This is a genomic window from Streptomyces goshikiensis, assembly GCF_014650555.1.
In the GTDB taxonomy this organism is placed as follows: domain Bacteria; phylum Actinomycetota; class Actinomycetes; order Streptomycetales; family Streptomycetaceae; genus Streptomyces; species Streptomyces goshikiensis.
Genome location: NZ_BMVE01000010.1, coordinates 57672 through 115342 on the forward strand (window position 1 = coordinate 57672; position 57671 = coordinate 115342).

A 57671-nucleotide genomic window follows, 5' to 3' on the forward strand; every position below is an offset into this window, starting at 1 on the left:
GCAGACCAGCGCCGCCGGCATCCTGTCGCCGACCGGCCGCAGCGCGCCCTTCGACGCCACTGCCGACGGCATCGTGCTCGGCGAGGGCGTCGGCGCCGTGGTGCTCAAGCCCCTGGCCAAGGCACTGGCCGACGGCGACCACGTCCACGGCGTCATCCGGGCCGGCGGAGCCAACGGCGACGGCCGCAGCAACGGCATCGCCGCGCCCAGCGGACGCGCGCAGGCCGACCTGCTCACCCGCGTCTGGCAGCGGGCCGGCGTCACCCCGGACCAGATCGGCCTGATCGAGGCGCACGGCACCGGCACCCCGCTCGGCGACCCGATCGAGGCCAAGGCGCTCGCCGAGGCGTTCACCCGGGCCGGCGCGGCCCCCGAGTCCTGCGTGATCGGCTCCGTCAAGGGCAACATCGGCCACACCACCATGGCGGCGGGCATCGCCAGCCTGCTCAAGGTGCTGCTGGCGCTGCGCCACCGGCAGCTCCCGCCGACGGCCGGGTTCACCTCGCCCAACCCCCGGCTCGACCTCGACACCGGCCCCTTCCACGTGCTGACCGAGCTCCAGGACTGGCCGTCCCGTCCGAGCGGCCGCATCGCCACCGTGAGCAGCTTCGGTGTGAGCGGTACGAACTGCCACCTGGTCGTCTCCGAGGCCCCGCAGCGGCCGCGGCACACCACCTCGCGCGCCTTCGTCGTCCCGGTCTCGGCCCGGACGCCCGGAGAGCTCGGCGCGCAGCTCACCGCCCTCGCCGAGGCCGTGCCGGGCGCGGGTGAACTCGCCGACGTCGCCTACACCCTGAGCGTCGGCCGACGCCACCACCAGGCGCGCGCCGTCTTCCTCGCACGCACCCCGGAGGGTCTCGCCGCAGCCTTGCGGGCCGCGGCTGTGCGGTCGGGGGTTGCGCCCGCCGACCTCGCGGACGCCACCCCCGAGCAGCGACGGCTGGCCGAGGAGTACCTCGCGGGCGGCCGCCCCGACCTCGGCGCGCAGTTCCGGGACGTCGAGGCGCGACGCACCCCGCTGCCGCCTCACCCGCTGCGCGGCACCCGGCACTGGCCCACCCCGGCCACCCCGGCCCCCGAGCCCACCCCGGCCCCTGCGGCCACCCCGGCCCCCGAGCCCGCGGTGGCCCCCGGGCCCACCCCCGCGGCCGGGCCCGCGCTCACCTGGTGGATCGCCCCCGACACCTGGCAGGTCGCCGACCACCGCGTCGGGGACACCCCGGTGCTGCCCGGCACCGGCGCCCTCGCGCTCGCCGCCGCCCTGGCCGGTGACGAAGGGCCGCTGGAGATGACCGGGGTGCGCTGGCTCCGGCCGCTGCGCACCGACACCGCCAAGGAGGTCCTGGTCGAGCGGGACGGCGAGCGCTTCACGCTCCGCTGCGCCGGCGTCGACCACGCCACCGGCACGGTACGGCCCGCCACCGGGCCCGCCGCGCCGCTGCCCGTCGAGGACATCGCCCGGCGATGTACCACCGGGCACCTCTCGGGCGCGGACCTCTACGCCCGGTTCACGGCCTCCGGTCTGCACTACGGCCCGGCCTTCCAGGTCGTCGAAGAGCTGTGGGCGGGCGAGGGCGAGGCGCTCGGCCGTCTGACCGGCTCGCGGCGGCCCGGCTGGAGCGACCTCGTCGACGTGGCCGCACTCGACGGCGCGATCCAGGTCGCCGCCGCCCTGGCCGGCGAGGGGGAGCTGCTGATGCCGTTCGCCGCCGCCCGCGTACTGCTCCGCCCCGCCTCAGGCCCTCCGGCCTGGGCGCACGTCAGCCGCACCCCCGACGGCCTCCTCACCGTCCGCCTCGCCGGGGCGGACGGCCGCGAGCAGGCCCGTATCGAAGGCCTCGCCGCCCGCCCGGCCCGCTCCGAAGGGCCGCCGGCCGAACAGCCGGCCGAAGAGCGGGACGAGCCGGCGGTCTCCGTACTGCTGCCCCGCTGGACACCGGTGGGCGCGGAGGAAGCCCCGCCCGTACGGGGCGGCCGGACCCTGGTGCTCCACACGCAGGACGCCCAGCCGCTGGCCCGCGACCTCGCGGCCCGCCGCGGCGCCGAATGCCTGCCGCTGGCCGCCGGCCCGGAGCGGCTGTCGCGCCCCGACGTGGACGCCGTCTACCTGGTGGCCACGGGCGGTGCGCAGCCGGACACCGCTCCCGGCACCGACCCCGACCCCGACGCCGACCCCACCGTGGCCCAGGTGTTCGAGTGCGTACGGATCCTGGCGCGCGGCCCCGCCGCCGGCCGGGCCCTGCGCCTGACCGCCGTACTCGACGGGGTGCTGCCCGCCGGCGGCAGCCCCGTCACCCGCCCGCTCCGCGCCGGCGTCCTCGGCGTCCTGCGCGCCGCCGGAGCCGAACACCCCCACTGGGAGACCGGCGGCCTCGACCTCGGCGGCGCCGGAGCCGACGCGGTGCTGAGCGCACCGGCCGGCCACCCCGTGCTGGCGCTGCGCGACGGGCGGTGGCTCACCCAGGTCTTCGAACCCGCCGCACCGGACGGCCCCGCCGCTTCCGCCGCCCCCGGCACGCCCTGGCGCACCCGCGGCGTCCACCTGATCGCGGGCGGAGCCGGCGGCATCGGCTTCGAGCTGAGCCTCCACCTGGCCCGCCACACCGCCGCCGACGTGGTGTGGCTGGGCCGCCGCCCCGCCGACGCCGCCATCACCGAACGGCTGGCCGCCGTCGAGGCCGCCGGCGGCCGCGCCCGGTACGTGCGGGGCGACGTCGCCGTCCCCGCCGACGTCAAGGCCGCCCTCGCCGTCGCCCATGCCGAATTCGGCCCGGTGACCTGCGCCGTGCACGCGGCCCTCGAACTGCGCGACCGCACCCTGGCGTTCGCCGGCCCCGACGACCTGCGTGCCGCCCTGCACCCCAAGGTGCGCGGCGTACGCGTGCTGCACGAGGCCCTGCGAGACGAACCCCTCGACCACTTCGTCCTGTTCTCCTCGGCCGCCTCCGCCATCGACTCGCCCGGCCAGGCCGCGTACGCCGCCGCGAGCGCCGCCGAGGACGCCCTCGGCCAGGCGCTGCACACCGCGGGCCCGGTCCCCGTCACCGTCGTCAACTGGGGCTACTGGGGCAGCGTCGGGGTCGTGGCCGACCCGGTGCGCGCCCGCGCCATGGCCGACGCCGGCGTGGGCTCCATCGAGCCCGCCGACGGGTTCGCCGCCCTGCGCGCGATCCTCACCGCCCGCATCCCGCAGGCCCTCGTCGCCCGCGCCACCCCCGAGGCCCTGCGCGGCCTCGGCGTACGGGTGCGGGAGAGCGCCGACAGCACCCTCGAAACGCTGGCCGGCGCCCTCCTCGCCGCCGAACTGACCACCGCCGGCGTGCTCCCCGGAGCCGGCGGGCGCACCACCCTCGCGGCGATGGCCGAGAAGCTCGGCGTGGTCCCCGCCCGGCGGCGGCTCCTCGACGCCCTGCCGGAGATCCTCGAACGCGCCGGCGCGCTGCGCCGCGAGGGCCCGGACCTCATCGGCACCGGGCCGGTCCCGGTGCCGGCCCCGCTCCCCGCGCACTCCGCGACCGGGGCCGAGGAAGAGCTGCTGAGGCGGTGCGTGGCCGCGCTGCCCGACGTACTGGCAGGACGGCGCAACCCGCTCGACGTCCTGTTCCCCGGCGGCTCCACCGCCCTGCTCACCCGGTTCTACGAGGGCGGCGCCGCCGAACGCGCCGCCAACCGCGCCCTCGCCGAGCAGGTGCGCCGCCGGGTCGACGCGCGCGGCCCCGGCGCCCGGGTGCTGGAGATCGGCGCGGGCACCGGCGCCACCACCCGGGTCGTACTCGACGCCCTGGCCGGTGCCGGGCCCGTCGAGTACGTCTTCACGGACCTGTCGCCCACCTTCCTGCGGCAGGGTGAGGAGGCGCTACGGGCACACCTGCCGGCCTCGGTCACCCTGCGCGGCGCCCGCTTCGACGCCGAGAGCGACCCCGCCGCCCAGGGCTTCGGCGCGGACCACGACGTGGTCGTCGCCGCGGGCGTCCTGCACGGCACCTCGGACGTGACCGGGGCGCTGCGCCACGCGGCCGCGCTCCTGCGCCCCGGCGGCCTGCTCCTGGTGCACGAGACCACCGGCCGTTCCGACTACCTGACCCTCACCTTCGGCCTCACCGAAGGCTGGTGGCGCTACCAGGACCCGGACCTGCGGCTGCCGCACTCCCCGTTGCTCGCCCCCGACAGCTGGCGCACGGTCGCCGGGCGCGCCGGGCTCACCGAGGTCGAGGTGCGCGCCGAAGTGGCCCCCGGTACGACGGGCCCCTGCCTGATCACGGCCGGCCGGCCTGCGGCCACCGGGCCCCGGCCGGCCGCCGCCGCGGCCGGCGCCGCCCGCCACTACGTGCGCTCGGTGTTCGCCCAAGTGCTGCGGCACGACCCGGAGAACCTCGGCGACCACGCCCCCTTCGACGAGTTCGGCATCGACTCGCTCGTCAGCCTCTCCCTCGTGTCCCGGTTCGAGACCGATCTCGGTCCGCTGCCCTCCACCCTGCTGTTCGAGCACCTGACCATCGCCGCACTCGCCGACCACCTGCGCGCCGAGCACGGGGAACGGCTGGCGGCGGCCACCGGCGAGGCCGGGGCGGCGACCGAGGCCGCGACCGTCGTACCGGCCGAGGCACACGAGGCACCCGAGGGACCGGCCGTACGCCCCGAGGACATCGCGATCATCGGTGTCAGCGGCCGCTACCCCGGCGCGCCGGACCTGGACGCCTTCTGGCGGCTGCTGTCCTCCGGGGAGCACGCCGTCACCGAGGTCCCGGCCGACCGGTTCGCCTGGCGCGAGCTGTACGACCGCAGGCCGGGCACCCCGAACCGCCTCTACACCGCCAACGGCGGCTTCATCGACGGCGTCGACCGGTTCGACCCCGGCTTCTTCGGCATCCTCGCCCGCGACGCCGTCAAGATCGACCCGCAGGAACGGCTGTTCCTGGAGACCTGCTGGGACCTGCTCGAACAGACCGGCAACCTCGGCGCCCGCGCCACCGGGCGCACCGGAGTCTTCGCCGGCGCCATGTACGGCACGTACGGACAGCTCGGCGCGACCGCGTGGCCGCAGGGCGAACTGACCGGAGCGCACTCCTCGTACTGGTCGATCGCCAACCGGGTGTCCTACCTGCTGGACCTCTCCGGGCCCAGTTACGCGGTGGACTCCGCCTGTTCGTCCTCGCTGACGGCGCTGCACCTGGCCTGCGACAGCCTGCGGCGCGGCGAATGCGACACGGCGATCGCCGGCGGCGTGAACGTGATCATCCACCCGGCGCACTTCGTCTCGCTCTGCTCGCTGACGATGCTCTCGCCGACCGGACAGTGCCGGGTGTTCGACGCCGAGGCCGACGGGTTCGTACCCGGTGAAGGCGCGGGCGCGGTGCTACTGAAGCCGCTGAGCCGCGCGATCGCCGACGGGGACGACATCTGGGCGGTGGTCAAGGGCAGCGCGGTCAACGCCGGGGGCCGCACCTCCGGTTACACGGTGCCGAACCCGAACGCCCAGGCCGCCGTGATCACAAGGGCCCTCGCGCAGGCCGGTGTAGACCCCGCCACCATCGACTACGTCGAGGCGCACGGCACCGGCACGGCGCTGGGCGACCCCATCGAACTGGCCGCGCTGCGCAGGGTGTTCGACAGCCCGGGTGCCGGTGCGGTGGTCACCGGCGGCGCAGAACGCGCCGACGGCGGACGCGCGGTGGCGGTGGGCTCGGTGAAGGCCAACGTCGGGCATCTGGAGGCGGCGGCCGGCATCGCCGGTCTCACCAAGGTCCTCCTGCAGTTCCGCCACGGCGCCCTCGCCCCCTGCGCCAACCTGAACACCGTCAACCCCCGCATCGACCTCGGAGACCGGCTGGAGCTGCCGAGGGAACTGCGCCGCTGGGAGGCGGGGGCGCGGCCGCGCCGGGCCGGCGTGAGCTCGTTCGGCGCCGGTGGCGCCAACGCGCACGTGGTGCTGGAGGAGTACCGGCCCGCCGTGGCGCCGCGCGTCCTGCCGCCGGGCGGCGACCAGCTGTTCACGCTGTCCGCGCGCTCGCCCGAACTGCTCGCCCGGTACGCCGGCGAGGTCGCGGCCGCCCTGACCGCACCGTCGGCCGCGGGCGCCGGGCTGAGCGAACTCGCCTACACCAGCCAGGTCGGACGCCCCGAGTTCCGGTCCCGCGTCGCCGTGCTGTGCGGCAGCGTGCCGGAGCTGGCCGAGCGGCTGACCGCGTTCTCGCGGGGCGAGAGCGCGCCGGGCGTGTGGCAGGGCAACGCGGCCGCGGGCCGCGAGGCGAACGTCGCCGGGCGGGCCGACGGCACGGGCGCTGACCCGGCCGCCGGGAACGGCCCCGGGGCCGCCGCGCCGTGGGCCGGGCCGGCCGCACGCTGGGTCGGGGGCGCGTCCGTCGACTGGGCGGCTTACTGGCCGCAGCCGCCGCGCGTGGCCGCCTTCCCCGGACACCCGCAGCAGCGCCGCCGGATCTGGTGGCAGCCCGCCACGCCCGTGTCCCTCACCACCGTCTCCGCCCCGGTCGCCGCCGTCCCCGCCGCCGTTCCCGAGCCCGTGACGGTGTCCCTGGAGGTCCTCGGCGAGGCGATCCGAGGGCACCACGTCGGAGGCCGGCGGATCCTGCCCGGCGCCGCCGTGCCCGAGCTCGTCCGTACGGCCCTTCCCGGGCTCTGCGGCGCCGCCACCCGGTTCACCGGCCTGACCTGGCACCGTCCGCTGGACCTCGACCGCACGGCCGAGGTACGGATCGTCGCGGGCGACCACCGTCCCGGTGAGCCGGTCCCGTTCACCCTCACCGACCCCGACGGGGTGGTCCACGCGACGGGCACCGCCGAGGCACTGCCCGGCTCCGCGCTCCCGTCCGCCGCCGCGCCCGCCCCCGAGCAGGTCGGCGCGCCCGTGGCGCCCGCCGTGATCTACGCCCGCCTCGGAGCCGGCGGTGTCCGGCACGACAGCGGCCTACAGGTGCTCCAGGCGCTGTGGGCCGGCCCGGGGGAGTGTCTGGCCGACCTGGCCGCACCCCCCGCCGCCCCCGGCGTGCTCCTCGACCCGGTCGTCCTCGACGGCGCCCTCCAGGCGCTCGCGGTCCTCGACGACACCACCGGCTACCTGCCCACCGCCTTCGCCGAACTGACCGCCGGCCCGCCGCTCCCGGCCCGCTGCCGCGTGCACGCCCGCGATGTCACCGCTCCCGGCACCACCGGCTCGCGCACCGTCGACCTGGACGTGTTCGACGGCGCCGAGCACGTCCTCGCCCTGCGCGGGCTGACACTGACCGCCGTCGGCGCGCCCGCGGCGCGACCGGCCGCCGACCGGAAGGAGGAACCGGTGGAGCCGGCCGTGACGATCCGGCACAGGCGGCCGCGCTGGCAGCCCGCCGGACCGCCGGAGCCCGGGCGCCGTCCGGTCCACCGCGTCCTGCTGCACTGCGAGGACCAGGACCTGTGGACCGCCCTGGCCGCCGAACTCGACCGACGCGGCATCGCGAGCGACACCGGCTCCGGGGACGACGGCGCGACCGACGCCGTCCTGCACCTGTGCCCCGCCGCCGAACCCGACCTGGCCGCGCAACTGCACGACGGCTTCGACTCCGTCCTGCGACTGGCGACGCGCCACCTCGGCGAGGGCCGTGACGCGCTGCGGATGCTGGTGGCACACCACAGCGACGCGCTCACCGGGCACGCCCGTCCCGCGTACGCCGCCACCGGCGCGCTGCTGCGCACCCTCGCGCTGGAACACAGCGGCTTCTCCGGGGTGAACGTCCGCGTCGACGGTTCCCCCGCGGGGCTCGCCCGGCTGCTCGTCGACGAACTGCTCGGCGGGGCGGGGGGCGAGGTCCGCCTCACCCCCGAGGGCCGGCAGGTCCGGGCGTACGAGGAGTACGAGCCCGCGCCCGCCGCCGCACCGGCTCCCGCCGGGGGCCCGGCGCGGACCTTCCTGATCACCGGCGGCGCCGGCCGGATCGGCACCACGATCGCCGCCCACCTGGCCGGGCGCGGCCCCGTCAACCTCGTCCTGTGCGGCCGCCGGGCCGCCGACGACACGGTCGAGGAGGCCCTGCGGGAACTCTCCGCGACGGGCGCGCAGGTGACGTACCGGCAGTGCGACGTCAGCGACCGTCGGCAGGTGGACGCGCTCGTCGCGGAGATCGGGGAGCGGTTCGGCGCCCTGCACGGCATCGTGCACGCCGCCGGAGTCACCCGTGACTCCCGCGCGGTGCGCAAGACCCGCCGGGAGATCGACGAGGTCCTCGCCCCGAAGGTGTGGGGCGCGGTCCACCTGGACGCGGCCACCCGGCACGAACCCCTCGAATTCCTGGCCCTGTTCTCCTCTGTGGCCGCCACCACGGGCAACCTGGGCCAGGCCGACTACGCCTTCGCCAACGCCTTCCTCGACGCGTTCGCCGAGGAACGGGCCGCGCTGCACACCGCCGGGCGGCGGCCCGGGCGGACGGTCTCGATCGGCTGGCCGCTCTGGGCGAACGGCGGCATGCCGGTCCACGAGGCCAGCCGCACCCTGATGGCGCAGCACACCGGCATGGTGCCGCTGCCGGACGCGGACGCGGTGCGCGCCTTCGACGCGTTCCTGACCGGCGCGGAGACCTGCCCCGGAGTCGTCGCGTACCAGCCCGGGTTCACGCCGCGCGCGGCCCCTGCGGTGACCGGCGAGGACACCCCGGTCGCCGACCGGATCCGGGCCGTCGAGGGGGACCTGCGCTCCCTCGCCGCCGGGTTCCTGATGGTGTCCGACGAGGACGTGGACACCGCCACCGACCTGATGGAGCTGGGCTTCGACTCGATCTCGCTGACCGAGCTGATCACCCGGATCAACGCCCGCTACGGCCTCGACCTGCTCCCGACGGTGCTGTTCGAGACCCCGACCCTGGAAGCCCTGGCGATCCGCCTCGCGAACGACCACCCCCAAGCCGGCCGCCCCCCGGCCCAAGCGTCCCTGGCTCCGACCTCGGCTCCGACCCCGACCTCGGCTCCGGCCCCGGCTCTGGCTCCGGCCCCGGCTCTGGCTCCGGCCCCGGCTCTGGCTCCGGCCCCGGCTCTGGCTCCGGCCCCGGCTCTGGCCCCGGCACCGGCTCTGGCCCTGGCCCCGGCTCCGGATTCGGATGCGGGCCCGGCTGAGGTCGTGGTTTCCGGGGCCGGGCAGGAGCCGGGCGTCGGTCCGGACGACGGCTCCGTTTCCGCCCGGGAGGGTGGTGTGGCGGCCCTGGCCGGGGCCGCGATGCCCGTCGCCGTCATCGGGATGGCCGGGCGGTTCCCCGGCGCCGATGACCTGGCCGCGCTCTGGCGGGTCGTGTCGGCGGGGGAGGACCGGGTGGGTCCCGTACCCGCCGACCGCGCCGAGCTCCTCGCCGACCCCGGCATGCGCGAGGTCCGCGCCGGATTCCTGGAGCGGGTCGCCGAGTTCGACGCGGCGGCCTTCGGGATCTCCCCCCGCGAGGCCGGTTTCATGGACCCGCAGCAGCGCCAGTTCCTGGAAGTGACCTGGCAGGCCCTGTACGACGCCGGCCGCCGCCCCGGCGAGCTGGCCGGCTCCGCCACCGGGGTGTTCGTCGGTGTGGCCACCGGCGACTACAACGAGCTGATGGCCGCCCACGGCGGCGCCCCCGAGGCGCACATGGCCACCGGCGTCGCGCACGCCGTCCTCGCCAACCGCGTCTCGCACCTCCTCGACCTGCGCGGCCCCAGCGAGGCGATCGACACCGCCTGCTCCAGTTCCCTCGTCGCCGTCCACCACGCGGTCCGCGCGCTCCAGCACGGTGACTGCGAGCTGGCCGTCGCCGGCGGCGTCAACCTCACCCTGAGCCCCGCCCTCTACACCACCTTCGACCGCGCCGGGATGCTCAGCGCCCGCGGCCGCTGCGCCGCCTTCGACGACTCCGCCGACGGCTACGTCCGCGGCGAGGGCGTCGGAGCCGTCGTGCTCAAGCCCCTGGACCGGGCGCTGGCGGACGGCGACCCCGTCCAGGCCGTCATCCTCGGCACCGCGGTCAACCACACCGGGCGGACGCCCTCGCTGACCGCCCCCAACCCCCATTCCCAGGCGGAGGTGATCGTCGAGGCCGTCCGGGCCGCCGGGATCGACCCGCGAACCATCGGCTTCGTCCAGGCCCACGGCACCGGCACCCCGCTCGGCGACCCGGTCGAGATCGAGGGACTCAAGCAGGCCTTCGCCCGGCTGTACGAGGACCACGACCTGCCCGCGCCGGCCGAACCGCACCTCGCCGTCGGCACCGTCAAGGCCAACATCGGGCACCTGGAGGCGGCGGCCGGGATCGCCGGCCTGCTCACCACCGTGCTCGCCATGCGGCACGGCCTGATCCCGCCCCACCCGCACCTGAGCGAGCCCAACCGCTACCTGCGCCTGGACGGCACCCCGCTGACCCTGGCGCACCAGGCCCGCGCCTGGGAGCCGACGGCGGACGAGTCCGGGCGGCCGGTACGGCGTGCCGGAGTCAGCTCGTTCGGCTTCGGCGGGTCCAACGCCCACGTGGTGCTCCAGACCGGGGGAGCGGCCCCGGCCCGGCGGCCCGCCGCGCAGGGGCCCCTCGTGGTGCCGCTGTCGGCCCGCGACGGGGCGGCGCTGGCGGACTACCGCCTCCGGCTCGCCGACGCCCTCGACGCGCTGCCGGACGTCGGCCTCGACCAGGTCGCCTACACCTTGCAGGTCGGCCGGGAGGAACTGCCGCACCGGTTCGCCGTGGTGGCCGCCGACCGGACGCGACTCGTCGCCGCGCTGCGCGGCACGGACCAGGGCGGCGTGCACCTGGGCGACGGGACCGCCCGGCCGGGCGGTGACGCCTCGCCCGTCACTCCGGAGGAACTCGCCGTCGCGTGGTGCGCGGGCCGGTCCGTCGGCTGGGCCGGTCTGTGGTCCGCCGCCCCGGGCCGGATCCCGCTGCCCGGCCCCGGCTTCGCTCGGACCGCGTACTGGTACCCCCGCGCCGCCGCCCCCGCGGTGGTCCGGCCCGCGCCGGCCGGCGCCGAGCGGACGGCGGACGGACGGGTCCGGCTGGCGCCCGTACGCCGGTACGAGCCGGCGCGGCACCCCGCTCCGGCCGCGGCGCCGCAGGCCGCTCCCGCCGCCCCGGCGCGGCCGGCGGCTGCGGTCGCCCCCGCGCCGGGGACCGGCGTGACCCTGGCGGACCTGCGCGAACGGGTCGCCGGGACGCTGGGGCTGCCCGTGGCGGAGATCGGTGAGCAGGACTCGCTGACCGGGCTCGGCCTCGACTCGATCATGCGCGTCGAACTCGTCCGCTGGCTGCACGAGAGCCACGGCGTCACCGTGCCGACCAGCGAGCTCTACGAGCACGACACGCTGGCCGCCCTGGCCCGCCACCTCGAAACGGCCGCGGCCGCCGAACCGGAGACCGCCGCCACACCGGAGACCGCCACCCAACCGGACACCGCCGTCGAACCGGAAGCCTCTGCCCAGGATCCGGCCGCCGTGGTGCGCGGGGCCGTCGAGCGCGCCGTACGCACCGATCTGGGTCCGGACGGCAGGTTCACCGACGGGGCGCTCAGCTCCCTCGACATGGTGCGGGCGGTGCGGGCCCTGGAGACGGTGCTCGGCACCCTGCCCAAGACGCTCCTGTTCGACCAGCCCGACTGCACCGCCCTGGCCGCCCACCTCACCGAGCGCTTCGGCGCCGAGGCCGTGGCCCGGCTCGCCGACGTGACCGAGCCCGCGCCCGCCACCCCGGCGGCCGCCGCGCACGCCGAGCCCGCCGAGCCCACCGCCCCCGGCGGACCCGACGGACCCGGCGCCCTGATCGTGGCGCGCGCCGAACTGGCCGGTCACCCCGGCCTGCTCGACCTGGTCCGGGAGGTAGAGGAGCGCCACGGCATGGAGTCCGGCCTGGCCGGCCTGAGCATCGCGCCCCTGCTCTTCTTCCCGTCGACCCGCGACGCCTACCTGGCGATCGGCCGCACCGGTGACTCGGTGCTGGTGTGGCGCTACACCGGAGCGCCGGAGCGGTTCGCCGACGCGGCCGGCGAACTGCTGTCCCACTGCGCCGGGAACGGGCTCAAGCTCAACCTGCTGTCCACGGAGCCCCTCGCCGAGCTGACCGGCACGCCGATGCTGGCCACCGCGTTCGGTGTCGTGCAACGGCTGGAGGACCTGGCGTCGTTCACCCTCGCCGGCGGCCGCCGGAGCAAACTGCGCTACCTGGTGAAGAAGTTCGGCCGGCACGGCGACAACCGGGTCGAGGAGTACGTCAGCGGCTCGGACCCCGCCACCGACGCGGCGATCGCCGACCTCGTCGACCGCTGGTCGGAGGGCAAGGAGATGGTGAACGCCTACGTCGCCGAGGCCCGCGAACTGATCCGGGAGGGCCGGCTGCCCGACCGCAACCGGATCTTCCTGACCTACCGCGACGGGCGGCTGCTCAGCGCCATCGTGCTGGCCGCGCTGCCCGCCGAGAACGGCTACCTGCTCGACGTGGAGTTCTACCCGGGCGACATGCCGCTCGGCGGGCTGGAGTACGGGCTGGTCGAGATCATCGGACGGCTCGCCGCCGAGGGGGTCGACGTGCTCAGCTTCGGCGGCAGCTTCGGAGTCGAGGTGACCACCACCGCGAACCCGGCGCAGGACGTGCGGCAGGCGCTCGCCGAACTGCGCTCCGTCGGCATCTTCGACGAGGGCAACTACCGGTTCAAGAAGAAGTTCGGGCCCGTCGAGGTGCCGCTGTACCTGTGCCAGCCCGCCGCGGACCGCACCGACGCCCTCGACCTGATCATGATGATCGCCAACGCCCCCGAGTCCGGAGCGGCGGCCGGCACCCCCGCCGCCGCGACCCCGGCGACACCGGCCGCACCGGCCACACCCGCCACGCCGGCCGCGCCCGCGACCGGTCGTGAGGCGGTGCTGCTCCGCGCCGGGCACAACCCGGTGCTGCTCGACCACACGGAGGTGGAGTTCGACCTGCTCACCGACTCGTGGTTCGAGCGCACCGACTCCTTCGTGACCGACCGGATGGCCGCGCTGGCCACCCAGGTCGCGGATCCGGGCGGCGCCCCCGTCGCGCTCCCCGGCTGGCTGCCGCTGCCGCATGCGTCCTGGACCGCCTCCGGCCGCTCCGCCGAGCTGCGGCTGTGCCGGTCGTGGCCCGGCCGCCGGGGCGTGGTCCTGCACAACGACCTCTTCCCGACCTGGCAGTTCGCGCTCGCCGAGGCCGGCCTGCGGGCCGTGCGGATACCCCGCGAGGACGACGCCCCTACGGCCGACGCCCCCGCGACCGGCGACGGACGGCTCGCCGGGCTCGCGGCCCTGCTCGACGAGCACGGCGACGCGGTGTCGTTCGTCTGCCTGGAGCTGAGCACCAACGCCGCCGGCGGTCTCCCGCTGTCCCTCGCGGCGCTCCGCGCCACGGCCCGTACCCTGCGCGAACGCGGTGTGCCGCTGGTGCTCGACGCCACCCGGGTGGTGGACAACGCCCTGGCGGTCGCCGAGGCGCAGGACGCCGACCTGTGGCGGACCGTCCGCGATCTGCTGGACACCGCCGACGCGGTGACGGTGAGCCTGTCGAAGAACTTCGCCGTCGGCATGGGCGGGCTGGTCGCCACCCGCCTGGGCGACCTGGCCGAACGCCTCGCCGAGGACGAGGACGCCTACGGCCGTCAGCTCGGCCGCCAGCAACAGGCCGTCCTCGGCGCCGCGCTGGCGGACACCCCGCTGATCGGCGACCTGGTCCGGCGCCGCGCCGAACAGGTCCGCACCCTGCACCAGCGGCTCGTCAAGGCCGGTGCCCCGGTGTACGGAGGGCCGGGCGCCCACTGCGTCCTGCTCGACCCGCGCCGCGACGAGGCCTTCGCCGGCCTGACGCATCCCGCGCCGGCCCTGCTCGCCTGGCTCTACCGGGAGACCGGGGTGCGCGGCGCCCCGCACGTGGGCGACGACCCGGCGGGCCTGGTCCGCCTCGCGCTGCCGATCGGCCTGTCCGACCCGGACGCCCAGACGCTCGCCGACCGGCTCTGCGACTGCTTCGCCCACCGCACCGGTGTGGTGGACCTGCTGCCGACCGGACCGGCGGCCACGCCGATGGCCCTGGCCCGCGCCCGGTTCGAACCGGTGGAGCGGATCCCCGAGGACGTCCGGGCCGCGCTCGCCGAGGGCTACGAACGGGCCGGGGAGAACATGGCGGTGCTCACCGAGCACGTCCCGGCCGTCCGGCGCCATCTGATCGAGCTGGAGGACGCCACCGTGGAGGCCTTCGTCCACGGCACCGGCCCGACGCTGCTGCTGGCCCACCCGTTCAACATCGGGGCCGGCATGTTCGCCCGCCAGTTCGCCGACCTGGGCACGGACCACCGGCTCGTGGTCCTGCACCACCCCGGGGTGGGGGCCACCCGCACCGGCGGCGCCCTGTCCCTCGACCACATCGTCGACCTGTACACGGCCACCCTGACCCGGCTCGGCATCGACGGACCGGTCCACCTGGTCGGCGCGTCCTGGGGCGCCCTGGTCGCCGAGACCTTCGCCCTGCGCCACCCCGGCCGCAGCGCGTCCCTGACCACAGTCGGCGGCTCGTACCGGTACGCCAACCGGGTCGGCGAGGTGAACCGGCTGGAGGTCATCGTGGCCGAGGACATGGCCGCCGTGGCCGCCGCCACCGGCGACGGCGCGCGACTGCCGGGCCGCGCGGCGCAGCTGCTGCGCTGCGAGAGCATGGACGCCTACGTGGGCCTGTCGTACCTGGACCTGTTCGCCGGCGAACCGGACCTGCTGCGCCGGCTGCCGGAACTGACCGGCATGCCCACCGCGGTGATCCACGGCCGCCTGGACTCCGTGGTGCCCCTGGACACCGCCCACCGCCTGGCCGCCGCCCTGCCCGGCGCCCGGTACGAGGAGCTGGCGGACGCCGGCCACTTCCCCTGCGTGACCCACGCCGACGACGTCAGCCGAGTCCTGCGGGAGGTCGTCGCGGCGGCCACCGCCGACCGGCCCACCGAGGAGACAGCATGAGCAGCGGACCCGTCACGGTGGGCGTCGAGGCGCTCGACGTCTACGGCGGCAGCGCCTGGATCAGCGCCGACGACCTGGCCGAGGGCCGCGGCCTGGACCGGGCCAGGGTCAAGAACCTGATGCTGTCGGGCCGTTCGGTGGCACTGCCCTTCGAGGACCCGGTCACCCACGCGGTGAACGCCGCCAAGGGGCTCCTGGACGACCTGGACCCGGCCGTCCGCGACCGGATCGAGGTCGTGCTGGTGGCGACCGAGTCCGGCGTCGACTACAGCAAGTCGATCGCCTCGTACGTACACCGCCACCTCGAACTTCCCGAGCGGTGCCGGCTGCTGGAGGTCAAACAGGCCTGCTACGCGGCCACGGCGGCCCTGCAACTGGCCGCCGGATACCTCGCCTCCGGGGCCTCCCCGGGCGCCCGCGTCCTGCTGATCGCCACCGACGTGGGGCTCGCCGACGAGCGCGCCGAATACGCCGAACTGGCCACCGGCAGCGGCGCGGTGGCCCTGCTGCTCAGCGAACGGCCCGACGTCCTCGCGCTGGACCTGGGCGCCTTCGGCCTGCACAGCTTCGAGACGATGGACACCGCACGGCCCGGCCCGGACACCGAGTTCGCCGACGCCGACCTCTCGCTCGTGGCCTACCTGGAGTGCACCGTCCGCAGCTTCGCCGACTACTCCCGCCGCGTCGCCGACGTACGCCTCGACGAGACCTTCGACCACCTGGTCTTCCACACCCCGTTCGCCGGCATGGTGCGGGCCGCGCACCGGCGGGCCATGCGCGAGTTCACCGGACTCGACCCGGCCGCCACCGCCGCCGACTTCACCCGCCGGGTGGAACCGGGCCTGCGCTACCCGGCGCAGGTCGGCAACCTCTTCTCCGGCTCCCTCTACCTGGCGCTCGCCGGCCTGGTGGACGAACTGCCCGCCACGGCCCGCGAGTCCAGGGTGGGCCTCTTCTCGTACGGGTCGGGCTGCTCGTCGGAGTTCCTCAGCGGCACCCTGGGCGAAACGGCCCGTGACACCGTGGCCGCCCGGAAGATCGGCCCCCGGCTGGCCGCCCGCCGCCGCCTCGGCTTCGCCGAGTACCGCGAGCTGCTCCCGTACGGCCAGGCCTGCCTGCTGCCCCGCCGCCACCTCACCCTCGACCCGCACCCCGAGTGGCGGCCCGCCGCCGGGGGCCGCGGGCCCCTGCTCGCCCTGCGGGGCATCGACGACTACCACCGACGCTACGACTGGATCTGACCGGAAGGACAAGGGAGACACCATGGACCACACCGACGGGGTCGTGCTCGCCGCCATCCGCGCGCACGCGACCGCGATCCTGCCCGACCTCGCGCCCGCCGACATCGTGCCCGAGCGCACCCTCGCCGAACTCGGCCTCAACAGCGTGGACCGCAGCGAGGTCGTGACCAACGTGATGGACGACCTCGACGTACTCGTCCCGATCACCGAGTTTCGCCAGGCCATGCCGGTCGCCGAGCTGGTCGTCCTGTTCGAACGGTACCGGTGAAGCCGCCCGGCGCCCGGGTCGTGGTCACGGGCCTGGGCGCGCTCTCGCCGCTCGGGCCCGACGTGCCCCGGCTCGCCGACGCCCTGCGCGCGGGCCGCCCGGCCATCGCCGCCACCGGCCCCGGGGAGCCGGTCCCCTACCGGGCGGCCCTCCCGGACGCCGCGGTGGGCGAGGCCCTCACCGCGGCGGCGCTCCCGCCGGCGGCGACCCGCCGCACCTCCCGCCCGGCCCGCGCGGCCCTGGCCGTCGCGGGCCAGGCGTGGCGGGCGGCCGGGCTGCACCTGCGCGCCCCCGACCCGCGGCGGATCGCCGTGGTCGTCGCCGGGAACAACCTCAACGGCGCCCAGAGCGCCGCCGCGGCGGCCCGCCTGGCGAAGGACCCGATGCTGGTACCGCCCCGGCTGGCGCTCCAGTACCAGGACACCGACCAGGTGGCCACGCTCAGCGAGGCGTTCGGGATCCGGGGCGAGGGCCTGACCGTCGGCGGCGCCTCGGCCAGCGGCAACCTCGCCCTGATCCACGGCGCCCGGCTGGTCTCCTGGGGCGTCGCCGAGGTCTGCCTCGTCGTCGGCGCGCTCGCCGAGCCCGCCCCGGCCGAACTGCGCAGCTACCTGAACCTGGGCGCCATGGTGCCCACCGCGGGCAGCGGGCCGGGCGGCCCCTTCGACCGTTCCCACCGGGGCTTCGTCCACGGGCCCGCGGCGGCCGCGATGGTGCTGGAATCGGCCGAGTCGGCGGCGCACAGAGGAGCGGCGGCGCGGGCCGAACTCGCGGGCTGGGCCGCCGGACTCGATGCGAACAGTCAGCCCGACCCCACCGTCGAGGGCGAGGCGGAGGTCATGGCCCGGGCCCTCGCCGACGCCGGGATCAGCGCGGCCGAGGTGGACCTGATCGGCGCGCACGGCACCGGCTCCCCGCTGGGCGACCGCGTCGAGGCGGACGCCATCGCCCGCGTGTTCGGCGCCGCCGGCCCGTGGGTCAACACGGTCAAGGGACTGGCCGGACACGCCCTCACCGCCGCCGGTACCCTCTCCGCGGTGGCCGTCGTCCTCCAGCTGCGGGGCGGCTTCGTCCACCCGACGCCCTGGGTGCGCGACCCGATCGACGGCGCCCCGAGACTGGTCGGGGACACCGCCGTCACCACCCCGCTGCGCTGGGCGCTCTCCAACGCCTTCGGCTTCGGAGGGTTCAACTCCAGCCTGGTGTGGCGGGCCGCGCCGTGACGCGCCGCGCCGCGTCCAGCAGGGTGCGGCGCAGCGCCTCGGGCAGCCCCTTCAGGTAGAAGTGGTCCCCCGGGAAGACGTGCAGGCCGAACCCCCCGGTCGTGAGCTCGGCCCAGCGCGCCATCTGCGCCGGGCTGACCTCCGGGTCCGCGTCGCCGGTCAGCGCCGTCAGCGGGCCCGTCAGCGGCGGGGTCGCCGCCGGCCGGTAGGTCTCCACCAGGGTGAAGTCGGCCCGCAGGCACGGCAGGAACAGGTGCGCCAGGTCGGGCGAGTCCAGCACCGCCGACGGCGTGCCGCCGAGCCCCGCGACCACGTCCACGAGCTCCCGGTCGCCCAGCAGATGGCGTTCCCCCGTCACGCCCGGCATCCGCCGGCCCGAGACGATCGTCATCGCCGGCGCCGGGCGCAGCCGCTGTGCCACCTCGTAGGCGACCATGGCGCCCATGCTGTGCCCGAACAGCATGTACGGCCGGTCCAGGAGCGGCTCCAGCGCCGGGACGAGGTCCTCGACCAGGTCCGTCATCCTGGTGTACGGGGCCTCGTGGATCCGGCGTTCCCGCCCGGGCAGCAGCACCGGGACGACGTCGATCTCCGGCGCGAGCATCCGCCGCCAGGGCAGGAACAGGGCGCTCCCGCCGCCGGCGTGCGCGAAGCACAGCATCCGCAGGGGCGCCTGCGGATCGCGCGCCCCCGCCGTCCAGTTGGCCGCCGCCACCGTCATCGCGTTCCTCCCGCGTCGCGTACCACCAGGTGTCCGTACGAACCGCCCGATCCGACGGCGTTGACGATGGCCCGCCGCGGTTCGCCGGACGGCGCCCAGTCCAGCGCCTCCCGCGGTACCACCACGGTCCGGTTCGCCCAGTCCACCAGCGGGTTCGGCCGGTCGGAGAGCAGGGTCGGCGCGATCCTGCCGTGCCGCAGCTGGAGCAGCACCTTCATCAGCTGTGCCATTCCGGCCGCCGCCTCGGCGTGCCCGATGTTCGGCTTGAGCGTGCCCATCGGGACGGGCCGCCCGCCGCCCGCCAGTACCTCGGTGAAGGCCGCGATCTCCGCCGCGTCGGCCAGGCCCGCGCCCGCCGCCGCGCTCTCCACGTACGACACGCCCGCCGGGTCCAGCCCGGCCGCCGACAGCATCCGGTTCAGCGAGGACACCAGCGGCGCCGGCCCCGGCGCCCCGAACCGGCCGCCGCCGCCCGCGTGCGCGCTCCACGACGTCTCCAGCACACCGTGCACCCGGTCGCCGTCGCGCGCGGCCGCACCGGCGCGCCGCAGCAGCACCGCGCCGACCGCCTCGCCCGGACACCAGCCCGGCGCGACCTCGTCGTACGCCCCGCGCGGCAGGCCGTCCGGCGCTGCGCTGAGCAGCCCGAGCCCGTCCAGCAGCCCCAGGTGGCGGCGGTGGGCGACCAGGTTGACCCCGGCGACCACCGCGCTGTCGCACTCCCCGGCGCGCAGCGACTCGACCGCCAGGTGCAGCGCGGTCAGCGAGGACGAGCAGGAGGTGTCCACGGCCAGGCTCGGACCCTGCCAGCCGAAGGCGTGGGAGAGCCGGTGGGGCACGCTCGCCCTGCCGTCCACCACCTCCACCGGCTCGCCGCGCTCCCAGGCGTCCCCGGCCGCCGCGAGGTGGTCGTCCCACATCGACGCCACGAACACGCCGACCCGCCCGCCGTCCTCGGTCAGCGACCGGGGCGTGTGCCCGGCCTGCTCCAGGCACTGCCAGACCGTCGGCAGCAACAAGCGCAGCTGCGGGTCCAGGGCGGCCGCCTCGGCGGGCGAGATCCGCAGGGGCCGCAGGTCCACCGGGCCCAGGGCGTCCAGGAACCCGCCCACCACGGGCCGCCCGGTCCAGCCGAGCGCCGCCGCGCGGGCGGCCGGCAGCGGGGCGAGGGCCGAGCGGCCCTCGGCCAGCATCCGCCACAGCGCGTCCGGCCCGGCGGCTCCGGGGAACCGCCCCGCCATCCCGACGACGGCGACCTCCTCCGGACGCCGCGCCGAGGCGGCCGCGGGCGCCGACCACAGCGGCTCCACCGGTCCGTTGTCGTCCGACGCGTCCAGCGGAGCGCACAGGAAGCCGAGCTGGAACGTGTGGGACGGTCCCAGCGCGAACGCCTCGGCGAGATCGCCCTGCCGCAGGTCGCCCACCGGACACAGGGCGACACCGGCCGGCACCTGCTGCTGCATCAGCAGCTGCGCCATGTGCCCGCTCTCCAGGGCGAGGTACCGCGACGCCTGCGCCCCGTACAGCGGTTCGATGCCCCGCTCCTCGCCGACCAGGTAGATCTCGGCGGCGGCGTGCGCGGCGAAGGGCCGGTTGTAGAAGACGTGCGCGTTGACCGGTACGACCGCGCCGGCGCCGACCGGCTCCAGCGCGTGCTCGCGGGGCCGGTAGTAGTACGCGCCTTCGGCCAGCCCGTCCACCGCCTCGCCGCGCACCAGCACGTACACCTGGACGGCGTAGGTGTCCCCGGCGGAGGCGTAGAGCGCGCCCGCCGTCCTGTCCTCGCCCGTCCGGGCCAGCACCCGCAGCAGCTCGCCGAGCCGCGCCGCGCCCAGCCGCCGGCCGGCGACCGGGCGGCGGCTGGCACGCCAGCGCCGCTGACCCTCGGTCGGCCGCTCGCCCGCCAGCGGCAGCCGCGCGGAGTGCTCCGCCGCGGGCCGCTGGCCGAAGTCGCCCTCCTTGAAGCGTGCCCGCTCGTCGGCCGCGAAGAAGTCCACCCGCGCCGGCGCCGTCCGCTCCACCACCGGCTCCACCACCGGCTCCGGCGCCCGGACGGGCTCCGGCTCCGGCACCTGGACGGGGTCCGGCACGGGTGCCGCCGCCTCCGACGCCCCCGGCCCCGCCAGGTGCGCGGCGATCGCGGCGACCGTCGGATCGGCCAGCAGCACCGACACCGCGACCTCGCGCCCGTACCGCTCCAGCAGGATCCGGCTGGCCCGCACCATGGTGAAGGAGGTGGCCCCCAGCTCCCACAGATCCGTGTGCGGATCCACCGGAGGCAGGTCCAGGAGCTCCCCGAACAGCGCGGCGATCGGCTCGACGTCGCCGACGGCCGGCGCCGGCGCGGCCGTCACCGGCCACGGCAGGGCGTCGCGGTCCAGCTTGCCGTTCGCGGTGGCGGGCCACCGCGCGACGAACCCCACCGCACTGGGCACCATGTAGTCGGGCAGCGCCGCCGCCGCGTGCGCCCGCAGCGCCTCCGCGGCCGGCGGCGCTCCGTCCGGGAGCACGTACGCCACCAGCCGGTCCTCCCCGGAGCCACCGGACCGCAGCAGCACCACCACGTCCCCGACCCCGGGGTACGTCCGCAACCGGTGCTCGATCTCCTGGAGTTCCACCCGGAACCCGCGCACCTTCACCTGCCCGTCGCGCCGGCCGAGGAAGTGCAGCAGGCCGTCCGGCGCGTAGCGGGCCCGGTCGCCCGTGCTGTACATCCGGGTCTCCGGGAGACCGGGGAACTCCCCGGTCACGAACCGCTCGGCGGTCAGCTCGGGCTGCCGGTAGTACCCGTCGGCCAGACACGCGCCGGCGATGTACAAGTCACCCTCCTCGCCCACCGGCACCGGACGCCGCTCCGCGTCCAGGACGTAATAGCGGCAGTTGTCCAGCGGCCGCCCGTACGGGACGCTGCGCCAGCCGGGATCGACCCGGTCCACCACGAAGTAGTTGGACCAGACCGCCGCCTCGGTCGCCCCGCCGAGACTCACCAGCGTGGCCCCGGGGAGCGCCTCCCGCAGCCGGTCGGGCAGCCACAGCGGCGTGTAGTCACCGCTGAGGAACACCAGCCGCAGGCTCTCGCCGCCGGGCAGGGCCGATCCGGCGGGGAACTCCGGCGCCAGGTTCGCCAGCGTGGTCGGGGCCGAGTTCCAGAAGGTCACCGGCTCCTCGCGCAGCACCCGCGACAGCAGCCGGGGGTCGCGCTGCTGCTCCTCGTCGGCCACGTACAGGGCCGCGCCCAGGCTCAGCAGCCCCAGGATGTCGAAGACCGACAGGTCGAAGCCCAGCGAGGTGACCGAGAGGCCGAGGTCACCGGGCCCCAGGGCGAAGGTGCGGCGGGCCCACTCGAACAGGTTGAGCAGCGGGCGGTGGGCCATGCTCACGCCCTTGGGCCGTCCGGTGCTGCCCGACGTGAAGATCACGTACGCCAGGTCGTCCACGCCGTTCACCGGCTCCGGGGCCCGCTCCTCCCGGCGGTGCGGCCGCGCGAGCACCGCGTCCAGGTCGACCGCCCGTACGCCGGTCACCGAGGCCGCCCACGGGCACGCCGAGTCGTGCAGCAGGAACGCGGCGGCCGCGTCGGTGAGCAACACCTGGGCGCGGTCCCGGGGCAGGGACGGCAGCACCGGCAGATAGGCGCCCCCCGCCTTGAGGATCCCGAGCACCGCGACCACCATGTCGGGGCCGCGCCGCACCGACACCCCGACCATGTCGCCGCGCCCCACCCCCGCCTCGCGCAGGGTCCAGGCCAGCCGGTTGGCGCGCAGGTCCAGCTCCTCGTACGTCAGGGCGCCACCGGCCCAGCGCACCGCCACGTCGGCCGGGCGGACGCGCACCTGGTCCTCGATCAGCACCTGCACCGGCAGCTCGGCGGGGAACGGGCGCGCAGTGTCGTTCCAGCGCGCCGCCGGGACCGCCGGATCCGCCACCGGCGCCCCCGTGAGCTCCGCCAGCCCGGCGAGGTCGGCGGCGAAGCGGGCGAAGGCCTCGTCGAGCAGCCCCTCGGGCAGCCGCTGCGGCAGCGCGTCCCAGGCGAACTCCAGTACGTCACCGTCCTGGACGGCCACGCAGTCCAGGGCCACGCCCGGAGTGCTCGACAGCCAGCCGGCGGCGCTCACCCCGTCGGGCAGCGGGTGCGCGTCCAGGTCGAACACGCTGGTGTACACCACCGGCATGCCGGAGCCCGCGCGCCGCGATCTGCGCAGCTCTGCCAGCCCGCTCGCGGCGTCGGCCGCCCGGTCCGCGGCGAGCACCGCGTCGTAGCGTCGGGCCAGGTCCAGCAGCGGAGCGCCCTCCGCCGAGGCCGTCACCCAGCTCAGCGCGGTCAGTTCGGCCGGCCGGGCCACGTCCGAGCCGTCCGTCCAGCGGACCACGGGGACGGCGAACACGTCACCCAGCCCGGGGGAGAGGGCGCGGGCGTACGCGGCGAGCAGCAGGGCGTCGGGCGAACAGCCGTGCGCCGCGGCGCCGGTCACCACCGCGCGCCAGCCCGGCACCGTGCCGCGCAGCCGGGTCCGGGCCCCGTCGTCCGGGGCCTCGGCCAGGCGGGGCCCCGGCGGCAGTCCGGCCACCCGCCGCCGCCAGTGCTCGCGCGCCGCGCCGGCGTCCAGCGACGCGGGCCTCGCCGGGGACGCGCCGGTGTCGGGGCCGGTACCGCCGGCTCGGACGCCGTTGCCGTCGCCGGCGCCCTCGCCGACGATCCCACCGTCGTCGTACGTGTCGCCGCCCTCCGCGTACAGCCGCATCAGCTCCCGCCCGACCAGGTGGATGCTCCGCGCGTCGATCAGCGCGAGGTCCACCGACAGGAACACCACGTCCGCGCCGTCCTCGCCGCGGCCCACCCGTACCGCCAGGTGGCCCGCGCCGGGGGCGTACGGCTCCCGCAGCAGCTCCGTCCGGGTCAGCGCGGTCAGTTCGAGCTCCCGCACGGCCGGTGGCACCGGCGCCGCGGGCACCCGGACGCCGTGCTCGGCGTCGACCCGCGCGGCCAGCACCGGATGCCGGTCCACCAGGCGCTCCAGCGCCTTCTCCAGGCGGGCGAGGTCCAGGTCCGCGACCTCGTGGCCCAGCAGGACCCGGCAGCCGCCCGCGCCCTCGGGGCCGTCGGGGCCCAGCTCCCGCGCGACCAGGTACGCCTGCTGCAGATCGTTGAGCGGCACGTCCGCGGCGCCGCCGGCCGCCTCCGGCGCCGCCGCAGCCGGGCGGGGCACCCGGGCCAACGCCCGCAGCCGCCCGGTGTACGCGTCGAGCAGGGCCTGCGCGCCGGGCGCCGCGAAGGCGTCCTCGACCACGTCCCAGCGGTAGTGCAGGGCGCCGTCCGCCTCCCACACCTGGTGGTCCAGCGCCACCCCGGAGGTCCGGCCGACCGCGTACCGCACGGCCGTGGCGAAGCCGCCCACCGGCTGCTCCTCGCCGAGCATGGCGGTGAACACCACCGGCAGGTCCGGCACGTTACCCCGGCGCTGCCGCAGCGCGGCGACGCCGGGCACCGTCGCGTGTTCCAGGTCCTCGGCGAGCAGCCGGTGCACCGCGCTCGGGTCCGGGTCCGACACGGGGAAGACCAGGGTGGAGGTGAAGGTTCCGACGGTGTCCTCGGCGCCCCGCATCCGCGCCCGGTCGCTCGTGGTCAGGACGAGGGTGAACGGCAGCCCGGCCCCCGCCCCGGCGAGGGCCGCCGCGAACTCGGCCAGCAGCAGCGCGGTCGCGGTCACCCCCCGGCGGGCCGCCTGCGCGCGCACGGCCGCCCAGGCGACCGGGTCGAGGGATCCCGTCAGCGGCCGCCGGTCCGGCCCGCCGCCCACGTCGCCCGGCTCCCGCGCGGGCGTGCGCACGATGCCGGGCCCCGGCGGCAGGGCGGCCAGCCGTTGCTCCCAGTACCGCAGGTCGGCGGCGTACCGCTCGCCGGTGGCCTCCCGCGCCACGGCGCCCGCGAAGCCGGCGAAGGGGGCGGGCGCCGGCTCGGCCGCCAGCACGGCCGGCGACCCGTCGTAGGCGCGCCACCAGTCCCGCAGCAGCACCTGAAGGCTCCGGCCGTCGCAGACCAGCCCGTCGACGGCCAGGTGGACCAGGGAGCCGCCGCCGCTCAGGGCGGTCGCCTCCACCTCGTACAGCGGCCCGTCCCCGGCGGTGTAGCGGCGGCGGGAGAGCCGGGCGCGGACCTCGGCCGGGTCGTGACCGGCGGGGTGCGCGGGGATCGGCAGGTCCCGCGCGGGCCGCGGCCGCAGCGCGCCGCCCGCGGTGAGCTCGCAGTCCAGCATCGGGTGCCGTCGGCGCACGGCCAGCCAGGCGCGCCGCAGCCGGGCGACGTCCAGGCCGGCCACCGCGAACTCCCGGTAGTGGTGGCAGCCCACCGCGTCCGCCACCAGCCCGTCCTCCTTGCCCACCAGGTACGCCTGCTGGAGCGGCGTGGGGGAGAACGGCGCATCGTCCGCCCCGGCCCCGGCGTCCCCGGGGTCCCCGGACGGGGCGGTCAGCCGCCGTCCGGCCGTCGCCGTCTCCCGTACCTCGGCGGCCAGTTCGGCGAGAGCGGCCGTGGTGAGCCCCTCGCGGAGCCGGGCCAGCGGCACGGGGGCGCCGATCCGGTCCTCCAGCGCCAGCGCGAGGCGCACCACCGTCATCGAGTCGGCCCCGGCGGGCAGCACCGGTTCGTCCGGCGCGGGCAGCCGCCCGTCGAACGACTCGCTCAGCGCCGCGACGACCTCGTCGAGGGGAGGCCGCCCGGCGCCCTCCGTCCGCCGCGTCACCAGGTCCAGCTTCCGAGCCGGCCGTGCCGCGTTTCGAGGTCTTCCTTGCTCATCCGGGACGCCCGCGCGGTGATCGCCGACGCCCGCCGCAGCTCCTGCTCGAAGCGGGTGCGGAAGCGTTCGTCGTCGGGCAGCCCGACCTCGTCGGCGGCGGCCAGCATCAGCTCCACGAACCGGTCCCGCTGCTCGTCGGTGATGCGCAGGTCCGCGTGCATCCGCTTGACGTGCTCGAACCCGCCGATCTCGTCCGTGAACGCGGTGCCCGACCCGAAGACCTCGACGAAGTAGGCGGTCAGGTGACGCACGTGCGTGTCACCGGTGTAGCGGAACATCCGCCCGATCAACGGGTCGGCCACCGCGGCCCGGTGGAACGCCTCTGCCAGGCGCCCCAGGGGGCCCTCGCCACCGACGTGCTCGTACATCGTCACCGCGACCTCCGGGGTCGTGCGCGCCTTCGGGAAGGGAAACCGCCCCGACCATAGGCGCGCCGATCACGGGCGCCCGCTCACGTTTGAGCGTCTCGCGCCGCGCGCCTGTGCCAACCTCGGTCCGTCCCGCGGAGGTTGCGGATCTTGACCCGTCCGAGCAGGAAATGAGGTCGCAGTGGCTGACCAGCTCCCCACTTACCCGATCACCGAGCGCACCTGTCCCTACGACCCGCCCGCCGGTCTGCTGGAGTTGCAGAGCCAGGCACCGCTGGTCCGCGTACAGCTGCCCACCGGCCCGGCGTGGCTGGTGACCGGCTACGACGCGGCGCGAGCCCTGCTCGACGACCCGCGGATGAGCTCGGACATGGGCCGCGAGGGCTTCCCGACGCTGTACAAGCAGAAGATGCGCCCCGTGCTCAAGGGCTCCTTCATGCGCATGGACGGCGACGACCACGCCTTCTACCGCACCATGCTCGCCGGGGAGTTCTCGGTCAAACGCGTCGCGGCGATGCGCCCCGAGATCGAGGAGGCGTGCGACCAGCTCCTGGACGAGATGGTCCGCAAGGGGCCGCCGACCAACCTGCACGAGGCGTACGGGATCCCGGTCTCCTCCCGCTCGATCTGCCGGCTCCTCGGAGTGCCCTACGAGGACTCGGAGTTCTTCACCACGCACCTGGAGGCGCTGTTCGATCCGCACCGGGCCGGCGCGCCCGAGCGGATCGCGGCGAGCAAGGCCGCGCTCAGCGGGTACCTCGACGAACTCGTCACCCGCAAGCAGAAGGACCCGGGCGACGACATGATCAGCCGGCTCGTCGCCGACTACCTGGTACCGGGCAAGGTCGAGCGGCCCGAACTCCTGCTCACCTCCTACCTGTTGCTCGCGGCGGGCCACGAGACCACCGCCAACATGATCACCACCGGGACCGCGGCGCTGCTGATGCACCCCGAGCAGCTGACCGCCGTACGGGACGAGCCGCAGCTGCTGCGCGGCGCCGTCGAGGAGCTCCTGCGCTACCTGAGCATCTTCCAGTTCGGCATCACCCGCATCGCCGTCGAGGACGTCACCTTCGGGGACCAGACCGTCGCCGCGGGCGAGGGCATCATCGTCTCCCCGCTGCTGGGCAACCGCGACCAGGACGTCTACGGAGACCCGCACACCCTCGACGTGCGCCGCCGCAGCCGCCCGCACCTGAGCTTCGGGCACGGCCCGCACCTGTGCGTCGGCCACACCCTGGCCCGCATCGAACTCCAGATCGCCTTCGAGCGGCTCCTGGCGCGCCTGCCCGACCTGAGCCTCGCCGTGCCCGCCTCCGAGGTGCCCTTCCGTACCGAGACCCTCGTCTTCGGCACCGTCGACCTGCCGGTCACCTGGGGCGGGCGCACCGCCGGGGCCTCCGCGTGAGCCCCGCCGCCGAGCCCGGCCGGCTGCTGCGGGTGGACCATGCCGCCTGCTGCCGCTCCGGCGCCTGCTCGCTGGTCGCGCCGGACCTCTTCGACCAGGGCGACGACGGCAAGGTGCTGCTCAAGACCGCCCGGCCGCCCGCCCACCTGTGGGAGGCGGCGGAAGAGGCCGCCGACTACTGCCCTGTCTCGGCCATCGAGCTGGAGACGCTGCCCGAGTGACCCGGCCGCCCGGCGGCACCCGGCGACAGGAACTCGACGTCGATCGCGAGGAACGCACATGGACCCGCTCAGCAAGGCCGTGCTCAACGGCGCACCCCCCGACGAGATAGAACGGCTCCCGCTGCCCGACGAGTTCCTCGCCGGGCACCTGAGGGCCACCGACGCCGACGCATCCGCCGGCACGGGCGTCAAGGACGTACGGAACACCTTGCACGTGGGCCCCGTGCCGATGCCCGAGCCCGCCCCGGACGAGGTCGTCGTCGCCGTGATGGCCAGCTCCATCAACTACAACACGGTGTGGTCGGCGATGTTCGAGCCGATCTCCACCTTCACGGCCCTGCGCCGCTTCGCCAAGCAGGGCGGCTACGCCGCCCGGCACGACCTGCCGTACCAGGTGGTCGGCTCCGACGCGGCCGGCGTCGTGGTCCGCACCGGCGCGGGCGTACGCCACTGGCGGGCCGGGGACCACGTGGTGGTCAGCCCCGCCTACGTCGACGACCAGGACCCCGGCTCGCACGACGACGGCATGATGGGCGAGAACCTGCGCGCCTGGGGGTACGAGACCAACTTCGGCGGCCTCGCCCACTACACCGTGGTGCGCGCCAGCCAGCTCGTCGCCAAGCCCCCGCACCTCACCTGGGAGGAGGCGGCCACGGTCACGCTGTGCGCGGGCACGGCGTACCGGATGCTGGTCAGCGACCACGGAGCCCGGATGAAGCAGGGCGACGTCGTCCTGATCTGGGGCGCCACCGGCGGCCTGGGCGCCTACGCGATGCAGATGGTCCGCAACGGCGGCGGCATCGCCGTGGGCGTCGTCAGCTCCGCCGCCAAGGCCGAGTTCCTGCGCGCCCAGGGCTGCGACCTGGTCATCGACCGCCGGGACCTCGGCATGGGGGACGACGCCGACCCCGCCGCCGACGCCGCGGAACTGGGCCGCAGGCTCCGCCGGGCCGTCGTCGCCGAGATCGGGGAGGCCCCCCGCATCGCCTTCGACTACGTCGGCCGGGCCACCTTCGGCACCTCGGTGCACGTCGTACGGCGCGGCGGCACCGTGATCACCTGCGGATCCAGCACGGGGTACCAGCACACCTACGACAACCGGTACCTGTGGATGAACCTCAAGCGGGTCATCGGCAGCCACATCGCCAACCTCCAGGAGCAGACGGAGTGCCTCCGGCTGTTCAACCAGGGCCGGATCGTGCCCGTCCTCACCCGGGTCTTCCCGCTGGAGGAGGTCGCCGACGCCGCCCGGCTCGTCCAGGAGAACCGGCACGTCGGCAAGGTCGCCGTCCGCTGCCTGGCCCCCCAGGACGGGCTGGGCGTGACCGACCCGGCCGCCCGCGCGCGCATCGGCGAGGACCGCCTCACCGCCTGGCGCCGCGTTCCCGCGCCCGCCCCCACCGGGGCCGGCCGATGAGCGCCCGGGGCATCGTCGGCACCGGCTCCTACCTGCCCGAGCGGGAGGTGAGCAACAAGGAGGTCGCCGAGTGGTGCGGCATCACCGCCGAATGGATCGAGGAGCGCACCGAGATCCTCACCCGGCGGTACGCGGCGCCCGACGAGGCCACCTCCGACCTCGCCGCGCACGCCCTCACCTCGGCCCTGCGGTCGGCGGGCATCACCGCGGACCGGCTCGACTACCTCATCGTGTCGACCTCCACCGGCGACTCGCCCCAGCCGCCCACCGCGAACCTGGTGCAGCACGCCGTCGGCGCGACCGGCGCCGCCTGCTTCGACGTCAACGTGGTGTGCAGCGGCTTCGTGTTCGGCCTCGAAATGGCGCACCGGCTGCTCGCCGCCCGCCCCGACGGCTACGCCGCCGTCATCGGCGCCGACGTCTACTCCCGCATCCTCGACCACGCCGACCACCGCACCACCGTGCTCCTCGGCGACGGCGCGGGCGCCGCGATCGTCGGCCCCGTCCGCGACGGACACGGCTACCTCGGCGCCGAGCTGGCCAGCCGGGGCGACGCGCACCGACTGATCCGCGTCGAGGCGGGCGGCAGCCGGATCCCCACCACCCCGCAGACGCTGGCCGACGGCGGCCACTACTTCCGCATGGAGGGCCGCGGTGTCCGCGACTTCGTCATGGACCACGTACCGCCCGTCCTGGACCGCCTGCTGCGCGGCGCCGGGCTCACGGCCGCCGACGTCGACCACTTCGTACCGCACCAGCCCAACGGGGTACTGCTGCGGCGCCTGGTCGACAAGATCGGGATGTCCCACGCCCACACCCACCGCACGCTGGAGAAATACGGGAACGTGGGCAGCGCCTCGGTTCCGGTAGCCCTCGACGACGGCTGCCGCTCGGGACTCATCCGCGACGGAGACCTCGTCGTCATGGCCGGCTTCGGCGGCGGAATGTCGGTCGGGGCCACCCTGATGCGCTGGCAGGAGCGGTCATGACCCGGGCAGACATGACGCGGGAGAGTCCCTCCCGGGTGGGAGTGGTCGGCTGCGGCGTGATGGGCGCGGGCATCGCCGACATCGCCGCCAGGGCCGGACTCGACGTCCGCGTGGTCGTCTCCCGCGCCACCGCCGTCGAGCCCGCCCTCGACCGGATCCGCGGCTCGCTCGGCCGCTGCGTCCGCAAGGGCAGGCTCACCGAGGAACAACAGGACCGGGCCCTCGGCCGCATCGAGGTGACCGCCGACCTCGAACGGCTCGCCGACCGCGAGTTCGTGATCGAGGCGGTCCCGGAGGACGAGGCGCTCAAGACGGACCTGTTCACCCGGATCGACGGCATCCTCAAGGACGACGGCGCCGTCCTGGCCACCAACACCTCCTCCCTCCCGATCAGCCGGCTCGCCCGCGCCACGCACCACCCGGAACGCGTCATCGGCGTGCACTTCTTCAGCCCGGTCCCGGTGATGTCCCTGGTCGAACTGGTCAGCGCACTGCCCACCTCCGAGCAGACCCGCACCCGCACCACCGCGCTGCTGACCGGCCCGCTCGGCAAGACCGTCATCGACGCCCCCGACCGGGCGGGCTTCATGGTCAACGCGCTGCTCATCCCGTACCTCCTCGGCGCGATGCGCATGCTGGAATCGGGCCGGGTGAGCGCCGAGGCCGTCGACCAGGGCATGACCCTGGGCTGCGGACACCCGGTGGGACCGCTGCGCCTCGCCGACCTCATCGGGCTCGACGTCGTCAAGGCGGTGGCCGACGCCCTGCACCGCGAGTTCGCCGAGCCGCAGTACCTGGCGCCGCCGGCGCTGCTGCGCCTGGTGGAGTCCGGCATGCTCGGAAAGAAGAGCGGGCGCGGCTTCCACTCCTACGCGCGCTGAACCGCGCGAGCCGCCCCCTCGCCGGGCTCCGTCAGCCCCGCCACCGGCGACGGCCCGCGGGCTCGCCGTTCGTCGGCGGGTACCCGGGCCTCGCCGGTACCGACGGGGCCGCCGGCTGTGCGGGCGCGGCGGGCGGCGGCTCGGGCAGCGGCGGGAGGGCCGGCTCGTACAGCCAGGCCGAGAACAGCTCGTCCACCGGCTCGGCCGCGTAGCGGGCCACGTGGGCGGTGAAGGCGGCGGTGGTCACCACGCCGCCCCGGTGCACGGTCGCCCAGTCGCGCAGCATGCGGAAGAACGCGGCGTCGCCGAGCGCGCAGCGGACCGCGTGCACGGTGAGGCCCCCGCGCTGGTACAGCCGGTCGTCGAACATCAGCTTGCGGCCCGGGTCGGCCAGCGTGAGGTCCTGCGGCTGCAACACCAGCAGCCGGTGTGCGACGCCCGCCCGCTCGTGCGCGGTCCGGCTGCCCGAGCGCTCCGACCAGAGCCACTCGGCGTACTTCGCGAGGCCCTCGTTCAGCCAGATGTGCCGCCAGTCGGCGATGGTCACGCTGTTGCCGAACCACTGGTGCGCGAGCTCGTGCGCGATGAGGCGCTCGGAACCCCGCACCCCGTCCACGTGGTTGGCGCCGAACAGGGAGAGGCCCTGGGCCTCCACCGGGACGTCGAGTTCCTCGTCGGCGACGACCACCGCGTACTCGCCGAACGGGTAGGGCCCGAACAGCTCCTCGAACAGCCGCATCATGGCGGGCTGCCGTGCGAAGTCGCGGGAGAACCGCGCCAGCAGGTGCGCCGGCACGTGGGCGCTCTGCGGAACCCCGCCGAGCCCCGGTTCGCCGAGCAGCACCGTCTGGTACATGCCGATGGACAGCCCGACCAGGTAGCTGGAGGTGGGCGCGGACTGCTCGTACACCCAGGTCGTCGTGCTGGCCCGGGTCGTGCGGGTGAGCAGCCTGCCGCCGGCCACCACCGTGTAGGCGGACGGCGTGTTGATCGAGATCTGGTACGAGGCCTTGTCGGCGGGCCGGTCGTTGCAGGGGTACCAGGAGGGGGCGCCGACGGGCTGGCTGGCCACCAGCGCGCCGTCGGTCAGCTCCTCCCAGCCGATGCCGCCCCAGGGGCTGCGCACCGGTTTGGGATTGCCCGCCCAGTGCACCTCCACCGTGAAGGCGGCGCCGGCGGCCGGCGGCTTGGCCGGCCGGATCCGGAGCTTTCCGCCCCGGTGGGCGTAGTGCGCGACCCGGCCGTTCACCAGAACCCGGCCTATTTTGAACTCGGCCAGGTTCAGGTGGAACTCGGCGAGCGGCGCCCGGCCGGCGATCGCGCTGAGCCGGGCGGTCCCCGCCAGCCGGTTGGGGCCGGGCCGGTACTCCAGAGCGAGTTCGTACCGGTGCACGCGGTAACGGGGATCACCGTTGGCCGGAAAGTACGGGTCCGATGCCGCTGTCTTCTGGCCGTTCATTGCCGCTTCCGCTCCCTGCGCCGTGCTCGGTCCCGTTCGGGCCCGCTCAGGTCCGCCATGCCTCGATCGGATTGCCCAGCCAACGGGTGTCGGCGGGGACGGATTCCCCGGCCATCACGAGCGAGGCGGGCCCCAGCGTGCTGTGGGCACCGACCGTACTTCCTGGCAGGACGATTCCGCCCGGACCCAGGGTGGCGCCCTCGCGGAGGACCACAGTATCCGTCCTCAAGATCCGGTCGTGGAAGAGGTGCGTCTGCAACACACAGCCCCGGTTCACGGTCACCGCGTCGCCCAGCGCCACCAGGTCCGTCTCCGGAAGCCAGTAGCTCTCGCACCACACGCCCCGGCCGATCCGGGCCCCCAGCCCGCGCAGCCACAGCGCCAGCACCGGCGTGCCGGGAACGGATCCGACCAGCCACGGCACGGCCAGGACCTCGACGAAGGTGTCGGCCAGCTCGTTGCGCCACACGAAGCCGCTCCACAGCGGATGCTCGCCCGCCCGGTGCCGGCCCACCAGCAGCCACTTCGAGGCCATCGCGACCCCGCAGGCGGCCGCCCCGGCGGCGAGCAGGACCACCCCGGACAGCAGCGCGGCTCCCCACACGCCGGGCCCGCCGCTCGGCGTGGCCAGCGCGCAGAGCGCCGCCAGGGCCAGCACGGCCAGAGCGGCCGAGCAGAACACCGGGACGAGCCGGCACAGCTCCACCAGGCCGCGCGCCCACAGCAGCCGCGCGGGCGGATCGTAGGTCCGGCTCTGGTCGTCGGAGGCGGCGGACCGCGGCAGCTTGACCGGCGGCAGGCCCAGGTACGAGCTGTTCTTCTTGGCCTTCTTCGGAGTCGCCGACAGCACGCCGACCAGCCCGCCGTCCGGCACGTTGCGGCCCGGCGCGGTCATGCCGGAGTTGCCGAGGAACGCCCGGCGGCCGATCTCGGAACGGCCGATCCGCATCCAGCCGCCGCCCAGCTCGTACGGGGCGGTGAGGGTGTCGTCGGCGAGGAACGCGCCCTCGCCCACGGTGGTGAGGCTGGGCAGCGCCAGAACGGTGGACACCTCCGCGCCGCGGCCGATCTTCATGCCGAGCAGCCGCAGCCACACCGGGGTGATCAGCCCCGCGTACAGCGGGAAGAGCGTCTCCCGCGACAGGTCCATCAGCTGGGTGACCGTCCAGGCCTGCCAGCCGACCCGGCTGTGCGTCGGATGCGTACCGCTGTGCAGCCCGAGGCTCAGCAGACGTACGGCGACCAGCAGCAGTAGTGCGTACGCGAAACCGAAGGCGAGCGCCCCGGGCACCACGGCGAGCAGCGCCCCGCGCAGCGCCTCGGCGAAGGCGGCGTCGGCGGGCACGAACCGGCTCAGCACGAGCAGCGCGGGCACGGTGGCGAGCACGGGCAGCGCCGTGAGGCCGAGGCCGGCCGCCCCGTACGCGGCCCGCCAGGGCAGCCCGCGCGGCGGCCGCTCCGTGGGCCAGTTGCGCTTGGCCTTGCCGAGCTTGACGGCGGGCGCCCCGCCCCAGCGCTGCCCGGTCGGGATCTGCCCGACCACGGCGGAACCGGGCGCCACCTCTGCCCGCTTGCCGACCCGCGCACCGGGGAAGAGCATGCTCCGGGTGCCGACCACGGCGCCCGCGCCGACCCGCACCGGGCCGATCTCCAGCCGGTCCCCGTCCAGCCAGTGCCCGCACAGGTCCACCTCGGACTCCACGGCGCAGCCGCGGCCGAGCCTCAGCATGCCCGTCACGGGGGGCAGCGAGTGCAGGTCCACCTCGGAACCGACCTTGGCGCCGAGCGCCCGCGCGTACCGCTCCAGCCAGGAGCCCGTCAGGGACGTCGCGCCCGCGTACTCGGCCAGCCGCTCCGCCGTCCACAGCCGCAGGTGCACGCTCCCGCCGCGCGGGTAGCGGCCCGCCCTCACCCCGCGCAGCAGCAGCCGAGCGCCGCCGGCCGCGATCGCGAGCCGGCCCGGCGGGCTGAAGAACAGCGCCGCGCCGGCGGCGACCAGCCACCACGAGGCGGTCGGCGCCCACGGGTACGGCCCGAACCGGTGCAGTACGTTGCCCAGCGCCAGCAGCGCCACCGACCAGCGCAGCCCCACCAGGGTGAACAGCGGGACCAGCAGGAGCGTCTGCGCCAGCTGCGTGCGCCGCGGTACGGGCGCGACGACCCGGGCCGCGTCGTCGTCCCGGACGGACTTCTCCAGCCGCCGGGCCAGCTTGCGCAGCACGGGCTGCTGGTAGATGTCGAGGACGGCCGCCCGGGGGTAGCGGGTGCGCAGCCGCGTGGTGAGCCGGGCGGCGGCCAGACTGTTGCCGCCTATGGCGAAGAAGTCGTCGGCGGCGCCGGTGACGGCCACCCCCAGGGTCTCGCTCCACTGCTCGGCGAGCCAGGCCTCGGTGCCGTACAGCTGCTCGGTGGGGCCGGTGGTCTCCGCTTCGGGCAGCGGCCAGGGCAGCGCGTCCCGGTCCACCTTGCCGGAGGTACGGGTCGGCAGCTCGGCGACCGGCGCCAGCAGCGGCACCAGGGCCGCGGGGAGTTCAGCGCGCAGCCGCTCCACGGCCGCCGCCCGGTCCCAGCCCTCCTGGGCGACCAGGTAGCCGACCAGGAGCTGGTTGCCGCCGCGCGCCGTACGGACGGCCGCGGCCGCTCCGGCGACCCCGGGCAGGGCCTGGAGGGCGGCGTCCACCTCGCCCAGCTCGATCCGGCGGCCGCCCAGCTTGATCTGCTCGTCGCCGCGGCCGAGGAAGACCAGCCCCTCGGGTTCCGCGCGCACCAGGTCGCCGCTGCGGTAGGCCCGCTCCCAGCCGAGGGCTTCCAGCGGGGCGTACTTCTCGGCGTCCTTCGCGGGGTCGAGGTAGCGGGCCAGACCGACGCCGCCGATGACGAGCTGGCCGCTGCCGCCCATGGGCACCGGCTCGCCCGACTCGTCGACCACGGCCAGCTCCCAGCCGTTCAGGGGCAGGCCGATCCGGATGGGCTCCGCACCGGTCAGGAGCGAGGCGCAGGCCACGACGGTGGCCTCGGTGGGCCCGTACGTGTTCCAGACCTCGCGCCCCTCGGTGACCAGCCGCTGGGTCAGCTCGGGCGGGCAGGCCTCGCCGCCGAAGATCAGCAGCCGGACCTCGTCGAGGGTCTCGGGCTCCCAGAGCGCGGCCAGCGTCGGCACCGTGGAGACGACGGTGATCTCCAGTTCCACCAGCCAGGGGCCGAGGTCCGCGCCGCTGCGCACCTGGGAGCGGGGGACGGGCACGAGGCAGGCGCCGTGGCGCCAGGCCAGCCACATCTCCTCGCAGGAGGCGTCGAAGGCGACGGACAGCCCGGCCATCACCCTGTCGCCGGGGCCGATCGGCTCCTCGGCGAGGAACAGCGCGGCCTCGGCGTCCACGAACGCGGCGGCGCTGCGATGGCTGACGGCGACGCCCTTGGGCTTGCCGGTGGACCCGGAGGTGAAGATGATCCACGCGTCGTGCTCGGGGCCGGGCCGCGCGGCGGGCACGGCCCGGTCCGCGAGGCCGGTGACCTCGATGCGCTGCCCGGCTCCCAGCACCGCCCGGACGCCTGCCTCGCCGAAGACCAGCTCGGCGCGCTCGTCCGGGTCCTCGGCGTCGACCGGTACGTAGGCGGCGCCCGCGGCGAGTACGCCGAGGACGGCCGCGTACAGCTCGCTGGTCCCCGACGGCACGCGTACGCCGACCCGGTCACCGAGCCCCACCCCGGCGGCCTCCAGGGCGCGCCGGCGGCGCTCCACCTCGGCCGCCAGCGACCGGTAGGTCAGCCGGGTGGTGCCGTCGTCCAGGGCGAGCTCGTCGGGGTAGGCCCGTACGGACGCCTCGAAGACGTCGACGAGGGTGCGGGGCGGGGCCGCCGGACCGGCCGAGAACCGGGCTGACTTGGCCCCGGCCTCATCGGACCCGTCGTACACCTCCCCGTCGTCGAGCAGGGTCAGTTCACCGCGCTCAGGTGTGGCTGCCATCGGCCCTCGCGTCTCGGTCCCGGAAGCTCCGGGTCGCCGGCGGAGCCCAGGTTTGCCCGGGTTGTTCCGGTCCAGCGCCAAACAACCCGCCAGTCTAGTGCGGTGCCGTGAATTTTCCCGTTGACGTCCCGGGCGCGTGGCGCGGAAGCGACGGTGGGCACCCGGGGCGGGGACCGGACAAAGGGACCGGGGCAACCATTCGGCGTTCGACGAAGTTTTGGGGCACCCTGGAGGGCATGAACGACATGCGGGCCGCACGGCCGACCGGCGCGGCCGCCACCGATACCGACGCCGACGCTCCCGACCCGGCGGCGCGCCTGGCCGCCCTCGCGGCGGCGCTCGCCGACGAGACCCGGGCCGCCATCTGCATGACCCTGCTCGAAGGGCGCGCCTGGACCGCGGGCGAACTGGCCCGGATCACCTCGGTCGCGCCGTCCACCGTCAGCGGCCACCTGGCGCGGCTGCTCGACGCGGGCATCTGCGTGACCGAGCGGCAGGGCCGGCACAGCTACGTCCGGATCGCCGACGCGGCGACGGCCCGCCTGGTGGACGAACTCGCCTCGCACGCCATCCCGGGCCGGGACGCCGCCCACGCGGTGCCCGTGGTCTCCGCGCCCGACCCGCTGGCCCGCGCCCGCACCTGCTACGACCACTTCGCGGGACGGTTCGGCATGGCGGTCACCGACGCCCTGGAGGGGCGCGGCCTGCTGCGCACCGAGGGCGCCTTCCAGCTGACCGAGGCGGGCCGGGAGTGGTGCGGGCGGGCCGGTGTCGACCTCGCCCACCACGGGCGCAGGCCGCTGGCGAGCTCCTGTCTGGACTGGACCGAGCGCCGCCGCCACCTGGGCGGCCTGGCCGGGGCGCGGCTGTGCGCGCGGGCGCTGGGGGAGCGGTGGGTGGTGCGGCCGGAGGGCGGCGGGCGCGGGCTGCGGGTGACCGGGGCCGGGGAGGCGGCCTTCGAGGCCCTGCTGGGGATCACCCCGGACGCCTGGGCCTGAGCGGCGCGCCTGCTCCGGGCCGGAGCAGTCTGAGGGCCGAACATTTCGGTGGACACCGAAATGTTGCCTGGGTAGGGTGCGGCGTATGAAGTCCCGCCTGAGTCTGCTCCCGCCCGGCGCCCTCACGGCCGGCGCCGTGTCCTTCACGGTGTTCGCCTGGGCCTCCGCCTTCGTCTCCATCCGCAGCGCCGGCTCCGCCTACTCGCCAGGAGCCCTGGCCCTCGGCCGTCTGCTGACCGCCTCCGTGGTGCTGATAACCCTGCTCCTGGTGCGCCGGGTGGGCCTGCCGCCGCGCGGGGCCTGGCGCGGCATCCTGATCTCCGGCCTGGTGTGGTTCTGCGGCTACACGGTCGCGCTGAACTGGGGAGAACGGCTGGTCGACGCGGGTACGGCGGCCCTGCTCGTGAACACCGGGCCCATCCTGATGGCGCTGCTCGCCGCCCGCCTGCTGGGTGAGGCACTGCCGCCGCGGCTGCTCGCGGGCATGGGCGTGTCCTTCGTCGGTGCGGTGGTCGTCGGCCTGTCCATGTCCGGCGGCGGCGGCTCCACGTCCGTCCTCGGGGTGGTGCTGTGCCTGCTGGCCGCCGTGGCCTACGCGAGCGGTGTCGTCGCGCAGAAGCCCGCCCTCTCCTTCGGAACGCCCCTGCAGATCACCGCGTACAGCTGCCTGACCGGCGCCGTTGCCTGCCTGCCCTTCGCCGGACAGCTCGTGGCGGAAGTCCCCGAGGCGCCGCTCTCGGCCACGTTGAACATGGTCTACCTGGGCGTGGTGCCGACGGCGCTGGCCTTCATCGCGTGGACCTACGCCCTGGCCCGGATGCCGGCCGGGAAGCTGGGCTCGACCACGTACGCCGTCCCCGCCGTCGTGGTGCTGCTGAGCTGGGTGTTCCTCGGGGAGGTGCCCGCCTGGCTGACCCTGCTCGGCGGAGTGCTGTGCCTGGCCGGCGTGGCGGTGGCCCGCAGCCGGCCGCGCGCGGCCGCCCGCGCGGCGGCGTAGGGCCGCGGCACAGGGTCCGCGCCGCGGCGCGGACCGCGTCCGGCGAGGCCGGGCGGGGGGCTGCTCAGGGGGGCGGCGCCGGCGGGTCCGTCGCCGCGAGCAGCGCCTGGACGGCGGTTCCCATCGCGCGGCGGGCCGCCTCGACGTCCAGCCCGCTGCTGCGCCAGTGGTACCAGGCGCCCCAGGTGGTGACCGCGTCCAGCCCGTTCAGCAGGTCGGCCGCGCGCGCGGCCGGAACCCGGCCGAGCTCCTCGGCGAAGACCGCGGCCAGCCGCGCGCGGGCGAGGTCCAGTACCTGCCGGGTGACCTCGTCGATCCGCGCGGACCGCTGCTCCAGACGCATCGTCGTCAGCTGCGCCGGGGTGATCCACTCCAGGATCCGGGCGCGCTGTTCGGTGAGCGCGTCGACCCGGACCGCGCGCGGGCCCTCCGTGGGCAGCGGCCTGATCTGCTCCATCAGCTGTTCGAGCCGCCGGGCGATGGCCGTCTCGATCAGCTGGGCCATGTCGGCGAAGTGGTGGAACACCAGGCGCCGCGAGACGCCGGCGCGCTCGGCCACCCGGTCCGCGGGGAACTGCGACTCGCCCTCGTCGAGCAGGGCCAGCACGGCGTCCGCGATCTTCACGCGGGACTGCCGCCCGCGCTCCGTCCGGCCGTCCGAAGAGCGGTCCTGCGCCTGATCGGCCACCTGCTCCACCTCGGTCCCTCCCCGTCGTCACCCACCGGCATTGTCGCAAACGCCGGGTGCGGGCTGCGCGGCGGCGCGAGGCGATTGACGTTATTGCACTCGGAGTGCAAAAGTGGCCCGGCGGCGGCCGTCGTCGCCGGACCAGAGGGAGCGATCGAGGATGTTCGTCAGTGTGGGGCGGTGGTGTGCCCGCAGGCCGAAGCGGACCATCGCCGCATGGCTCCTGCTGCTGCTCGCGCTGGGCGCGGCCGTCGCCCTGTGCGGCCGGGTCACCAGCGAAGCGGTCTCCATCCCCGGCAGCGACAGCCAGGCGGCCGCCGACGCCGCCCGGGCGTTCCCCGGCTCCGCCTCGGGCAAGCAACCGCTGGTCCTGCACACCGGGGCCGGCGGCGCCGACCTGACCTCGGCCGGGGCGCGGGACGCGGTCGCGGCGGCGGCCCGGAACATCGCCGGCGTTGACCACGTCGTCGCGGTCACCACCCCCTACGAGGGCGCCGGACGGGCCGCGATGAGCGCCGACGGGCACACCGCCTTCCTCTCCGTCGAGCTCGACGTGACGGACCGGGACATCACCCCCGAGGTCACCCGGCGGATCGTGGACGCGGCCCGGCCCGCCGAGGCGGCGGGGATCGAGGTCACGCCCGGCGGCAGCCTGGCGGCCGCGGCCGACAAGGGCTCCACGCGGCACAGCGAGATCATCGGGCTGCTGGCGGCCCTCGCCATCCTCTGGTTCGGCTTCCGCAGCGCCGTCGCCGCCACCGTGCCGCTGATCGCCGCCGTCGTCGGGCTCGGGGTGTCCCTCTCGGTGGTCGGGCTGCTCGGGCACCTGATGGACATGCCGTCCGCCGGATCCACCATCGCGGCGATGATCGGCCTCGGCGTGGGCGTCGACTACAGCCTCTTCTGCCTCACCCGCTTCCGCGAGCTGCTGGGCGACGGGGCCTCGGTCGAGGACGCCGCAGCCCTGACCACGGCCGCCTCCGGCAAGGCCGTGGCCTTCGCCGGCTGCGCTGTCGTCGCCGCCCTCGCGAGCCTGGCCCTCGGCGGACTGCCCCTGCTCCACGCGCTGGCGCTCGCGCCCGGCATCGCCGTACTGGTCGCCGTCGCCGCCACCCTCACCCTGCTCCCGGCCCTGTTCGCCCTCCTCGGCCGAAGCCTCGCCCCCACCCCGACCGCGTCGGGCCCGGTGGCGCCCGACGCGGCGACAGCCCCCGGCCCTGCGGCATCGGATGCGGCGGCCGGAGGCGGGTGGCGGCGGGTTGCCGAGCGCGTCGCCAGGCAGCCCTGGCGCCATTTGATCGGCGCCCTGCTGCTGGTCGCCGTACTGGCCGCCCCGGCCGCCGGGCTGACCTTCGGTCAGCTCGACGGCGGTGACAAGGTCTCCTCGACCGCGAGCCGCACGGCCTACGACCGGCTCGCCGGCGCCTTCGGGCCGGGTGTCAACGGGCCGCTCCAGGTCACCGACGCCCTGCCCGACCCCGCCTCCGGCCCCACGGACCCCCGTGTCGACAAGGTCACCGACGCCCTGAAGGACACCCCCGGCGTGGCCGCCGTCGGCCCCCCGCAGCTCAGCCCCGACGGCCGGACCGCCCGCTGGCAGGTCACCCCGACCACCGCGCCGGGCGATCCGGAAACCGCCCGCCTGGTGCACCGGCTGCGCGAGAGCACCCTCCCCGCAGCCACCGCCGACACCGGCCACGGCGCCCACGTGAGCGGCGCGCCCGCCGCGCAGCTGGACCTGAACGACCGGCTCTCCCGGCGGCTGCCCGCGATCATCGCGTTCGTCCTCGTCATCGCCGCCCTGCTCCTGCTGCTGGCGTTCCGGTCCGTGGTCGTCGCGGCGACGGCCGCCGTACTGAACCTCGTGTCCGTGGCCGCCGCCTACGGCGTGCTGACCGCCCTGTTCCAGCAGGGCTGGGGAGCGGGGGCGCTGGGGCTCGACGGGCCCGTGCCCATCCCCGGATACGTTCCGCTGCTGATGTTCGCCGTCCTGTTCGGGCTGTCGATGGACTACGAGGTCTTCCTCCTCAGCGCCGTCCGCGAGGCCTACCTGAAGAGCGGCGACCACCGCGGCTCGGTGATCACCGGCCTGGCGAGGACCGGAGGGATCATCACCTCGGCCGCCCTCATCATGGTCTGCGTCTTCCTGAGCTACCTGCTCTCCGACGACCCGGTGGTCAAGATGTTCGGCATCGGCCTCGCCACGGCGGTCGCGCTCGACGCCACCCTCGTCCGCGGGCTCCTGGTCCCCGCTGCGATGATCCTTCTCGGCAAGGCCAACTGGTGGCTGCCCGGATGGCTCGACCGGGCGCTGCCCCGGATCGACATCGAGGGCGGCGACCACGTGCCACCGCCGGGGCCGGCGACCGAACCAGAACCCGGACCCGAGGCCGAACCCGACCCCGAAGCCGCCCCGCCCGTCACCGTGAGGAAGACATGAACCGCACCGCCCAGGCCGAGTCGGCCCCCGTCACCGAGCCGCGGCGCGTCCGGCGCCGGTTCGGCGCCCGCCGGTGGGTGCTGATCGGCGCGGGTGCGCTGGTGGCCGTGGCGGCGCTGGCCGACACCATCGCCGCCGGGGTCACCGAGAGCGACCTCGCCGACCGCGTCGCACGCCGGCAGAGCGCCCTCACGGGGGCCCCGGACGTTTCCGTCGACAGGTTCCCGTTCCTGCTCCACGCGGCTCGCGGGACGTTCCCTCACGTGGAGGTGCGGGCCAAGGCCAAGACGGATGAGGGGCTGCCCGTCACCGCCTCCGTGGACCTGCGGGACGTGTCGAAGACCGGGGGCGGATACCGGGCCGCCACGGCGCGGGCCGACTTCAGCGTCCCCCTCGACGCGCTGGCCGCGCACCGGGGCGAGGGCGTCCGGCTGTCCGAGTCCGACGGCCGCCTGCGGATCACCCGCGATTTCCTCGGCATGCCGCTCGTCGTCACCGCGGAGGTCGGGCTGAGCGGTGACACGGTGACGCTGGAGGCCTCCGCCGCCACCTTCGCCGGGCGTCCCCTGGATCCCGCCAACCCCCGGATCGCCGCCGCCGTCAAGGAAGCGGAACGCGAGATCCCCGACCTGCCCCTCGGTCTCGAACCCTCCGGGGTCTCGGTGGCCGAAGGGGCGGTGACCGTCCACGCCCGGGCGAGCGACGTGGCCCTCGACCCGGCGTGACACCGGCACCCGCCCCCGCGTGACACCGGCCCCGGCCCGCGCGCACCGGCCCCGCCCCCGGCGTCCCCCCGGCCGCGCGCCCGGTGCGCCCCCGTGCACCGGACGCGGCGGGTCCGGTGACACCCCCGTGGCCCCGTGAGCCCCCCGCACGCCCCACCAGGCGGAATTGCGTTGCGTAGTTGATCCACTCCATACTGTGACCGGACTTCTCGGTGCTCGGGGTGGCGAGGGATGCGCCCCCCGGCGCCCGTTCGGCAAGGGGGGTGGCATGTCGGGTTCGCTGGCAGCCGGTGAGGACCGGCCCCGGCCGGGACGCGCCGCCGTACGGGCCGCCGCCCGCGCGGTGCTGGCCCGGGCGGCCCACCCCGTCCTGCTCCTCGCGGTCGTGGCGGTGTTCGCCGCCACCGTGCGCCGGGGCTGGCCGCCGGGCCCGGTCACCTTCGCCTTCCAGTTCGCGACGCTCTGCTATCTCGCGGGGCTGGAGCGCCTCATCCCGTACGAACGCAGCTGGCGCCCCAGCCGGCGCGAATGGCGTTGGTACGGCGTCTACTACCTCCTCACCACGCTGGGCGGCAGCACCGGGCAGACGGCGGTCCTGCTCGCCGCGGGCGCCGTGGCACCCGAGCGCCCCCTGCTCCCGCTCGCCGTCGAGATGCCCCTCGCCCTGCTGCTCGGGTCGCTGGCCAGCTACGCCATCCACCGGCTCGGGCACACCAACCCGTGGCTCTGGCGGCTGCACGGCGTGCACCACGTGCCCGACAAGGTCAACGTCGGCAACAACGGCGTCAACCACGTCCTCGACGTCTTCGTCTCCCAGGCCTGCGCCCAGCTCCCGCTGGCGCTCATCGGGTTCTCGGAGCGGGCGGTCTTCGGAGTGGGCCTGTTCGTCATCGCGCAGGGCTACTTCGTCCACGCCAACGTCGCCGTCCGGCTCGGTCTCCTCAACCACGTCCTCGCGGGACCGGAGCAGCACCGGCTGCACCACAGCACCGACCTGGCCGAGGCCGGGCACTACGGCTCCGACCTGTCCGTCTGGGACCGGGCGTTCGGCAGCTTCACCTGGCACCCGGGCCGGGAGCCGGCCGAGGTCGGCCTCCTGCGGCCGGAGTCGTTCCCCGCCACCGGCGCGATCGGCGCCACCCTGGTGCACCCGTGGCGCATGCCCGCGAAGACGGGCGAAACCGCTGGCTGACGCCCCCGCACCCGCACGCGCCCCCCTTCCCGCCCCGCACGGGCTCCGCACGCCCCCGCACGCGCAGGCGTGCCCACCCCTGCCTTCCCCAGCGGTACTTGTCGACGACCTAAGGACCTGACCACCATGGCTGAAGCGATCCGCGTCACCCCTCCGGAGAAGATCGCGATCATCGGCATCGGCTGCCGGTTCCCCGGCGGCGCCGGTGACCACCGGGCCTTCTGGCAGAACCTGCTCGACGGCAAGGACTGCATCACCGCGACGCCCCGCGACCGGTACGACGTGAGCACGCTCGGCAGCCGTGACAAGGCCAAACCCGGGCGGCTGGTGGGAGGCCGGGGCGGCTACATCGACGGGTTCGACGAGTTCGACCCCGCCTTCTTCGGCATCAGCCCCCGCGAGGCGGACTCCATGGACCCGCAGCAGCGCAAGCTGCTGGAGGTGGCCTGGGAGGCGCTGGAGGACGGCGGCCAGAAACCGGCCGAACTGGCCGGCGGCGATGTCGGCGTGTTCATCGGGGCGTTCACCCTGGACTACAAGATCCTCCAGTTCGCCGACTTACGGTTCGACACGCTGGCCGCGCACACCGCGACCGGCACGATGATGACGATGGTGTCGAACCGGATCTCGCACTGCTTCGACTTCCGGGGCCCCAGCCTCTCCGTCGACACCGCGTGCAGTTCGTCCCTGGTCTCGGTCCACCTCGCCTGCGAGAGCCTGCGCCGGGGCGAGAGCACCCTCGCGCTGGCCGGCGGCACCCTGCTCCACCTCACGCCGCAGTACACCATCGCCGAGACCAAGGGCGGCTTCCTGTCCCCCGAGGGCCGCTCCCGTACGTTCGACGCCGACGCGGACGGGTACGTCCGCGCCGAAGGGGTCGGCGTCGTCGCCCTCAAACGCCTCTCCGACGCCCTCCGCGACGGTGACCCGGTCCACGCCGTGATCACCGCGAGCGGGGTCAACCAGGACGGCCGCACCAACGGCATCACCGTGCCCAGCGCCGACGCCCAGGTCTCCCTCATCGAGCGGGTGTGCGCCGAGGCGGGCATCACCCCCGGCGACCTCCAGTACGTCGAGGCCCACGGCACCTCCACCCCGGTGGGCGACCCCGTCGAGGCCGCCGCCCTCGCCCGGGCCCTCGCCGTCGGCCGCGCCCCCGGCGCCGCCTGCTACGTAGGCTCGGTCAAGACCAACATCGGGCACACGGAATCGGCCGCGGGCATCGCCGGCCTCATCAAGACCGCCCTCAGCATCCGGCACCGCCGGATCCCGCCGCACATCAACCTGCGGCGGATCAACCCCGCCATCGACCTCGCCGGAGCGCCCTTCGACATTCCGACGCGGGTCACCGACTGGCCCGCGCACCGGGGCCCGGCGCGGGCCGGCGTCAACTCCTTCGGCTTCGGCGGCACCAACGCGCACGTCCTGCTGGAGGAGGCGCCGCCCGCGCCGCCCCGCCCCTCCGCCGAGGGGCCCGGCGCGGGGCCCGGCGAGTCCCGCCCGCGCTACACGATCCTCCCGCTGACCGCGCGCGATCCGGCCGCCCTGCCCGAGCGGGCCGAGGCGATCCGCCGCGAGCTCGCCGGGACCGCCGCCGCGCCCGCATCCCTCGCCGACCTCGGGTACACGCTCGCCCACCGCCGCCAGCACCACGACGCCCGGCTGTCCGTCGTCTACGGCTCCCGCGCGGACCTCGACGAGGCACTCGCCGCCCACCTGCGGGGCGAAACCCACCCCCGCGTACTCCTCGACCGCCGCCGCCCGGACCAACAGCGGAGGCTCGCCTGGGTGTTCACCGGCATGGGACCGCAGTGGTGGGGGATGGGCCGCGAGCTGTTCGCCGCGCAGCCCGCCTACCGCGACGCGGTCGAACGCTGCGACCACGAGATCGCCGAACTCACCGGCTGGTCCCTGACCGAGGCGATGGCCGCCGACGAGGCCGGCTCCCGGATGGCCGAGACCTGGCTGGCCCAGCCCGCCAACTTCGCCGTCCAGGTCGGCCTGTCCGCCCTGTGGCGCGCCCACGGCGTACGTCCCGACGCCATCGTCGGGCACAGCACGGGCGAGGTCGCCGCCTTCCACGAAGCGGGCGTCTACAGCCTGCGCGACGCGGTGCGGATCGTCGTCCACCGCAGCCGCCTCCAGCAGCGGCTGGCCGGCACCGGAACCATGCTGGCCGCCGGACTCACCGAGGAGGAGGCGCTGCGCCGCCTGCGCCCGTACGGGGACCAGGTGTCCCTCGCCGCCGTGAACAGCCCGGCGGCGGTCACCTTCGCCGGGGACCGGGCCGCGCTCACCGCCCTCGCGGGGGAACTCCACGCCGGACAGGTCTTCGCCAAGTTCCTCACCGTCCGCGTGCCCTACCACAGCGCCCGCATGGAGGAGATCAAGGACGAGCTGCTCTCCAGCCTCGCCGGCATCGAACCGCGCCCGGCCCGGGTGCCGTTGTACCTGACCGGCAGGGAGGGCCGGGCGGTGGGCACCGAACTCGACGCCGACTACTGGTGGAGCAACGTCCGCGACAGCGTCCGCTTCCGCCAGGCCGTCGAGCGGATGGCCGGTGACGGCCACCGCACCTTCCTGGAGATCGGCCCGCACCCCGTCCTGACCCACGCGATCAAGGAGTGCCTGGCCGGCGTTCCCGTCGCCGCGGAGCCGGGCGCCGAAGCCGTCACCCTGCCGTCGATCCGCCGGGGCGAGGACGAGGAGGCCTGCTTCACTGCCTCCCTCGCCGCGCTCCACAACCTCGGCTTCGACATCGCCTGGGACGTGCTCCAGCCCGCCGGCCGGACCGTACCGCTGCCGCGCTACCCCTGGAAGCGCGACCGGTACTGGACCGAGCCGCGCCCTGTCGCGCAGGTCAGGCTCGGCCAGGTCGACCACCGCCTGCTCGGCCGCCGGCTCGCCACCGCGGAACCCGTGTGGGAAGCGGAGATCGACCTGGAGAGCGCCCCCTACCTGGCCGACCACCGCATCCAGGGCCGCGCCCTGTTCCCGGCCGCCGGCTACCTCGAAATGGCCGCCCAAGCCGTCCGCACCCTGACCGGCGGCACCGAGATCGCGCTCGGCGACATCGCCTTCCGCAAGGGCCTGTTCCTGCCCGACGACGCCTCCCGCACCGTGCAACTGGCCCTCTCCCTGGAGGACGCCGCGTTCACCGTCGCGACCGGCGGCCCCGGCACGACGGAACGCGCCGTCCACGCGAGCGGTGTCGTCCGGACCGGCCACCGCCCCACGCCCCGGGCCCCGCTGGACATCGACGCGGTCCGGGCGCGCTCCGACCGCCACCACGACGGCGCGGCCTGCTACGCCGCGCTGGAAGCCCTCGGCTACCACTACGGGCCCGCCTTCCAGGGCATCGAGGAGGTGTGGTGCGGCCCGGGCGAGGCACTGGCGCGGATCCGCCGCCCCGACTCCGTGGGCGCGGACGCGGCCGCCGGCCACCACATCCACCCCGTGCTGCTCGACGCCTGCTTCCAGACCCTCCTCACCGCCGCGGACCGGGGCGGCCCCGAGGACGGCTCCACCGGCATCCTGCTGCCGCTGTCCATCGCCGACGTCCGCACCGGCCCGGTCGGCGACCAGCCGCTGTGGGCCCATGCCACGGTCACCCGACGGCACGACGGCGAACTCGTCGGGGACATCGCCCTCCACGACGACGCCGGGCTCCCGCTCGGCCACGTCGGCGGCTTCCGCGCCGCCGACGTCGAGAAGGCCACGGCCGCGGTCGGCCTCGCCACCATCGACGGCTGGCTCGCCGAACCCACCTGGAGCGAAGGCCCCCTGGAGCCCGCCCCGGCCACCGCCGCTCCCCCCGGCACCTGGCTGGTGTTCGCCGACGCGCCCGGCGGCGTCGCCGACGCGCTCGCGGAACTCGTCACGGCACGCGGGGGCCACTGCCACCTCGTACGTCCCGGGGACGCCTACGCCACCCGCCGGGACACCCGTACCTCCACCGTGGTCCCCGGTCGCGCGGAGGACCTGCGGCGGCTGCTCGCCGACCCGGCGGGGCCGGCCGGGGTCCCCGACACCGTCGTCCACCTGTGGAACCTCGACCTTCCGGCGCTGGAAGCCACCGAGCGCCGGTACCTCGAAGCCCACAGCACCACCGGGGCCTACTCCCTGATCGCCCTCGCGCAGGCGCTCCGGAGCGACCCGGACCAGAGCGCCGCGCCCGCCGCCCTGCACATCGTCACCCGCGGCGCGCAGGCCGCCGATCGAGGGCAGTCCGTCGAGCCGCTGGGCGCCCTCGCCTGGGGCGTCGGCCGCGTCCTGCGCCACCAGGAACTCACCGCCCACCGGGGCAAGCTGATCGACCTCGCGCCGAACGCCCGAGGCGGACCTCGGCCCGACGAGGTCCGCCGGGCCGAGGCGCGGGCCCTGCTGGACGAGATCCTGCACACCCCGGCCGCCGACGCCGCCGACGCCGCCGGGCCGCCCGAGGACGAGATCGCGCTGCGCGACGGCCGCCGCCTCATCAGCCGGCTCACCCGTCCCGAAGGCCTCACCCGCCCCCTGCCCACCCGGCTGCGCCCCGACGGCGCCTACCTGGTCACCGGTGCCTTCGGCGCCCTCGGCCGGCTGCTGTGCCGGTTCCTGGTCCGACGCGGCGCCCGCCACCTCATCCTGGCCGGCCGTACGCCGCTGCCCGACCGCGCCGCCTGGAGCGGCCTCGACCCGGACTCCCCGGCCGGACGGAGCACCCGGTTCGTCAAGGAACTGGAGGCACTGGGCGCCCACCCCGTCCACGCGGCGCTGGACGTGGCCGACGGCGCGGCCCTGGCCGCCTGGCTGGACACCTACCGCACCCTGGACGCCCCGCCCGTGCGCGGCGTGTTCCACCTGGCCGGGCACGTCCGGGACACCCTGCTGCCCGCCATGGACCGGCCCGCCTTCGACTCCGTCCTCGCCCCCAAGGCCGCCGGCGCGTGGCTCCTCCACGACCTGCTGCGCGACGCGCCGCTCGACCACTTCGTACTGTTCTCCTCGGTCGCCTCGCTGCTCACCACCGCGGGCCAGACCAACTACGCGGCGGGCAACGCCTTCCTCGACGCGCTGGCCCACCACCGGCGCGCCCTCGGACTGCCCGCGCTCAGCATCGACTGGGGCCCCTGGGCCACCGGGATGATCGAGGAACTCGGGCTGGTCGAGCACTACCGCCTGGCCCGCGGGATGAGCTCGCTCGCGCCCGACGCGGGCACCGCCGTCCTGGAGCGCGTCATCGGCCAGGACCGCCCGCAGCTGCTCGTGGCCACGGTGGTGGACTGGAAGGCCTTCCTCTCCTGGTACCCCTCCCCGCCGCCGCTGGTCACCGAGCTCGCCGCGGCCGCCGCCAGCGGCGCCGAGGCCGACGCCGGCGCGCACGGCGGATTCCTCGACCTGTTCCGTACGGCGGACGCGGAGCACCGCGCCGCACTCGCGCTGGAGCGGTTCACCGCGGTCGCCGCGACCGTGCTGCGGGTGCCGGCGGAGCAGCTCGGCGAGGCCGGCAGTCTCGCCGCCCTCGGCCTCGACTCGCTGATGGCCATGGAACTGCGCGTCCGGGTCCAGGCCGAGACCGGGGTGGCCCTGCCACTGGTCGCCCTGCTCAGCGGCGCGCCCCTCGCCGAACTCGGGGAACAGCTCTGCCGGGCGGCGGCCGCCCGCCTCGCCGACACGGCGGAAGCCGACGGCGCCGGGGCGGAGGTCGAGACCCACCACGACGAGCTGCGCCACCCCCTCACCCAGAACCAGAAGGCCCTCTGGTTCCTCAAGCAGCTCAACCCCGACGGCTTCGCCTACAACATCGGCGGCGCCGTCGAGATCAGGGCCCGGCTCGAACCGGAGGTGATGTTCGACGCCGTCCGCGCCCTGGTGGCGCGCCACCCCATGCTGCGCGCCAACTTCACGCTGGAGGAAGGCCGGCCGGTGCAGCGGATCACGACCGCCGGGGAAGCCGACGTGGCGCTGTTCGACGTCGAGGACCGGGACTGGGACGAGATCCACGCGATGATCGTCCGCGAGTACCGCCGCCCGTACGACCTCGAACACGACCCGCTGATCCGCTTCCGGCTCTTCCGGCGCGGTCCGGACCGCTGGATCGTGATGAAGGCCGTCCACCACATCATCTCCGACGCGATCTCCACCTTCACCTTCATCGAGGAACTCCTCGCGCTCTACGAGGGCATGCGCGCGGGCCGGCCCGTCCCGCTCCCGCCCCTGCGGGCCCGTTACCTCGACTTCCTCAACGGCCAGAACCGCTTCCTGGCCTCACCCGACGCCCGGCGCATGCTGGAGTACTGGCGCGGCGTCCTGCCCGCCGAGGTGCCCGCCCTCGACCTGCCCTCCGACGGCCCGCGACCCGCCGTACAGACCCACAACGGCGCCTCCGAGTTCTTCGTACTCGACGCCGAACTCAGCGCCCGCGTCCACGCCCTGGCCCGCGCGCACGACGTGACCGTGTTCACGGTGCTGCTGAGCGCCTACTACGTCCTGCTGCACCGCTACTCGGGGCAGGACCGGATCGTCGTCGGAAGCCCGGTGACCGGCCGTACCGAGGAGGAGTTCGCCTCCGTCTACGGCTACTTCGTCAACCCGCTCCCGCTGTACGCGGACCTGTCCGGGGCCCCCGGGGTCGGCGCGCTGCTGGCACAGGTCCGCGAGGTCGTCCTGGGCGGCCTCGACCACCAGGAGTACCCGTTCGTGCTGCTCGTCGAGGAGCTCGGGCTCCAACACGACCCGAGCCGCTCCGCCGTCTTCCAGGCGATGTTCATCCTGCTCGCCCACAAGGTCGCCACCGAGCAGTACGGATACCGCCTGGACTACATCGAACTCCCCGAAGAGGAAGGACAGTTCGACCTGACCCTGTCGGCCTACGAGGATGCGTCGGAAGAGCGCTTCCACTGCGTCCTGAAGTACAACACCGACATCCTGCCGCCCGGGACGGTACGCCGGATGGCCTCCCACTACGTCAACATCCTGGACGCCCTCACCCGCGCGCCCGCCGACCGGCCGGTGGCACGCCTCGAACTGCTCGGCGCCGACGAGCGCGAAGAGGTCCTGACCGACGCCTGCGCCCGGGGCCCGGTCCTCCCGGAGGAGGCGGCCGTGCACCGGCTGATCGCCGGGGCCGCCGCCCGCCACCCGGACGCCGTCGCGGTCTCCGTCCCCGCCGAGTCCGGGCCCACCCGCCACCTCACCTACGGCGAACTGGAGCGCCACGCCCGGCTGCTGGCCGCCCGGCTGCGCGACCGGGGCGTGGGACGCGGGGCCGTCGTCGCCGTCTGCCTCCCGAAGTCCCCCGAGCTGATCGTGGCCCTGCTCGCCGTCCTCAAGGCGGGCGCCGCCTATCTGCCGCTCGACCCCGACCACCCCGGCGACCGGCTCGCCGGCATGGCGGACAACGCCGGGGCGGCGCTCGTCATCACCGACGCGGCGGGCCCCGCACGCCTGACCGCCCTCGGCGTTCCCGTGCTCACCGACCTCCTCGCCCCGGACGCCCCCGCCGACCTGGAGGCCGCCACGGACGCCGGAGCCGAGGAGGGCACCGCGGCGGACCCGGACGCGCCGGCGTACGTCATCCACACCTCCGGATCGACCGGCCGCCCCAAGGCCGTACGCGTCGGACACCGCGCCCTCAGCGCCCTGTACGCCGCCTGGCGCGCGGAGTACGGACTGGACACCGCACCCGGCGTCCACCTCCAGATGGCCGGCGTCTCCTTCGACGTCTTCACCGGCGACCTCGTCCGCGCCCTGTGCTCCGGCGGCCGCCTGGTGCTGATCGGCCGCGAGCTGCTGCTCAACACCGCCCGCCTCTACGAAACGATGACCACCGAGCGCGTCGACTGCGCCGAGTTCGTCCCCGCCGTCGTCCGCTCCCTCATGCACCACTGCGCACACGGCGGACACCGCCTGGACTTCATGCGGCTGCTGATCGTCGGCTCCGACGTCTGGAAGGTCGGGGAGTACGAGCGACTGCGCGGCCTGTGCGGCCCCGGCACCCGCGTGATCAACTCGTACGGCCTGACCGAGGCGACCGTCGACAGCGCCTGCTTCGAAGGCCCCACCGACGGGCTCGACCCCCACCTGCCCGTCCCGATCGGCAAGCCGCTCCCCAACTGCACCCTGCGCATCCTGGACGAGCACCGCGCCCCCGTGCCGCCCGGAGTCACCGGAGAACTCTGGGTCGGCGGCGCGGCCCTCGCCCTCGACTACGCCCACGACCCCGAACAGACCGCGCTGCGGTTCGTGTCCCTGACCCTCGGCCGCGGCCCCGGGGCCGAACCGGAGCGGCTCTACCGCACCGGCGACCTCGCCCGCCGCGACACCCGGGGCCGCATCCACCTCCTCGGCCGCGCCGACGCACAGCTGAAGGTGCGCGGCCACCGCATCGAACCCGGTGAGATCGAATCCCTGCTGCTGTCCTGGCCCGGCCTCACCCAGGCCGTCGTCACCGTCCGCGCCGACGCCCACGGCGAAGCCGCCCTCTGCGCGTACTACGTCCCCGCCCCCGGGAGCGCACCGGATCCGGCCGAACTGCGCGGCCACCTCTCGGCGTCGCTGCCCACCCATCTCATCCCGGCCCACTTCACCGCCCTCGACGCCCTGCCGCTCACCCCGAACGGCAAGGTCGACATCGCCGGCCTGCCCCAGCCGCGCGCCGCATCCGCCGAGGAGGGGCACGAACCGCCGGTCACGCTCTACGAGCAGTCCATGGCCGCGCACTGGCAGTCCCTGCTCTGCCTGGAACGCGTGGGCCTGCGCAGCGATTTCTTCGCCTGCGGCGGCAGTTCCATCAAGCTCATCGAGCTGATCCACCGCCTCCAGGCCGAGTTCAACCTCACCGTCCCGGTCAGCCTGCTCTTCAAGGTCACGACCCTGCACGGCATGGCCAGGACCGTCGAGGACATCATCACGGGCAAGATCGCAGGCGGCCGCCCCCACCTGACCTTCAACACCGGCCGGGGCCCCGCGCTGTTCTGCTTCCCGCCGGCCGGCGGGCACGGACTGGTCTACCGCGGCTTCGCCGCGCACCTGCCCCAGTACGAACTCGTCGCCTTCAACCACCTCTACGGCGAGGACAAGGCCGCGCGCTACGCCGACCTCGTCGAGAAGCTCCGGCCCGACGGCGCCTGCCCGCTCCTCGGGTACTCGCTCGGCGGCAACCTCGCCTTCGAGGTCGCCAAGGAACTGGAACGGCGCGGACGCACGGTCCCACACGTCGTGATCATGGACTCCTACCGCATCCTGGAGCCCCAGACGATCGCCGAGGAGCACGTCGAGGCCTTCGAGCGCGAACTGCGCGGCCACCTCCACCGCCACACCGGCTCCCGTTCCGTCGCCGACGAGACCCTCGCGCAGGCCAGGGACTACCTGGACTACTGCGGCCGCACCCCCAACCTGGGCACGGTGACGGCAGCCGTCAGCGTGATCTCCGACGAGCCCAAGGCCGCCTTCTACGCGGCCGGCCGCCAGGGCACCTGGCACGGCAGCTCGACCACCCGCACCGAACTGCTCCGGGGCCACGGCACGCACGCGGAGATGCTCGACGAGAAGTACGTGGCCCGCAACGCCGCACTCACCCTGGCCGCGCTCACCGGCGACGCCGTCCAGGCAGGCGGCGCCGTCCACGCCGGCGACCCCGTACCCACCGGAGGTGAGCCGCATGCCGGGTGAAGCCCGCACCGTCTGGCCCCCGCGCGAGCGGGCACCGGGCCGGCCGCCCCGCGTCATCATCATCGGCGCCGGCATCGGCGGCCTGTCCACCGGCTGCTACGCCCAGATGAGCGGCGCCGAGACCCGCATCTTCGAGCGGCACGTCCTGCCCGGGGGCTGCTGCACCGCATGGTCCCGGCAGGGCTACGTCTTCGACTACTGCATCGAATGGCTCACCGGCACCGGCCCCGGAAACGACGCCAACCGGGTGTGGCGCGAACTCGGCGCCCTCGACGGCAAGACCATCGCGAACTTCGAGATGTTCAACACCGTCGTCGACGAGCACGGCCGCTCGGTGACCTTCTACAACGACCCCGGCCGCCTCGAACGCCACCTCCTGGAGATCTCACCCGCCGACGCGCGGCCCATCCGCGCCTTCTGCCGCGACCTGAGGCGCTTCACCGACACCAACCTGTACCCCTTCCTCACGCCCCCGCCGCTCCAGACGCCCCGGGAGAAACTGGCCACCCTGCGGGCCGTCCTCCCCGACTTCCTGCTGTTCTGGCGCACCGCCGCGACCCGCATGGAACGCTTCGCCGGACGGTTCCAGGACCCGCTGCTGCGCCGGGCCTTCCCGTTCATCTTCTTCCAGGACCACGAGGTCTTCCCGCTGCTGCCCTACCTGTTCAACATGGCCAGCGCCCACCACCGCAACGCCGGCTTCCCCCAGGGCGGGTCACTGGGCCTGGCCCGCTCGGTCGAGGAGCGCTACACCTCGCTCGGCGGCCGGATCGACTACCGGGCCAGAGTGACGCGCATCCTCGTCGAGGACGACCGGGCCGTCGGGGTGGAACTGCGCGGGGGCGAGCGGCACTACGCCGACCACGTCGTCTCCGCCTGCGACGGCCACACCACGATCCACGGGCTGCTCGAAGGCCGCTACGGCAGCCCCAGGGTCGACGCCCTCTTCCAGGAGATGATGAACCGCCCCGAGCTCGTCTACCCCGGCGTCGTCTCCGCCTTCGTGGGCCTCGACGGCGAGTTCGCCGCGACCGAGCGGCACAGCACCACGTACCTGCTGTCCGACGAGGACGCCGCCGCCCTGCCGGGCGTCCTCCAGAAGAGCCTCGTCGTCCAACTGCGCTCCCACTACTCGGACGGGTTCGCCCCGCCCGGCAAGTCCGTCGTGCACTGCACCTACTTCAGCGACTACGCGTACTGGAAGCAGCTGCGGCTCACCGACCGCAAGGCGTACTGGGCGCGCAAACAGGAGGTGGCCGACTTCGTCCGCGCCTTCCTGGAACGGCACCACCCCGGCATCACCGCCGCCATCGAGGTCGTCGACGTGGCCTCGCCCGCCACCATCGAGCGCTACACCGGCGTCCGGGGCGGCAGCATCCTCGGCTGGAAGTCCTTCACCGAGGCCGACGACCTGATCACCGGGCTGATCAACAAGGACCGGATGCGGCTGCCCGGACTGCGCGGCCTCTCCCTGGCCGGCCAGTGGTTCGGCGGCGGCAGCCTGATCCGCGCCGCCGCGAGCGGACGGTTCGTCACCCAGTACGTCTGCCGGGAACTCGGCCTCGACTTCCGGGCCTGGGAGAGCGGCGGAACCACGCCCTGGCATCCGGAGAAACTCGGCGTACTGCCGCAGCTCGAAAGGCGGCGGGTCCGATGACCGCCCGAAACAGGCAAACCATGATCGTGATCGGCGGGGGGCTCGGCGGCCTGTCCACCGGCTGCTACGCCCAGATGAACGGCTACCGCAGCCGGATCTTCGAGATGCACGACATTCCCGGCGGCTGCTGCACCGGCTGGGGCCGGGGCGACTTCACCTTCGACTGCTGCGTCAGCTGGCTGCTGGGCAACGGCCCCGGCAACGAGATGCACCAGATCTGGCTCGAACTGGGCGCGCTCCAAGGCAAGGAGATGCGGCACTTCGACGTCTTCAACATCGTGCGCGGCCGGGACGGGCGCGCCGTGTACTTCTACAGCGACCCCGACCGGCTCGAAGCGCACCTGCTGTCCCTCTCGCCGGCCGACGCCCGCCTCATCCGCGGGTTCTGCGCCGGACTGCGCAAATTCCGCACCTGCCTGTCCACGTACCCCTTCCTCAAGCCCGTCGGGCTGATGAGCCGGTGGGAGCGCTGGCGCATGCTGGCCGGCTTCGTCCCCTACCTCAACCTCTTCCGCACCTCGATGTCGGTGCTGATGACGGAGTACTCGGCCCGCTTCCAGGACCCCCTGCTGCGCGAGGCGTTCAACTACATCCTGCTGGAGAAGCACCCCGCCTTTCCCGTACTGCCCTTCTACTTCCAGATGGCCGCGCAGGCGAACCGCTCGGCCGGGGTGCCCGAGGGCGGCTCCCTCGGACTCGCCCGCTCCATCGAGGCGCGCTACGCCCGGCTCGGCGGCGAGATCACCTACAACGCCAAGGTCGAGCGGATCCTCGTCGAGAACGACCGCGCGGTCGGCGTGCGGCTCGCCGACGGGAGCGAACACCGCGCCGACATCGTCGTCTCCGCGTGCGACGGGCACACCACCCTGATGAAGTTCCTCGAAGGCCGCTACCTCGACGACACCTACCGGCGGCTCTACACCCAGACCATCGAAGAGCCCGGCATGGTCTTCCCCGGCTACGTCAGCGTCTTCCTCGGCCTGCGCCGCGAGTTCCCCCAGGGCGACCCCACCACCACCCACCTCCTCGACGAGGCCACCGCCGCCCGGCTGCCCGGCATCCGCCACCCCAGCCTCAACGTCCAGTTCCGCAGCCGGTTCTACCCCGAGCTGTCGCCCCGCGACACCACCGTCGTCTACGCCACGTACTTCTCCGACACCGCCCCCTGGCGGGGGCTCAGCGAAGGCCCCGAGCAGCTCAGCCGGCCCCGCCGCGGAGAGGAGCACCACACGCTCCCCGTCCGGCGCGGCCGCGCCTACTCGGCCGCCAAACACCGGGTCCGGGACACCGTCGTGGCCTTCCTGGAGGAGCGCTACCCGGGGCTGAAGGACTCCATCGCGGTGCGCGACACCTCCACGCCCCTCACCCAGATCCGCTACACGGGCAACTACGACGGGACCGTCCTCGGCTGGCAGCCCTTCGTCGAAGGCGGCGAGACCATGGAGGAACTCGTCAAGAAGCACGGGCCGGTCCTGCCCGGCCTGCGGAACTTCTACCTCTCCGGCGTCTGGGCCACCACGGGCGGCCTCATCCGGGCGGCCGCCGCCGGACGGCAGGTCATGCAGTTCGTCTGCCGCGACGACGGCCTCGACTTCACCGCCACCGTCGACGACAGCGCGCCGCCGCCCACGCACGTCGTCGTACCGGTGGGCCCCCGCTGACCGCGCCCGGCGCCGCTTCACTACCGCTCCCCGACCGCTCACCCCCTCCAGGAAAGGGCTGACATCCCATGTCTCTCCACCCGGACCCCCTCGACTACCCCTTCTGGTCGGCCCAGGGGCTGGACCCGTACCCCGGCTACCCCGCGTTGCGGGAGCGGCCCCTCGCGCGGGTGCGGCTCCCCTACGGAGAGGAGGCCTGGCTGGCCACCCGCCACGAGGACGTCCGTACCGTCCTGTCCGACCCCCGCTTCAGCCTCGCCGAAGCCGCCCGCCGCGACCCGCCCCGCACCACGCCCCAGGTCAGCCACCTCGGCGGCCTCGTCGGCAACGACGCCCCCGACCACACCCGCCTGCGGTCCCTGCTCGGCAAGGCGTTCACCGCGCGCCGCGTCGAGCGCCTGCGCGACGACATCCGGGGCATCGCCGACGGGCTGCTCGACCGGATGGGCGACACCGGGCCGCCCGCCGACCTGGTCGAGGACTTCGCGTTCCCGCTGCCCGTGACGGCGATCTGCGCGCTGATGGGCGTACCGGCCGCCGATCACCCGCGCGTACGGGCCTGGGCGGACACCGTGTGCTCGGGCCGGGTCGCGCCCGAGCGGATGCGGAGCGAAGCCGACGAGTTCACCGCCCTGCTGGCGACCTGGGTGGAGGAACGCCGACGGGAGCCCGCCGACGACCTGCTGAGCCTGATGACCGGGGCCTGCGACAAGGACGGGACCCTCTCCGAGGAGGAGGTCATGATCCTCGTCAACGAGATCCTCGTCGGCGGCTTCGTCACCACCGCCAGCCAGATCGGCAACTCCTTCTCGCTCCTGCTGCACCCCGAAGGCGCCGGTCGCCACCTGTGGGCCCGGCTGCGCGCGGACCCGGGGCTGATCCCGCAGGCCGTCGAGGAACTGCTGCGCTACCTGCCGCTGTTCAACGGCATGCCGCTCTCCCCGCGCTACGCCCTGGAGGACATCGAACTCGGCGGGGTCCTGGTGCGCCGAGGCGAGCCCGTCATCGGGGACCTGTCCGCCGCCAACCGCGACCCCGCCGCCTTCCCCGACCCGGAACGGCTCGCCCTCGACCGCTCCGGCACCTCACACCTCACCCTCGGGTACGGAGTCCACTACTGCCTCGGCGCGCACCTCGCCCGGCTGGAACTCCAGGTGGCCCTGGAGCGGGTCCTCATCCGCATGCCGCAACTGCGCCTCGCCGTTCCCCACGGCGAACTGAGCTGGCGCTCAAGGGAGTTCTTCAACGGCCTGCACGCCCTCCCCGTCACCTGGTGACACCCGGGCCCCGGCGGCGGCGTAGCGGCGGGCCAGGTGGGCGAAGGCGGCCCTGAGCTCGGGCGGGCCGACGACCTCGATGTCGGCGTCGAACTTCCCGATGGTCGCCGCCAGACCGGGCCAGGACCAGGCGCCGAGCACGAGACGGCACCGGTCCGGGCCGAGTTCCTCGACGATCCCGTCGCCGGCGTAGCGGGACACGGCCGCGGCGGGCAGGTCGAGGACCACCTCGCCGCGGCAGGGCCAGTCCCCGGTACCCGCGGCGCCCCGGAACCGGTCGGAGACGAAGGCGGCCACGTCCCCGCCGGGCAGCTCGCGCGGCGTGAACCGGGGCCCGGTGGGGGAGCGAGGGCCGATCCGGTCCGCGCGGAAGGTCCGCCAGTCCGTACGGTCGAGGTCCCAGGCGACGAGGTACCAGCGCCCGCTCCAGGTGACGAGGTGGTGGGGCTCCACCCGGCGCACGGGGGCGTCGGCGGCGCCG

General features: G+C 75.1%; 25 protein-coding genes (2 of these 25 cut by a window edge). 18 read left to right on the forward strand and 7 right to left on the reverse strand.

The window, feature by feature from the left end; genetic code table 11:
* The 4 genes in view from IE248_RS38255 to IE248_RS25745 are tightly spaced (at most 22 nt apart) and all read left to right on the forward strand, a layout consistent with a single transcriptional unit that may run on beyond the window.
* Nucleotides 1-14944, forward strand: partial view of an SDR family NAD(P)-dependent oxidoreductase gene (locus tag IE248_RS38255; protein WP_190031845.1) — the 3' portion only. The gene continues 7673 nt to the left of window position 1, outside the view; the window shows 14944 of its 22617 coding nt (coding positions 7674-22617); its start codon lies off the left edge, out of view; it ends in the stop codon at nt 14942-14944.
* On the forward strand, nt 14941-16185 hold the full coding sequence (locus IE248_RS25735) for a hydroxymethylglutaryl-CoA synthase family protein (RefSeq protein WP_100583827.1): 1245 nt from the start codon (nt 14941-14943) through the stop codon (nt 16183-16185). Before IE248_RS38255 ends, IE248_RS25735 begins: the two co-directional genes overlap by 4 nt.
* Nucleotides 16186-16207: 22 nt before the next feature.
* Nucleotides 16208-16453 carry a phosphopantetheine-binding protein gene (locus IE248_RS25740; RefSeq protein ID WP_037796925.1) on the forward strand — a complete coding sequence of 82 codons (246 nt, stop codon included), beginning with the start codon at nt 16208-16210 and terminating at the stop codon, nt 16451-16453.
* Nucleotides 16450-17676, forward strand: a complete 1227-nt coding sequence (locus IE248_RS25745; protein ID WP_229895521.1) for a beta-ketoacyl synthase N-terminal-like domain-containing protein — start codon at nt 16450-16452, stop codon at nt 17674-17676. Before IE248_RS25740 ends, IE248_RS25745 begins: the two co-directional genes overlap by 4 nt.
* On the opposite strand, the gene IE248_RS25750 is transcribed toward IE248_RS25745, so the two are convergent.
* Genes IE248_RS25750 through IE248_RS25760 form a run of 3 tightly spaced genes read right to left on the reverse strand, consistent with a single transcriptional unit; the run spans nt 17642 to nt 25559 of the window.
* Nucleotides 17642-18397, reverse strand: a complete 756-nt coding sequence (locus tag IE248_RS25750) for a thioesterase II family protein (protein ID WP_190031846.1) — start codon at nt 18395-18397, stop codon at nt 17642-17644. The two genes, IE248_RS25745 and IE248_RS25750, sit on opposite strands and share 35 nt — an antisense overlap.
* Nucleotides 18394-25137, reverse strand: coding sequence for a non-ribosomal peptide synthetase (locus tag IE248_RS38260; protein WP_190031847.1), 6744 nt, complete (start codon nt 25135-25137; stop codon nt 18394-18396). Before IE248_RS38260 ends, IE248_RS25750 begins: the two co-directional genes overlap by 4 nt.
* A complete protein-coding gene (locus IE248_RS25760; protein ID WP_047960903.1) occupies nt 25134-25559 on the reverse strand; it encodes a group II truncated hemoglobin in 426 nt (141 codons plus the stop codon). Before IE248_RS25760 ends, IE248_RS38260 begins: the two co-directional genes overlap by 4 nt.
* A gap of 181 nt (nt 25560-25740) precedes the next feature.
* Between IE248_RS25760 and IE248_RS25765 the strand changes: the two genes are divergently transcribed.
* From IE248_RS25765 to IE248_RS25785, 5 genes are read left to right on the forward strand one after another with little or no spacing between them, the layout of a single operon-like run.
* Complete coding sequence (locus IE248_RS25765; RefSeq protein ID WP_008744141.1) at nt 25741-26967, forward strand: cytochrome P450; 1227 nt, start codon at nt 25741-25743, stop codon at nt 26965-26967.
* Nucleotides 26964-27188 (forward strand): ferredoxin, encoded by a 225-nt coding sequence (locus tag IE248_RS25770; RefSeq protein ID WP_073794152.1) that lies wholly within the window; start codon nt 26964-26966, stop codon nt 27186-27188. The genes IE248_RS25765 and IE248_RS25770 overlap by 4 nt, the downstream gene beginning before the upstream one ends.
* 58 nt (nt 27189-27246) lie before the next feature.
* Nucleotides 27247-28605 (forward strand): crotonyl-CoA carboxylase/reductase, encoded by a 1359-nt coding sequence (gene ccrA, locus IE248_RS25775; protein ID WP_008744143.1) that lies wholly within the window; start codon nt 27247-27249, stop codon nt 28603-28605.
* Nucleotides 28602-29594, forward strand: coding sequence for a 3-oxoacyl-ACP synthase III family protein (locus IE248_RS25780; protein ID WP_190031848.1), 993 nt, complete (start codon nt 28602-28604; stop codon nt 29592-29594). Before ccrA ends, IE248_RS25780 begins: the two co-directional genes overlap by 4 nt.
* A complete protein-coding gene (locus IE248_RS25785; RefSeq protein ID WP_229895522.1) occupies nt 29591-30475 on the forward strand; it encodes a 3-hydroxybutyryl-CoA dehydrogenase in 885 nt (294 codons plus the stop codon). Before IE248_RS25780 ends, IE248_RS25785 begins: the two co-directional genes overlap by 4 nt.
* Before the next feature lie 31 nt (nt 30476-30506).
* On the opposite strand, the gene IE248_RS25790 is transcribed toward IE248_RS25785, so the two are convergent.
* On the reverse strand, nt 30507-31934 hold the full coding sequence (locus tag IE248_RS25790; protein WP_190031849.1) for a M1 family metallopeptidase: 1428 nt from the start codon (nt 31932-31934) through the stop codon (nt 30507-30509).
* Nucleotides 31935-31980: 46 nt separating this feature from the next.
* Entirely contained in the window at nt 31981-35901 is a 3921-nt protein-coding gene (locus IE248_RS25795) for a Pls/PosA family non-ribosomal peptide synthetase (protein WP_190031850.1), read from the reverse strand.
* A gap of 245 nt (nt 35902-36146) precedes the next feature.
* Here IE248_RS25795 and IE248_RS25800 point away from each other — a divergent pair, with 245 nt between their 5' ends.
* Together IE248_RS25800 and IE248_RS25805 are read left to right on the forward strand one after the other, a co-directional pair.
* Nucleotides 36147-36899, forward strand: a complete 753-nt coding sequence (locus tag IE248_RS25800; protein ID WP_190031933.1) for an ArsR/SmtB family transcription factor — start codon at nt 36147-36149, stop codon at nt 36897-36899.
* A gap of 85 nt (nt 36900-36984) precedes the next feature.
* A complete protein-coding gene (locus tag IE248_RS25805; RefSeq protein WP_073779552.1) occupies nt 36985-37896 on the forward strand; it encodes a DMT family transporter in 912 nt (303 codons plus the stop codon).
* 64 nt (nt 37897-37960) lie between these two features.
* Here the strand turns inward: IE248_RS25805 and IE248_RS25810 are convergent, their stop codons facing one another.
* Entirely contained in the window at nt 37961-38584 is a 624-nt protein-coding gene (locus IE248_RS25810) for a TetR/AcrR family transcriptional regulator (protein ID WP_229895524.1), read from the reverse strand.
* Between the two features lie 160 nt (nt 38585-38744).
* Between IE248_RS25810 and IE248_RS25815 the strand changes: the two genes are divergently transcribed.
* From IE248_RS25815 to IE248_RS25845, 7 genes are all read left to right on the forward strand, one after another.
* Nucleotides 38745-41024 carry an MMPL family transporter gene (locus IE248_RS25815; protein WP_190031852.1) on the forward strand — a complete coding sequence of 760 codons (2280 nt, stop codon included), beginning with the start codon at nt 38745-38747 and terminating at the stop codon, nt 41022-41024.
* Nucleotides 41021-41749, forward strand: a complete 729-nt coding sequence (locus IE248_RS25820; protein ID WP_229895525.1) for an LmeA family phospholipid-binding protein — start codon at nt 41021-41023, stop codon at nt 41747-41749. Before IE248_RS25815 ends, IE248_RS25820 begins: the two co-directional genes overlap by 4 nt.
* A gap of 268 nt (nt 41750-42017) precedes the next feature.
* On the forward strand, nt 42018-42941 hold the full coding sequence (locus tag IE248_RS25825) for a sterol desaturase family protein (protein WP_190031853.1): 924 nt from the start codon (nt 42018-42020) through the stop codon (nt 42939-42941).
* A gap of 126 nt (nt 42942-43067) precedes the next feature.
* Complete coding sequence (locus IE248_RS25830; RefSeq protein ID WP_190031854.1) at nt 43068-52595, forward strand: non-ribosomal peptide synthetase/type I polyketide synthase; 9528 nt, start codon at nt 43068-43070, stop codon at nt 52593-52595.
* Complete coding sequence (locus IE248_RS25835) at nt 52585-54252, forward strand: phytoene desaturase family protein (RefSeq protein WP_073794160.1); 1668 nt, start codon at nt 52585-52587, stop codon at nt 54250-54252. Before IE248_RS25830 ends, IE248_RS25835 begins: the two co-directional genes overlap by 11 nt.
* A 20-nt stretch (nt 54253-54272) precedes the next feature.
* Nucleotides 54273-55913 (forward strand): phytoene desaturase family protein, encoded by a 1641-nt coding sequence (locus IE248_RS25840; RefSeq protein WP_190031935.1) that lies wholly within the window; start codon nt 54273-54275, stop codon nt 55911-55913.
* Nucleotides 55914-55981: 68 nt separating this feature from the next.
* Entirely contained in the window at nt 55982-57190 is a 1209-nt protein-coding gene (locus IE248_RS25845) for a cytochrome P450 (protein WP_190031855.1), read from the forward strand.
* Here IE248_RS25845 and IE248_RS25850 read toward each other — a convergent pair.
* Nucleotides 57143-57671, reverse strand: partial view of a helix-turn-helix transcriptional regulator gene (locus IE248_RS25850; RefSeq protein ID WP_190031856.1) — the 3' portion only. 491 nt of this gene lie beyond the right edge of the window; 529 of the gene's 1020 nt are visible here — the last part of the coding sequence; the start codon falls outside the window, past its right edge; it ends in the stop codon at nt 57143-57145. The two genes, IE248_RS25845 and IE248_RS25850, sit on opposite strands and share 48 nt — an antisense overlap.

Excerpts from the sequence above, each read along its gene's own strand:
- IE248_RS25735 (WP_100583827.1), top strand. The coding sequence starts at position 14,941 with ATGAGCAGCGGACCCGTCACGGTGGGCGTCGAGGCGCTCGACGTCTAC.
- IE248_RS25740 (WP_037796925.1), top strand. The coding sequence starts at position 16,208 with ATGGACCACACCGACGGGGTCGTGCTCGCCGCCATCCGCGCGCACGCG.
- IE248_RS25750 (WP_190031846.1), bottom strand. The coding sequence starts at position 18,397 with ATGACGGTGGCGGCGGCCAACTGGACGGCGGGGGCGCGCGATCCGCAG.
- IE248_RS25760 (WP_047960903.1), bottom strand. The coding sequence starts at position 25,559 with ATGTACGAGCACGTCGGTGGCGAGGGCCCCCTGGGGCGCCTGGCAGAG.
- ccrA (WP_008744143.1), top strand. The coding sequence starts at position 27,247 with ATGGACCCGCTCAGCAAGGCCGTGCTCAACGGCGCACCCCCCGACGAG.
- IE248_RS25780 (WP_190031848.1), top strand. The coding sequence starts at position 28,602 with ATGAGCGCCCGGGGCATCGTCGGCACCGGCTCCTACCTGCCCGAGCGG.
- IE248_RS25785 (WP_229895522.1), top strand. The coding sequence starts at position 29,591 with ATGACCCGGGCAGACATGACGCGGGAGAGTCCCTCCCGGGTGGGAGTG.
- IE248_RS25790 (WP_190031849.1), bottom strand. The coding sequence starts at position 31,934 with ATGAACGGCCAGAAGACAGCGGCATCGGACCCGTACTTTCCGGCCAAC.
- IE248_RS25795 (WP_190031850.1), bottom strand. The coding sequence starts at position 35,901 with ATGGCAGCCACACCTGAGCGCGGTGAACTGACCCTGCTCGACGACGGG.
- IE248_RS25800 (WP_190031933.1), top strand. The coding sequence starts at position 36,147 with ATGCGGGCCGCACGGCCGACCGGCGCGGCCGCCACCGATACCGACGCC.
- IE248_RS25805 (WP_073779552.1), top strand. The coding sequence starts at position 36,985 with ATGAAGTCCCGCCTGAGTCTGCTCCCGCCCGGCGCCCTCACGGCCGGC.
- IE248_RS25815 (WP_190031852.1), top strand. The coding sequence starts at position 38,745 with ATGTTCGTCAGTGTGGGGCGGTGGTGTGCCCGCAGGCCGAAGCGGACC.
- IE248_RS25820 (WP_229895525.1), top strand. The coding sequence starts at position 41,021 with ATGAACCGCACCGCCCAGGCCGAGTCGGCCCCCGTCACCGAGCCGCGG.
- IE248_RS25825 (WP_190031853.1), top strand. The coding sequence starts at position 42,018 with ATGTCGGGTTCGCTGGCAGCCGGTGAGGACCGGCCCCGGCCGGGACGC.
- IE248_RS25830 (WP_190031854.1), top strand. The coding sequence starts at position 43,068 with ATGGCTGAAGCGATCCGCGTCACCCCTCCGGAGAAGATCGCGATCATC.
- IE248_RS25835 (WP_073794160.1), top strand. The coding sequence starts at position 52,585 with ATGCCGGGTGAAGCCCGCACCGTCTGGCCCCCGCGCGAGCGGGCACCG.
- IE248_RS25840 (WP_190031935.1), top strand. The coding sequence starts at position 54,273 with ATGATCGTGATCGGCGGGGGGCTCGGCGGCCTGTCCACCGGCTGCTAC.
- IE248_RS25845 (WP_190031855.1), top strand. The coding sequence starts at position 55,982 with ATGTCTCTCCACCCGGACCCCCTCGACTACCCCTTCTGGTCGGCCCAG.